The 56546-nt window shown below is 74.3% G+C and carries 51 protein-coding genes and 1 riboswitch (1 of these 52 cut by a window edge); of the genes, 28 read left to right on the top strand and 23 right to left on the bottom strand.

Translation table 11 applies throughout. The features are described from left to right. Positions 1-1127, top strand: the 3' portion of a protein-coding gene (locus AB0B02_RS13185) for an aminotransferase class V-fold PLP-dependent enzyme (RefSeq protein ID WP_357300059.1). The gene continues 145 nt to the left of window position 1, outside the view; only the last 1127 of its 1272 coding nucleotides appear in the window; the start codon falls outside the window, past its left edge; the stop codon is at positions 1125-1127. Between the two features lie 15 nt (positions 1128-1142). On the opposite strand, the gene AB0B02_RS13180 is transcribed toward AB0B02_RS13185, so the two are convergent. Further along, the gene (locus tag AB0B02_RS13180; protein ID WP_357300057.1) at positions 1143-2375 is read right to left on the bottom strand and encodes an FUSC family protein; all 1233 of its coding nucleotides are present in this window, start codon (positions 2373-2375) and stop codon (positions 1143-1145) included. 69 nt (positions 2376-2444) lie between these two features. Between AB0B02_RS13180 and AB0B02_RS13175 the strand changes: the two genes are divergently transcribed. Continuing rightward, positions 2445-3080 (top strand): metal-dependent phosphohydrolase, encoded by a 636-nt coding sequence (locus AB0B02_RS13175; RefSeq protein ID WP_357300054.1) that lies wholly within the window; start codon positions 2445-2447, stop codon positions 3078-3080. Here the strand turns inward: AB0B02_RS13175 and AB0B02_RS13170 are convergent. Then, on the bottom strand, positions 3006-3389 hold the full coding sequence (locus tag AB0B02_RS13170) for a DUF4031 domain-containing protein (RefSeq protein ID WP_357300052.1): 384 nt from the start codon (positions 3387-3389) through the stop codon (positions 3006-3008). The genes AB0B02_RS13175 and AB0B02_RS13170 overlap by 75 nt on opposite strands. Between AB0B02_RS13170 and AB0B02_RS13165 the strand changes: the two genes are divergently transcribed. Beyond that, complete coding sequence (locus AB0B02_RS13165) at positions 3388-4788, top strand: FAD-linked oxidase C-terminal domain-containing protein (protein WP_357300050.1); 1401 nt, start codon at positions 3388-3390, stop codon at positions 4786-4788. The genes AB0B02_RS13170 and AB0B02_RS13165 overlap by 2 nt on opposite strands. Position 4789: 1 nt before the next feature. Here the strand turns inward: AB0B02_RS13165 and AB0B02_RS13160 are convergent, their stop codons facing one another. Together AB0B02_RS13160 and AB0B02_RS13155 are read right to left on the bottom strand one after the other, a co-directional pair. Beyond that, positions 4790-5299 carry a hypothetical protein gene (locus AB0B02_RS13160; protein WP_281938447.1) on the bottom strand — a complete coding sequence of 170 codons (510 nt, stop codon included), beginning with the start codon at positions 5297-5299 and terminating at the stop codon, positions 4790-4792. 67 nt (positions 5300-5366) lie between these two features. After that, positions 5367-7169 (bottom strand): glycerol-3-phosphate dehydrogenase/oxidase, encoded by a 1803-nt coding sequence (locus AB0B02_RS13155; protein WP_281938627.1) that lies wholly within the window; start codon positions 7167-7169, stop codon positions 5367-5369. A gap of 68 nt (positions 7170-7237) precedes the next feature. Here AB0B02_RS13155 and AB0B02_RS13150 point away from each other — a divergent pair, with 68 nt between their 5' ends. The 3 genes from AB0B02_RS13150 to AB0B02_RS13140 all read left to right on the top strand — a co-directional run bounded on the left by AB0B02_RS13150 (position 7238) and on the right by AB0B02_RS13140 (position 10888). Continuing rightward, on the top strand, positions 7238-9646 hold the full coding sequence (locus tag AB0B02_RS13150) for a S8 family serine peptidase (protein ID WP_357300045.1): 2409 nt from the start codon (positions 7238-7240) through the stop codon (positions 9644-9646). 33 nt (positions 9647-9679) lie between these two features. Further along, on the top strand, positions 9680-10606 hold the full coding sequence (locus AB0B02_RS13145) for a GNAT family N-acetyltransferase (RefSeq protein ID WP_357300042.1): 927 nt from the start codon (positions 9680-9682) through the stop codon (positions 10604-10606). A 63-nt stretch (positions 10607-10669) separates the two neighbouring features. After that, positions 10670-10888 carry a hypothetical protein gene (locus AB0B02_RS13140; protein WP_281938453.1) on the top strand — a complete coding sequence of 73 codons (219 nt, stop codon included), beginning with the start codon at positions 10670-10672 and terminating at the stop codon, positions 10886-10888. A gap of 68 nt (positions 10889-10956) precedes the next feature. Here the strand turns inward: AB0B02_RS13140 and groL are convergent, their stop codons facing one another. The 3 genes from groL to AB0B02_RS13125 all read right to left on the bottom strand — a co-directional run bounded on the left by groL (position 10957) and on the right by AB0B02_RS13125 (position 14819). Next, complete coding sequence (gene groL, locus AB0B02_RS13135) at positions 10957-12579, bottom strand: chaperonin GroEL (RefSeq protein WP_107161321.1); 1623 nt, start codon at positions 12577-12579, stop codon at positions 10957-10959. A 274-nt stretch (positions 12580-12853) separates the two neighbouring features. Beyond that, positions 12854-14506, bottom strand: coding sequence for a hypothetical protein (locus AB0B02_RS13130; protein WP_357300037.1), 1653 nt, complete (start codon positions 14504-14506; stop codon positions 12854-12856). 109 nt (positions 14507-14615) lie between these two features. Further along, positions 14616-14819: a cold-shock protein gene (locus AB0B02_RS13125; protein WP_357300033.1), complete on the bottom strand. Its 204-nt coding sequence runs from the start codon at positions 14817-14819 to the stop codon at positions 14616-14618. A 224-nt stretch (positions 14820-15043) separates the two neighbouring features. Between AB0B02_RS13125 and AB0B02_RS13120 the strand changes: the two genes are divergently transcribed. Continuing rightward, positions 15044-15559, top strand: a complete 516-nt coding sequence (locus AB0B02_RS13120) for a GNAT family N-acetyltransferase (protein ID WP_281938458.1) — start codon at positions 15044-15046, stop codon at positions 15557-15559. Positions 15560-15619: 60 nt separating this feature from the next. Here AB0B02_RS13120 and paaN read toward each other — a convergent pair whose 3' ends face one another. The 3 genes from paaN to thrC form a co-directional block, all read right to left on the bottom strand. After that, a complete protein-coding gene (gene paaN, locus AB0B02_RS13115) occupies positions 15620-17293 on the bottom strand; it encodes a phenylacetic acid degradation protein PaaN (RefSeq protein WP_357300030.1) in 1674 nt (557 codons plus the stop codon). Positions 17294-17345: 52 nt separating this feature from the next. Further along, positions 17346-18365, bottom strand: coding sequence for a GNAT family N-acetyltransferase (locus tag AB0B02_RS13110; RefSeq protein ID WP_357300028.1), 1020 nt, complete (start codon positions 18363-18365; stop codon positions 17346-17348). A gap of 420 nt (positions 18366-18785) precedes the next feature. Then, the gene (gene thrC / locus AB0B02_RS13105) at positions 18786-20075 is read right to left on the bottom strand and encodes a threonine synthase (protein ID WP_281938463.1); all 1290 of its coding nucleotides are present in this window, start codon (positions 20073-20075) and stop codon (positions 18786-18788) included. Between the two features lie 13 nt (positions 20076-20088). Then, a riboswitch (SAM riboswitch) is annotated at positions 20089-20222 on the bottom strand. A gap of 209 nt (positions 20223-20431) precedes the next feature. Here thrC and AB0B02_RS13100 point away from each other — a divergent pair. Further along, positions 20432-21061, top strand: a complete 630-nt coding sequence (locus AB0B02_RS13100) for a DUF4232 domain-containing protein (protein WP_357300023.1) — start codon at positions 20432-20434, stop codon at positions 21059-21061. Between the two features lie 12 nt (positions 21062-21073). Here the strand turns inward: AB0B02_RS13100 and AB0B02_RS13095 are convergent, their stop codons facing one another. Further along, complete coding sequence (locus AB0B02_RS13095) at positions 21074-21313, bottom strand: winged helix-turn-helix domain-containing protein (RefSeq protein WP_281938467.1); 240 nt, start codon at positions 21311-21313, stop codon at positions 21074-21076. A gap of 207 nt (positions 21314-21520) precedes the next feature. Between AB0B02_RS13095 and AB0B02_RS13090 the strand changes: the two genes are divergently transcribed. Both AB0B02_RS13090 and AB0B02_RS13085 read left to right on the top strand, forming a co-directional pair. After that, entirely contained in the window at positions 21521-22063 is a 543-nt protein-coding gene (locus AB0B02_RS13090; protein ID WP_357300020.1) for a hypothetical protein, read from the top strand. Beyond that, a complete protein-coding gene (locus AB0B02_RS13085; RefSeq protein WP_281938472.1) occupies positions 22060-22299 on the top strand; it encodes a hypothetical protein in 240 nt (79 codons plus the stop codon). The genes AB0B02_RS13090 and AB0B02_RS13085 overlap by 4 nt, the downstream gene beginning before the upstream one ends. Positions 22300-22365: 66 nt before the next feature. Here the strand turns inward: AB0B02_RS13085 and AB0B02_RS13080 are convergent, their stop codons facing one another. Beyond that, positions 22366-22815 (bottom strand): DoxX family protein, encoded by a 450-nt coding sequence (locus tag AB0B02_RS13080; RefSeq protein WP_281938473.1) that lies wholly within the window; start codon positions 22813-22815, stop codon positions 22366-22368. 214 nt (positions 22816-23029) lie between these two features. Here AB0B02_RS13080 and AB0B02_RS13075 point away from each other — a divergent pair, with 214 nt between their 5' ends. Together AB0B02_RS13075 and AB0B02_RS13070 are read left to right on the top strand one after the other, a co-directional pair. Beyond that, complete coding sequence (locus AB0B02_RS13075) at positions 23030-23398, top strand: hypothetical protein (protein ID WP_281938474.1); 369 nt, start codon at positions 23030-23032, stop codon at positions 23396-23398. After that, a complete protein-coding gene (locus AB0B02_RS13070; protein WP_357300014.1) occupies positions 23364-25013 on the top strand; it encodes a hypothetical protein in 1650 nt (549 codons plus the stop codon). Before AB0B02_RS13075 ends, AB0B02_RS13070 begins: the two co-directional genes overlap by 35 nt. Positions 25014-25020: 7 nt before the next feature. Here the strand turns inward: AB0B02_RS13070 and AB0B02_RS13065 are convergent, their stop codons facing one another. Together AB0B02_RS13065 and AB0B02_RS13060 are read right to left on the bottom strand one after the other, a co-directional pair. Continuing rightward, on the bottom strand, positions 25021-25905 hold the full coding sequence (locus AB0B02_RS13065; RefSeq protein ID WP_357300011.1) for an ABC transporter permease: 885 nt from the start codon (positions 25903-25905) through the stop codon (positions 25021-25023). Next, positions 25905-28769: an alpha/beta fold hydrolase gene (locus AB0B02_RS13060; RefSeq protein WP_357300006.1), complete on the bottom strand. Its 2865-nt coding sequence runs from the start codon at positions 28767-28769 to the stop codon at positions 25905-25907. The genes AB0B02_RS13065 and AB0B02_RS13060 overlap by 1 nt, the downstream gene beginning before the upstream one ends. A gap of 373 nt (positions 28770-29142) precedes the next feature. On the opposite strand from AB0B02_RS13060, the gene AB0B02_RS13055 reads away from it, so the two are divergent. The 7 genes from AB0B02_RS13055 to AB0B02_RS13025 are packed head-to-tail and all read left to right on the top strand — an operon-like array spanning position 29143 to position 37732. After that, positions 29143-30282 (top strand): hypothetical protein, encoded by a 1140-nt coding sequence (locus tag AB0B02_RS13055; RefSeq protein ID WP_357300004.1) that lies wholly within the window; start codon positions 29143-29145, stop codon positions 30280-30282. Continuing rightward, positions 30269-33139 (top strand): nitrate- and nitrite sensing domain-containing protein, encoded by a 2871-nt coding sequence (locus tag AB0B02_RS13050; protein WP_357300001.1) that lies wholly within the window; start codon positions 30269-30271, stop codon positions 33137-33139. Before AB0B02_RS13055 ends, AB0B02_RS13050 begins: the two co-directional genes overlap by 14 nt. Then, complete coding sequence (locus tag AB0B02_RS13045) at positions 33136-33600, top strand: roadblock/LC7 domain-containing protein (RefSeq protein WP_107161362.1); 465 nt, start codon at positions 33136-33138, stop codon at positions 33598-33600. The genes AB0B02_RS13050 and AB0B02_RS13045 overlap by 4 nt, the downstream gene beginning before the upstream one ends. Further along, the gene (locus AB0B02_RS13040; RefSeq protein WP_357299997.1) at positions 33597-34049 is read left to right on the top strand and encodes a DUF742 domain-containing protein; all 453 of its coding nucleotides are present in this window, start codon (positions 33597-33599) and stop codon (positions 34047-34049) included. Before AB0B02_RS13045 ends, AB0B02_RS13040 begins: the two co-directional genes overlap by 4 nt. Beyond that, entirely contained in the window at positions 34027-34788 is a 762-nt protein-coding gene (locus AB0B02_RS13035) for an ATP/GTP-binding protein (RefSeq protein WP_357299992.1), read from the top strand. Before AB0B02_RS13040 ends, AB0B02_RS13035 begins: the two co-directional genes overlap by 23 nt. A 44-nt stretch (positions 34789-34832) precedes the next feature. Next, the gene (locus tag AB0B02_RS13030; RefSeq protein ID WP_357299990.1) at positions 34833-35348 is read left to right on the top strand and encodes a hypothetical protein; all 516 of its coding nucleotides are present in this window, start codon (positions 34833-34835) and stop codon (positions 35346-35348) included. Positions 35349-35386: 38 nt separating this feature from the next. Continuing rightward, a complete protein-coding gene (locus tag AB0B02_RS13025) occupies positions 35387-37732 on the top strand; it encodes an AAA family ATPase (RefSeq protein ID WP_357299988.1) in 2346 nt (781 codons plus the stop codon). Positions 37733-37916: 184 nt separating this feature from the next. Here the strand turns inward: AB0B02_RS13025 and AB0B02_RS13020 are convergent, their stop codons facing one another. From AB0B02_RS13020 to AB0B02_RS13005, 4 genes are all read right to left on the bottom strand, one after another. Beyond that, positions 37917-39050 carry an SRPBCC family protein gene (locus tag AB0B02_RS13020; RefSeq protein WP_357299985.1) on the bottom strand — a complete coding sequence of 378 codons (1134 nt, stop codon included), beginning with the start codon at positions 39048-39050 and terminating at the stop codon, positions 37917-37919. Beyond that, positions 39047-39496, bottom strand: coding sequence for a hypothetical protein (locus AB0B02_RS13015; protein ID WP_281934595.1), 450 nt, complete (start codon positions 39494-39496; stop codon positions 39047-39049). Before AB0B02_RS13015 ends, AB0B02_RS13020 begins: the two co-directional genes overlap by 4 nt. 258 nt (positions 39497-39754) lie before the next feature. Beyond that, complete coding sequence (locus tag AB0B02_RS13010; protein ID WP_281934593.1) at positions 39755-40264, bottom strand: GNAT family N-acetyltransferase; 510 nt, start codon at positions 40262-40264, stop codon at positions 39755-39757. A gap of 149 nt (positions 40265-40413) precedes the next feature. Then, positions 40414-41316, bottom strand: a complete 903-nt coding sequence (locus AB0B02_RS13005; protein WP_281934591.1) for a hypothetical protein — start codon at positions 41314-41316, stop codon at positions 40414-40416. Positions 41317-41459: 143 nt separating this feature from the next. Between AB0B02_RS13005 and AB0B02_RS13000 the strand changes: the two genes are divergently transcribed. Beyond that, the gene (locus AB0B02_RS13000; RefSeq protein WP_281934589.1) at positions 41460-41672 is read left to right on the top strand and encodes a hypothetical protein; all 213 of its coding nucleotides are present in this window, start codon (positions 41460-41462) and stop codon (positions 41670-41672) included. Between the two features lie 6 nt (positions 41673-41678). Here the strand turns inward: AB0B02_RS13000 and AB0B02_RS12995 are convergent, their stop codons facing one another. From AB0B02_RS12995 to AB0B02_RS12980, 4 genes are all read right to left on the bottom strand, one after another. After that, the gene (locus AB0B02_RS12995) at positions 41679-42113 is read right to left on the bottom strand and encodes a DUF3263 domain-containing protein (protein ID WP_281934587.1); all 435 of its coding nucleotides are present in this window, start codon (positions 42111-42113) and stop codon (positions 41679-41681) included. Between the two features lie 138 nt (positions 42114-42251). After that, positions 42252-43265 carry an ABC transporter permease subunit gene (locus AB0B02_RS12990; RefSeq protein WP_281934585.1) on the bottom strand — a complete coding sequence of 338 codons (1014 nt, stop codon included), beginning with the start codon at positions 43263-43265 and terminating at the stop codon, positions 42252-42254. After that, positions 43262-44260 carry an ATP-binding cassette domain-containing protein gene (locus AB0B02_RS12985; RefSeq protein WP_281934583.1) on the bottom strand — a complete coding sequence of 333 codons (999 nt, stop codon included), beginning with the start codon at positions 44258-44260 and terminating at the stop codon, positions 43262-43264. Before AB0B02_RS12985 ends, AB0B02_RS12990 begins: the two co-directional genes overlap by 4 nt. 94 nt (positions 44261-44354) lie before the next feature. Continuing rightward, positions 44355-45140 carry a DeoR/GlpR family DNA-binding transcription regulator gene (locus tag AB0B02_RS12980; RefSeq protein ID WP_107161380.1) on the bottom strand — a complete coding sequence of 262 codons (786 nt, stop codon included), beginning with the start codon at positions 45138-45140 and terminating at the stop codon, positions 44355-44357. Between the two features lie 199 nt (positions 45141-45339). Here AB0B02_RS12980 and AB0B02_RS12975 point away from each other — a divergent pair, with 199 nt between their 5' ends. The 5 genes from AB0B02_RS12975 (at position 45340) to AB0B02_RS12955 (ending at position 50298) form a co-directional block, all read left to right on the top strand. Further along, a complete protein-coding gene (locus AB0B02_RS12975; protein WP_357299977.1) occupies positions 45340-46269 on the top strand; it encodes a sugar isomerase in 930 nt (309 codons plus the stop codon). Continuing rightward, positions 46266-47198 carry an ROK family protein gene (locus AB0B02_RS12970; protein ID WP_281934579.1) on the top strand — a complete coding sequence of 311 codons (933 nt, stop codon included), beginning with the start codon at positions 46266-46268 and terminating at the stop codon, positions 47196-47198. Before AB0B02_RS12975 ends, AB0B02_RS12970 begins: the two co-directional genes overlap by 4 nt. Further along, on the top strand, positions 47195-48304 hold the full coding sequence (gene nagA, locus AB0B02_RS12965; RefSeq protein WP_357299972.1) for an N-acetylglucosamine-6-phosphate deacetylase: 1110 nt from the start codon (positions 47195-47197) through the stop codon (positions 48302-48304). The genes AB0B02_RS12970 and nagA overlap by 4 nt, the downstream gene beginning before the upstream one ends. 99 nt (positions 48305-48403) lie before the next feature. After that, on the top strand, positions 48404-49057 hold the full coding sequence (locus tag AB0B02_RS12960) for a hypothetical protein (protein WP_357299969.1): 654 nt from the start codon (positions 48404-48406) through the stop codon (positions 49055-49057). Beyond that, a complete protein-coding gene (locus AB0B02_RS12955) occupies positions 49048-50298 on the top strand; it encodes a DUF6357 family protein (RefSeq protein ID WP_357299966.1) in 1251 nt (416 codons plus the stop codon). The genes AB0B02_RS12960 and AB0B02_RS12955 overlap by 10 nt, the downstream gene beginning before the upstream one ends. Here the strand turns inward: AB0B02_RS12955 and AB0B02_RS12950 are convergent, their stop codons facing one another. Continuing rightward, the gene (locus tag AB0B02_RS12950; protein WP_357299963.1) at positions 50299-51513 is read right to left on the bottom strand and encodes a DUF4032 domain-containing protein; all 1215 of its coding nucleotides are present in this window, start codon (positions 51511-51513) and stop codon (positions 50299-50301) included. 131 nt (positions 51514-51644) lie between these two features. Here AB0B02_RS12950 and AB0B02_RS12945 point away from each other — a divergent pair, with 131 nt between their 5' ends. From AB0B02_RS12945 to AB0B02_RS12935, 3 genes are all read left to right on the top strand, one after another. Next, positions 51645-52382 (top strand): phosphatase PAP2 family protein, encoded by a 738-nt coding sequence (locus tag AB0B02_RS12945; protein ID WP_281934678.1) that lies wholly within the window; start codon positions 51645-51647, stop codon positions 52380-52382. Between the two features lie 86 nt (positions 52383-52468). Continuing rightward, a complete protein-coding gene (locus tag AB0B02_RS12940) occupies positions 52469-55027 on the top strand; it encodes a glycosyl hydrolase family 18 protein (RefSeq protein WP_281934571.1) in 2559 nt (852 codons plus the stop codon). A gap of 74 nt (positions 55028-55101) precedes the next feature. Further along, positions 55102-56328, top strand: coding sequence for an APC family permease (locus AB0B02_RS12935; protein ID WP_281934570.1), 1227 nt, complete (start codon positions 55102-55104; stop codon positions 56326-56328). Positions 56329-56546: the final 218 nt, after the last annotated feature.

Raw genomic sequence — 56546 nt, 5'->3', positions numbered from 1 at the left:
CCGAGCTGCTGCCCTGGTACGCGAGCGTGCACCGCGGCGCGGGCGCGATGTCCCGGCGTTGCACGCTTGCCTACGAGCGGGCCCGGCAGACCGTGGCGGACTTCGTCGGCGCGCGCCCCACCGACCACGTGATCTTCACCCGGAACACCACGGACGCGGTGAACCTGCTGGCCCGGGCGCTGCCGGCCGGCACCACGGTGGTCACGTTCGGCGGGGAGCACCACGCGAACCTGCTCCCCTGGCCGCGCGGCACGGTCCGGCTGCCGGTGCCGGACAGCCCGGCCGGCGCGGTCCGGTCGCTGAGCCTGGCGCTGGCCGAGCTGGCCCGTGACGCCCGGCCCGGCCGGCCGGTGCTGGTCGCGGTGACCGGCGCCAGCAACGTCACCGGCGAGTGCTGGCCGGTCGCCGAGCTGGCCCGGGTGGCCCACCGGTACGGCGCGCGCGTCCTGGTGGACGCCGCGCAGCTCGCCCCGCACGCCCCGGTCGACGTGGCCACGCTGGACGTGGACTACCTGGCGCTCTCCGGCCACAAGCTGTACGCCCCGTTCGGCGCCGGCGTGCTGGTCGGGCGCGCGGACTGGCTGGACGCCGCCGCGCCGTACCTGGCCGGCGGCGGGGCCACGGGTCACGTCGGCGCGGCCACCCACGAGGTACGGTGGGTGACCGGCCCGGCCCGGCACGAGGGCGGCACCCCGAACCTGCTCGGCGCGGTGGCGCTGGCGGCGGTCTGCGCGGCGTTCACGGCGGCGGACCGCACCACGCTGCACGCCCGGGAGCAGGCGCTGCTGTCCCGGCTGCGGTCCGGCCTGGCCGCGCTGCCGGACGTGGTGGAGCTGCGCACGTTCGGCCCGGACGCGCCCAGGGTGGGCATCGTCAGCTTCGTGGTCGCCGGGCGGGACTCCGCCGAGGTGGCCGCGCACCTGGCGGCCCGGCACCGGATCGGCGTGCGGGACGGCCTGTTCTGCGCCCACCCACTGACCCGCCGCCTGCTGACCGAGGCCGCCGCCCGCTCGGCCCGCACCGACCTGCCGTCCACCGCGCTGCGGGCGAGTCTCGGCCTGGGCACCACCGCCCACGAGATCGACACCCTCCTGACCGCGCTGGCCGCCCTGGCCGGTCCGCGCTGAGCCGGGTGGGGACGGTCAGCCGACCGGAGGGGCGGTGGGGGACGCGTCGGCGGGCTGGTCCTTTCCGTGGAACGCCTGCCGGACCAGGCGGTTCGCCTCCTCCTGGTCGATGCCGGACGCCACCATCAGGTCGCTGGCGGCGGTCCGCACCTGGGCGATCACCACGCTGCCGGAGAAGCCGACCCCCTCGGCATACGCCCGGCCGGCTTCGCTGACCGCCCGCAGCGCCCGCTCCCGGGCCTGTTCCGGCTCCTCGCCGACGGCGAACTCGTGCCGGAGCAGGCGTACCGACTCGGCGAGGTGGGCGACGGAGTCGGGCATCGGCTCGGGGACCGACTCCTCGTCCTCGATCATGGTGACCGCGCGGCGGATCAGCGTGCCGCTGTTGCGCATCGCCCGGTCGATCGGCTCGGCCGCCTCCGCGTAGTGGGTCAGCTCGCTGCGCCGGTGCCAACGGGCCGGCGAGATGGTGATGGTCTCCTTCGCGCCCTCGATCGCCTCGCTGAGCGCGGCCAGCTCCTCCTTGTTCTCCCGGAGCCGGAACAGCGCCCGCTGGGCCGCGCCCCGGTCCCGGTTACGCAGCGCCTCGGCGCACGCGTCGAGCTGCGCGGCCAGCAGGTCCAGCGCCGGTCGGGCGGCCCGGTTGATCACCCGGAGCGGGTTCAGCGGGAGCAGGACGGCGGTCACCAGCAACGCGATGCTGCCGCCGATGAAGGCGTCGACGAAGCGCGGCAGCTCGAGGTTCTGGGTGGACGGGCTGAGCGTCACGATCAGCACCGCGGTGGCCGCCGCCTGGATCACGATGGCCACGCTCGCCCCGGCGAAGATGGTCAGCAGGATCGCCGACGTCACCACCAGCGCGAGCTGCCACGCGCCGGTGCCGAGGAAGTAGATCAGCACGTCGCCGACGAACACGCCGACCGCCACCCCGATGATCAGCTCGACGGTACGCCGGAACCGCTGCCCCACCGAGGCGGCCAGCGTGCCCACCGCGGAGATCGGGGCGAAGACCGGCTGCGGGTTGTGCAGCAGCCGGTGCGAGACCAGGTACGCCAGACCGGCCGCGAGCCCCGCCTGCAACGCCAGGCCGAACGCGGTCCGGACCCGGTGCAGCCGGTCGTGCAGCGTGGCCTTGCTCCGGTCGCGCAGCTCGTCCACGGCGGCGGCGATCCGTGGCCCGTCCAGGTCGCCCAGCGCTTCGCGCGACGTCAGGCGCCGCAGGAACGGCGGTCGTCGGTCCTGGGCCATGGCGGGTACTACCCGTCCCGACCCCGGTGAATCCTCGCCCCGACGACGGAGTGGGGCAGACTTCACCGGATGGACGACCTGACGGCCCGGTGGCGGGCGACGGCCCGGGCGGCCGGCGCGACCGACCCGGACGGCGTGGCGCGGGCCGGGGCGCGGCTGCTGGCCGGCTGGCGGGAACCGCACCGGCAGCACCACACGGAGGACCACCTGCGGGCGGTGCTCGACGTGGTCGACGCGTACGCCGATCTGGCCCGCCACCCGGACCTGGTCCGGCTCGCGGCGTGGTGCCACGACGCGGTCTACGACCCGCGGGCCGGCGGCGACGCCAACGAGCGGGCCAGCGCCGACCTGGGCGACGCGCTGCTCACCGCCGCCGGGCTGCCGGCCGCGGCGGTGACCGGGGTACGCCGCCTGGTGCTGCTCACCGCCGGCCACGCGGTCGGACCGGACGACCCGGACGGCGCGTTGCTCTGCGACGCCGACCTGGCGGTGCTGGCCGCCGCGCCGGACGACTACGACAGGTACGCCGCCGCCATCCGCCGCGAGTACGCCCACGTCCCGGAGCCGGACTTCCGCGCCGGCCGGGCCGCCGTGCTGCGGCACCTGCTCGCCCTGCCGGCGCTCTACCGGCTACCCGACCCGCACGCCCGCTGGGAGGCGCCCGCCCGCGCCAACCTGACCCGCGAGCTGGGCACGCTGGGCTGAGACCGGCGCGGTCGAGGCGAAGACGTGTTTCGGGCGGCGCAGGCCGGCGTCCCGCAGCAGGCGGACGATCTCGCGGGACGGGACCACCGTCGCGCCCAGCCAGACCGCCACCCGGAACCGCTCGGCGGGCAGGTCGTAGTGATCCCGGTCGAAGCCGCGCCGGCTGGCGCCGAGCAGCTCGGCGAAGGCGTGCAGCTCCGCGAAGGAGACGTCGCTGATCAGGTGCGACCAGAGCCGGCCGCGCCAGGGCACCGCGGGCGGGTCCAGGTAGAGCACCGTTCCAAAGTACGCCGGTAGCCTTCCCGGCATGGCTGCCCATCCCCTCCTCGACGAACTGCGGGACGCGCTCGGCGAGTCCGCCGTGCTGACCGACCCGGACCTGCTGGCCGGGCACGAGCGGGACGAGGCCGACCTGTGCGCCTCGGGCACCCCGCTGGTGGTGGTCCGCCCCCGGGACACCGCGGGCGTGGTGGCGGCGGTACGCGCGGCGGGCCGGCACGGCGTACCGGTGGTGCCGCAGGGCGCCCGGACCGGGCTGGCCGGCGCGGCGAACGCGGTGGCCGGCGCGCTGGTGGTGAGCACGGTGGCGATGGACCGGATCGTGGAGATCGACCCGGTGGGCCGGATCGCCGTGGTGCAGCCCGGCGTGGTCAACGCCGCGCTGGCCGGGGCGGTGCGGGCGCGCGGGCTCTGGTACCCGCCGGACCCCGGTTCCTGGGAGTCGTCCACCATCGGCGGCAACGTGGCCACCAACGCCGGCGGCATGTGCTGCGTGAAGTACGGCGTGACAAGCGAGTACGTGCTCGGCCTGGAGGTGGTGCTCGCCTCCGGCGAGGTGCTGCGCACCGGCCGGCGCACCGCCAAGGGCGTCGCCGGGTACGACCTGACCCGACTCTTCGTCGGCTCGGAGGGCACACTCGGCGTGATCACCGAGGTCACCGTGGCGCTGCGCCCGGCGCCGGAGGCGGCACTGACCCTGGTGGCGGTCTTCGGCACCACGGCGGCGGCCGGCGGCGCGGTGGCCGGCATCGCCGAGCGGGGGCTCACCCCGAGCCTGCTGGAACTGCTGGACCGCACGCACCTGCGGGCCATCGAGGCGTACCGGCCGATGGGGCTGCGGACCGACGCGGAGGCGCTGCTGCTGGCCGCGGTGGACACCGGCGACCGGGCGGCCGACGACCTGGCCCGGATCGCCGAGGTCTGCACGGCGGCCGGCGCGGACGAGGTCTGGGCGGCCACCGACGCGACCGAGGCCGCCGCGCTGCTCCAGGCGCGGCGGCTGGCCCACCCGGCGATGGAGCGGTTCGCCGCGCAGACGTTCCCGGCCGGCAACGGCGGCCTGGTCATCGACGACGTGGCGGTGCCGCGCGGCCGGCTGGCGGAGCTGCTGGACGGCGTGGCCCGGATCGCCGTCGCGTGTGACGTCCCGATCGGGGTGGTCGGGCACGCCGGCGACGGCAACATGCACCCGAACATCGTGGTCGACCGCGCCGACCCGGCCAGCCTGGAGCGGGGCCGGCGAGCCTTCGACGAGATCATGCGGCTCGGGCTGGACCTGGGCGGCACCTGCACCGGCGAGCACGGCGTCGGGCTGCTCAAGCGGGACTGGCTGGCGCGGGAGATCGGCCCGGTGGGCGTCCGGGTGCACCAGGCGATCAAGGCGGCGCTGGACCCGGCCGGGCTGCTCAACCCCGGCAAGGTGCTCTGACTCAGCCCTTGTCGTCGGCGGGCGTGGCCTGGGTGAGCAGCAGCAGCACCTCGTACGCCACCGGCGGCGCCGGCTCGCCCGGGCAGTCCTGGATGGTGACGGTCAGCCCCGGCGGGATCAGCAGCGTCGAGGTCAGCACGCCGATGCAGAGCTGCCGGTACCGCCGGGCCTGGTCGGTCTCCCGGGCCAGCGCCGGGTCGGCGAGCATCCGCTGCAACCGGGACGTCTGCTCCGGGTTCAGCGAGCCGGTCGCGTCGACGCCGTCGCCGGCGCAGTCCCGGCACTGCCACCGGCCGGTCGGCTCCACGTCGAGCGTGCGGACCACGCCGTCCCCGCCCAGCCGCTGCATCAGGGTGACGAGGTTCCCGGTCGGTGTCGGGGTGGCCGAGCCCTGCTGACCGGGTGCGGTGGTGCCCTCGGCGTCGCCGAGGAGCGCGCAGCCGGTCAGGGCGGTCGCCAGCAGGACGCCGGCGGACAGGGCGGGGACGCGCGACCACGATGGGCGAACCACGCGGGAAACCTACACTTCCGTAGGTAGCGCGCACTAGCCGTCGAGCGGCCGTTAGGGGTCGGACCGGCTAGCGGGGCGCGGCCGGGAGGTCGGTGCCCCGGTCGGCCGCGAAGCCCCGCACGTCGGGCGCGCCGAGCCGGGCCGCGTCGGCCCCGATGTCGTCCGGCATGAGCTGCGACGCCCGCTCGGCCTCCACCCGCGCCCGGTAGTGGGCGACCTCCCGGGCACGGGTCGCCGCGTCCCAGCCGAGCACCGCGCCCATCAGCTCCGCGACGTGCTCCGCCGACTCCAGGCCGCGGTGGCTGGTCTCGATGGAGATCCGGGTACGCCGGGTGAGCACGTCCTCCACGTGCAACGCGCCCTCGGCCCGGGCCGCGTACGTGACCTCGGCGGCGAGGTACTCCGGCGCGCCGGCCAGCGGCGAGGCGAGCAGCGGATCGGCGTCGACCAGGGCGAGCAGGTCCAGGGTGAGCGTGCCGTAGCGCTCCAGCAGGTGCTCCACCACCCCGACCGGCACCCGGTGCCGGCGGGCCAGGTCGGCCCGGTCCCGCCACATGGCGGCGTACCCGTCGGCGCCGAGCAGCGGCAGGTCGGCGGTGCGCGACGGGCGGGTCCGGCCGAGCCGGCGCGCCGCGTGGTCGACCACGTCGGCGGCCATCACCCGGTACGTCGTGTACTTCCCGCCGGCCACCAGCAGCAGGCCGAGCATCGGCTCGACCACGGCGTGCTCCCGGGACAGCTTGGAGGTCGAATCCGCCTCGCCGGAGAGCAGCGGGCGCAGCCCGGCGTAGACGCCCTCGATGTCGGCGGTGGTCAGTGGCCGGTCCAGCACGGTGTTGACCTGCTCCAGCAGGTAGTCGATGTCGCGCGCGGTGGCGGCCGGGTGGGACCGGTCGAGCTGCCAGTCGGTGTCCGTGGTGCCGATGATCCAGTGACCGCCCCACGGGATGACGAAGAGCACGCTGGTGGCGGTGCGCAGGATCAGCCCGGTCTCGCCGACGATCGCCGAGCGCGGCACCACCAGGTGCACGCCCTTCGACGCCCGGACGCGCAGGCCGGGACGCAGCCCGACGTCGTTGAGCATCCGCGACATGTCGTCGCTCCACACGCCGGTCGCGGCGATCACGGTGCGGGCGCGGACCTCGAACTCGGCGTCCGGTGAACCGGCCGGCGCCTCCAGGTCACGCACCCGGACGCCGGTCACCTCGCGGGCCTGGCGGATCAGCCCGACCGCCCGGGCGCTGGTGACGACCGTCGCGCCGAGGCTGGCCGCGGTGCGGGCCAGCGTGACCACCAGGCGGGCGTCGTCGACCTGGCCGTCGTAGTAGCGGATCGCACCGGCCAGCGTGTCGGGCCGCAGGCTGGGGAAGATCCGGCGGGCGCCCTCGCGGGTGAGGTGCCGGTGCAGCGGCATGCCGCGCCCACCGCCGAACACGCCGGCGAACACGTCGTACGCGGCCACGCCGAGCCCGTAGTAGGAGCGGCGGAGGACCCGCCGGGGCAGGTCGCGGACGCCGCCCTCGGTCGGCAACGGCACCAGGATCGGCACCGGGCGGACCAGGTGCGGGGCGAGCCGGGTGGCGAGCAGCCCGCGCTCGGTCAGCGCCTCGTGGACCAGGTGGAACTCCAGCTGTTCCAGGTAGCGCAGGCCACCGTGGATCAGCTTGCTGGACCGGCTGGACGTGCCGGCCGCGTAGTCGCGCGCCTCCACCAGGGCGACCTTCAGCCCTCGGGACGCGGCGTCCAGCGCGGCGCCCGCCCCGGTCACCCCACCGCCGATGACCAGCACGTCGAACCGCTCGGCGCGGAGCCGGCGCAGGTCGTCGGCGCGGCGCTCGGCGGAGAGCTGGCCGGCCTCGGATCGGGACACGTTGGGGTCGCGCACCCGTCCACGGTAGCCGTCCGCACGCCACGGCGACACGTCCCGGCCGTACCGTGATGACCATGCTGACCGGTCCGCCCGCTGCGCCCGTACCCCCGCCGCCGCCGCGCGAGACCGGGCCGTGGCCGGTCGTCGCGGCGGTCGCGGCCGGCGTCTGGGCGGTGCTGGTGACCGTGCCCGGCCAGGTCACCGGCTGGCTGGTCGACCAGGTCGTGCTGGTCACCGGGCTGGACCGCGCGGTGGCCGTCTGGCCGGTGGTCGCGGTGGCCACCGTGCTGCTGGTCGGCGCGCCGGTGCTGGCGCTGGCGCTGCTGCCGCGTTCCCCGGCGCTGCGGGCGACCGGGCGGGCGTGGGCCGGCGGCGCGCTCACGCTGGGCGCGGCGACGCTGCTCCGGGCGCTTCCGCCGGTGCACCACGAGGCGTACCTGGCGGCGCTGGCGGCGACCGCCGCGCTGCTCGCGCTCGCCGCCGCCCGGCTCGCCCGCCGCCGCCCGCCCACCCCGGTCGGTCGCGGGGGCGCGCGTCCCGGCGCGGTGACGTTGCTGGCGGTGGCCGCCGGGCTGGCGGTGCTGCTGCCCTGGGTGTGGGTGGGCGCGCTGGGCGGCGCGTTGGAGACGCTGCTCGCCGGCCTGGCCGCCGCCGCGTTCGGGATGGTGGCCGGCGTGCTGCTCGGCCCCGGGTTCTGGGCCGCGTTCGCCGCCGGGCCGACGCCCCGACCGGTCCGGCTGGTGCTGCTCGGCGGCCTGGTCGCCGGCGTCACGCTGACGATGCTGGCGGCCGGCGCGGGGCAGTCCGGCGCGCAGTTGCCGGGCCTGGTGCTGCTGCCGCCGCTCGGCTTCGTGCTGGCCGCGCTGGAGGCCGCGGCCCGGCGCACCGGCCGCCCCGCCGGGGCCGCGCCGGCGCGCTGGCTGGTCGGCCTGGCGCTGGCCGGGCCGCTGGCCTTCACCGACCCGGAGGAGATCACGCTGTTGCTGGCCAGCAGTCGCGACGTGCCGTTCTGGGTCGCGGTCGGCACCGGCGCGACGTTCGCCGTCGCGGTGCTGCTCGCCGTCGGGTACGCCGTGCTGCTCGCCCGTCGCCACGCCGCCGCGCCCCGTCGGGGGGTGGCCGGGCTGGCCGCCGGGGCCCTGCTGGCCGCCGTTGCGGTGGTGTACGTGGTCCCCGGCCAGCCGGGCCTGTACGGCGAGCGGCTGCTGGTGGTGCTGCGCGAGCAGGCGGACCTGAGCAGCCTGCCGGCCGGCGCGCCGGGCCGGGCGGGGCGGGACGCGCGGGCCGCCGAGGTCTACCGGCGGCTGGTCACGACCGCCGACCGCACGCAGGGCGACCTGCGCCGCACGCTGACCCGGCTGCGCCTCAACCCGACGCCGTACTACCTGGTCAACGCCATCGAAACGGACGGCGGGCCGGGCCTCCGGGCGTGGTTGTCCGGCCGGCCCGAGGTGGCCCGGGTGCTCGTCGACCAGCGCCCGCGTCCGCTGCCCGCGGCGGCGCCGCCGGCCCGCGGCGACACCCCGGCACCGACCGGCCCCACCTGGAACGTGTCGCTGATCGGCGCGGACCGGGTCTGGTCGGAGCTGGGCGTGACCGGCGCCGGCGTGGTGGTGGGCAGCTCCGACTCCGGGGTGGACGGCCGGCATCCGGCGCTGGCGCCCGGTTTCCGGGGCGGCGACGACTCCTGGTACGACCCGTGGGAGCACCGCCGCACGCCGGCCGACCGAGGCGGCCACGGCACCCACACGCTCGGCAGCGCGGTGGGCCGCGACGGGATCGGGGTGGCGCCCGGGGCGAGCTGGGTGGGCTGCGTCAACCTGGACCGCAACCTCGGCAGCCCGGCCCGCTACCTCGACTGCCTCCAGTTCATGCTGGCGCCGTTCCCGCCGGGCGGGAACCCGCTGACCGACGGCCGGCCGCAGCGCGCGCCGGACGTGCTGACCAACTCGTGGGGCTGCCCGCCGTTGGAGGGCTGCGATCCGGGCGCGCTACGCCCGGCGACCGCCGCGCTGGCCGCGGCCGGCATCCTGGTGGTGGCCGCCGCCGGCAACACCGGCCCGAACTGCGGGTCGATCGTCGACCCGCCGGCGCCGTACCCGGACGTGCTCACGGTCGGCGCGGTCGACCGGGCGCGGCGGCTCACCGAGTTCTCCAGCCGGGGCCCGACCGGGGATGCTCCCAAGCCCGACCTGGTGGCGCCCGGCGCGGCGGTGCCGTCTGCGTTCCCCGGCGGCGGGTACGCCACCCTGGACGGCACCTCGATGGCGACACCGCAGGTGGCCGGCGTGGTGGCGTTGATGTGGTCGGCGAACCCGGCGCTGGTCGGGGACCTGGCACGGACCCGCCGGATCCTCACCGAGACCGCCACGCCGGCCACCGCCCCGGCCGGTACGACCTGTGGCGGCACCCGGGACCTGGTCGGCGCCGGCCTGGTCGACGCGTACGCGGCGGTGCGGGCGGCGCGGAACGGTTAACAAGCCTGCCGGAATGGCCTAGGGTCGGCGACCATGGACGTGGAGATCATCGAGCTGGGTCCGGACCGCATGCCCGAGGTCGTCGCGCTCTGCCGGCGGTCGCTGGACCTGCCGGAGGACGCGGCCGAGGCGCCGGCCGTGGTGGCCACGCTGGCGGTGCGGGCGGCGGCCGACCGGCCGGTGCTGCTGCTCGGCGCGGTCCGCGACGGCACGCTGGTCGGGGTGCTGGTCGGGTCCCGGTCGGTGTCCGATTCGCGGCTCGGTCACGTCGACCTGGTCGCGGTGTCCCCGACGCACCGCCGCCAGGGGATCGGCGCGGCGCTGCTGGCCGGCGCGGAGGCCCGGCTGACCGCGCTCGGCGCGTCCGAGGTGCTGCTCGCCGGCAACCCGCCGCACTACGCGTGGCCGGGCATCGACGTCCGCTACACGCCGGCGGTCTGCGCCGCGTTGCGGCTCGGCTACCGGCAGGACCGGACCGCCTGGAACATGACCGCCACGCTGACCGAGGGGTCGGCGGCGCTGCGCCCCACCGAGGCCACCGAGCGGCGGCTGGCCGAGCGGGGCGTGACGGTACGCCGGGCCGTACCCACGGACCTGCCGGCGCTGGAGGCGTTCGCCCGCGCCACGTTCGGCGGCGTCTGGGACGGTGAGCTGGCCGGTTCGGTGGGCCGCCCGGACGCGGGCACCCACCTGGCCGAGCGGGACGGCGAGATCCTCGGGTTCGCCGCGTACGGGTCGGCGCGGCCGAGCTGGTTCGGGCCGATGGGCACCGCCCCGGCGGCCGAGGGTTCCGGGATCGGTGGGGTGCTGCTGCGCCGCTGCCTCCGCGACCAGGCGGCGGCCGGGATCACCGAGGCGCAGATCGGCTGGGTCGGCCCGGTGCCGTTCTACTCGAACGCGGTCGGGGCCCGGATCGAGCGCGTCTTCTTCCTCTACCGGAAAGCCATCAACGGGGCATAACGCCGTTCCTCCTCCACGCCTGTCGACCGGCCCCTACCGTTCGAGGGGCAGAGGAGGCCCGTTATGACCACGGAGAACGAACGGACCGACGACCCGGCGACGGGCCGGCGCCCGAGCGGCGAGCTGCCCACCGAACGGCTCGACGTGGGCGACGCCGAGCAGGACGCGGCGGACCAGCCGGCCGTGGAGGAGCCCCGGCAACCGGTGGACGAGCCGAGGCGGCTGCTGCCGCCGTACGACCGGGCGCACAAGCGACGCAACCAACGCCCGCTGCCCACCTGACGCGGACGCGGAAGGGGGCGGACCGCTGACGCGGCCCGCCCTCTTCGGCGTACTGGGTGGAGCTGGACTCAGAAGTCCATCTCCCCGCCACCCGGGCCAGCCGGGGCGGCCGGGGTCTTCTCCGGCTTGTCCGCCACGACGGCCTCGGTGGTGAGGAACAGCGCGGCGATCGAGGCGGCGTTCTGCAGCGCGGAACGGGTCACCTTGGCCGGGTCGATGATGCCGGCGGCCAGCAGGTCGACGTACTCGCCGGTCGCGGCGTTGAGGCCGTGACCCGGGTCGAGGTTGCGGACCCGCTCGACGACGACGCCACCCTCAAGGCCGGCGTTGACGGCGATCTGCCGCAGCGGGGCGTCCAGCGCGATCTTGACGATCTGCGCGCCGGTCGCCTCGTCGCCGGCCAGGTCCAGCTTGTCGAAGGCGGTCTTGCCGGCCTGCACCAGCGCGACGCCACCACCCGGGACGATGCCCTCCTCGACGGCGGCCTTCGCGTTGCGGACGGCGTCCTCGATGCGGTGCTTGCGCTCCTTCAGCTCGACCTCGGTGGCCGCGCCGACCTTGATCACCGCAACACCGCCGGCCAGCTTGGCCAGACGCTCCTGCAGCTTCTCCCGGTCGTAGTCGGAGTCGCTCTTGTCGATCTCGGCCCGGATCTGGTTCACCCGGCCCTGGATCTGCTCGGCGTCACCGGCGCCGTCGACCACGGTGGTCTCGTCCTTGGTCACCACGACCTTGCGGGCGCGGCCCAGCATGTCGAGGTTGACGGCGTCCAGCTTGAGGCCGACCTCCTCGCTGATGACCTGGCCACCGGTGAGGATGGCGATGTCGGTCAGCATGGCCTTGCGGCGGTCACCGAAGCCCGGCGCCTTGACGGCGACCGACTTGAAGGTGCCCCGGACCTTGTTGACGACCAGCGTGGCGAGGGCCTCGCCCTCCAGGTCCTCGGCGATGATCAGCAGCGGCTTGCCCGACTGCATGACCTTCTCCAGGATCGGGAGCAGGTCCTTCACCGACGAGATCTTGCTGTTGACGATCAGGATGTACGGGTCGTCGAAGACGGCCTCCATACGCTCCGGGTCGGTCATGAAGTAGGCGGAGATGTAGCCCTTGTCGAAGCGCATGCCCTCGGTGAGCTCAAGCTCCAGGCCGAAGGTGTTGCTCTCCTCGACGGTGATGACGCCTTCCTTGCCCACCTTGTCCATCGCCTCGGCGATGATCTCGCCAACGCTGGGGTCGGCGGCGGAGATGGAGGCGGTGGAGGCGATCTGCTCCTTGGTCTCCACGTCCTTGGCGAGCTTGAGCAGCTCCTCCGAGACGCTGGAGACGGCGGCCTCGATGCCCCGCTTCAGGGCCATCGGGTTGGCACCGGCGGCCACGTTGCGCAGGCCCTCGCGGACCAGAGCCTGGGCCAGGACGGTCGCCGTCGTCGTGCCGTCACCGGCGACGTCGTCGGTCTTCTTCGCGACCTCCTTGACCAGCTCGGCGCCGATCTTCTCGTACGGGTCCTCGAGCTCGATCTCCTTGGCGATGCTCACACCATCGTTGGTGATGGTGGGGGCACCCCACTTCTTCTCGAGCACGACGTTGCGGCCCTTGGGTCCGAGCGTCACCTTCACGGCGTCGGCGAGCTGGTTCATGCCCCGCTCGAGGCCGCGGCGCGCCTCTTCGTCGAACGCGATCATCTTGGCCATACGGCGTTGTCCTCCTGGACACTCACGGGCCACCCGGGATGCCCGGATGGGCCGTCTGGTGTACGCACCTTGGGGACGTCGCCACCTGGCGACGACGACGTCCTCCTCGGTCGGGCCGGACAGCCCGCGACGACCGGCCCCGTTCCGCTCCGGCACCCCTGGGGCACCGGCGCGGCCGTGGCCCTACCGCCCCGACCATTGGCACTCACCGTACGCGAGTGCCAATGACTTGTTTAGCACTCTCCCTAGCCGAGTGCAAGCACGACCGCACCGCTCAGCCGAGTTCCGCAGCCAGCCGGGCCGCGTTCACCGGGCCTTCGTGGGCCCGCTGCTCGGCGTACGCGGCGACCAGCCCGACGAGCTGCGCGAGATAGGCCGGCGCGGCCAGCGCGGCACCCACCACGGCCAACGTCACCGCCCCGACCGCGGTACCCGGCCCGGCCATCGGATCGGTGCCGAACGCCGCGCCGCTCACCGCACCCACCACGGCGTCCAGCACGGCGGCCGCGACCAGCGCGCACGCCACCAGCGCCACCCGACCCAGCACCATGCCCAAACGGTTGTGGAACATCCGCCAGGCCCGCCCGACCGGCTCCTGCCGCTCGAACAGGTAGACCGGCCCGAACAACGCGACCGCGAACCCGGCGTAGATGCCGGGCAGCAGGCAGAGACAGGCGCCGACCGTGATCAGTAGCGAGACGACGATCGTCCAGCCCCAGAGGCCGAGCGCGCGACGCGCGCCGTACCGGAGCGCCCCGCCCAGGCCGGCCGGCTCGCCGGCCGCCTGCCGGGCGACCACCCAGGTGCCCGCACCCCAGCCGAGCGCCTGGAGCGGACCGAAGACCAACGCGGCGAACAGGACCGCGCCGTAGAACACGAACACGTGCTCCAGGTAGCCGTCCGGCAGCACCGGCGCGCCGTCCGGGCCGGTCGCCATCTCGTCGGTGGGAACCAGGAAGAGCGAGAGTACGGAGATCACCGCCGCCGGAACGCCCTGGGTGAGCAGCATGATCGGCAGAAGTTGCCGCCACCCCCGCCGCACCGCGCCGGCACACCGCGCGAACCATCCCCCGACGCCCGCGTACGGCGGGGTGACCAGCGGGTCCTGCGGATCGAGACCGGGGTACCAAACCCCGGACCCCGGGTGCCCCGGATACGCCGCGCCCGGCATCGGCGGCCCGGGGTAGACCGCACCCGGCATCGGCTGACCCGGGAACGGCACGCCCGGCATCGGCTGGCCCGGATACCCCGCACCCGGCATCGGCTGACCCGGGAACGGCACGCCCGGCATCGGCTGGCCCGGATACGGCACGCCGGGCATCGGCTGGCCCGGATACGGCACGCCGGGCATCGGCTGGCCCGGGTGCGCCGGCCCGGCGGCGGGCCAGGGCCAGCCGGCGGGTGGCGTGGAGCCCGGCGCGGACCCGCCCGGCGGGAGAGCCGGCGCGGCGGGCCAGCCGGGCGGCGGGGTACCGGGCAGGCTCGGCGCCCCCGGGTCGGAGCCCGGCGCGGACCAGCCCGACGGGACGTCAGGTGTGGCGGGCCAACCGGGCGGCGCGGGCTCCGGCGCGGGCCAGCCGGCAGGCGGGGCCGAGTGAGGCCAGCCGGCAGGCGGGGCGGAGTACGGCCGACCGGCGGTGGTCAGGTCGGCCCACGGATCGACGGGTGCCTGACCGGCGGCGGGCAGCTGACCGGCGGCGGGCAGTTGCGACCCGGACGACCCGGGCTGCTCCGGCACCGGGCCGGCGGGCGGCTGACCGGCAGCGGGCGGCTGCGGCCCGGACTGCTCCGGCGCCGGCCCGGCGGGCGGTTGCGACCCGGACGGACCCGACTGCTCCGGCGCCGGCCCGGTGGGCGGCGGCGTGGGCCGGGTCGGGTCGGCCGGGGGCACCGGCTCGGTGGAACCCGACGGGGGCAGGTCGGACATGGGCCCTCCTCAGCGGCAACGGCTGGAACGGCTCATGATCTTCCACGGTGCGGGGCGGCATCGCAGCCCCGGTCGGGGTGGTTCGGCCGCGGGCGACGGCCGGTAGCGATCAGGCGATGAGGCGGACGTGCTCGGCCTGCGGACCCTTCTGGCCCTGGGCGATCTCGAACTCGACCCGCTGGCCGTCGTCCAGAGCCTTGTAGCCGTCCATCTCGATCGCGGAGAAGTGGACGAAGACGTCCTGACCGCCGTCGACGGCGATGAAGCCGTAGCCCTTTTCGGAGTTGAACCACTTCACGGTGCCCTGTGCCACGGTGCACTTCCTCACTCTGCGCGGCGTCCCAACACCCGGAGACCGGCGGACCGGCACCGGCGGCGCACCGGTTTTCGGCGATCGGCGAGGGCCGCTGAATCGGTGACCGAAATCGCACGCTACACGAGGAGTGACGACCGCGCACGACCACAAATCGGGCATATTCCGGGCGCGGCACGGCACCCGGACGCGCCCGCTCCGACCCGGTCCGGTATGTATGCGGCATGACCAGCGCGCCCGTCCCGCCCACGGTCCGGCGGATCCGTCCGGAGGACGCCGCCCGAATGCGGGCGCTCCGGTTGGAGATGCTGGCCGACAGTCCGCTGGCCTTCCTGGAGACGGTGGCCGAGGCCGCCGCTCGCCCGCACGCGGACTTCGCGGCCCGGGTGGCGACCGTCTCGCGCGGCGACCAGATCGCCCAGTTCGTCGCCGAGGCGGACGCCCGCCTGGTCGGTCACGCCGGTGGCATCGCCGCCCCGGACGAGCCGGGCCTGACGCTCGTCTACGCGGTCTACGTGACCCCGGCTCGCCGGGGCACCGGGCTGCTGGCCGGGCTGGTGGACGCGGTGGCGGCCTGGTCGCGGGCCTGCGGGCGGCCCGAGTTGATGATGGAGGTGGTGGTCGGCAACGACCGCGCCTGCCGGGCCTACCGCAAGTTGGGCTTCACCGACACCGGGGTACGCGTCCCGCACCCCCGGCTCCCCGTCCTGCGCGAACTCCAGATGCGCCGCCCCGCCTGACGGGTGGTGTGGAGAGGGGGCCCCTTCTCTACCGGATGCGTTAGGAAGGGGCCCCTCCTTTCAGGCGTGGCGGCGTGACTGGACGACTCGGAAGCGGTTGGCTACGTAGGCGCCGTCGGTGAGGGCGGAGTTGGCCGCTGCGTTCGCGCCGGAGCCGTGGAAGTCGGAGAACGCCGCCGACTGGTTGACGAACACGCCACCGGTCAGGTTGCAGGACAGGTGCACGCCGGCGTCGATCGCCGCCGCCTCGGCCGCGTCCAGCACGGTCTCGTCGGTGGAGTAGACGGCCGCGGTCAGCGCGCCCTTCTCCCCCACCGTCTCGCGCAGGATGCGCAGGCTGTGCTCGGTCGAGTCGGTCGCGATGGCGAACGAGATCGGCCCGAACCACTCCCGCGCGTACGTCGCGGTGTCGCCGGCGTCCAGCTTGACCACGGTCGGCGTACGCACCACGGCGCCCGGGAAGGACGGGTGCTCGACGGTGCGGGACTCCAGCACCGGCTCGCCGACCTTGGTCACCTCGTCGAGGCGCTCCAGCACCCCGTCGTTGACGATGGCGCCGGTCAGCTCCACGCCCCGGGCCGGGTCGGCGGTGAGCTTGGCGACCGCGCCGGCGATCCCGGCGGCCACCTCGTCGAAGCTCTTGTGCCCCTGGTCGGTCTCGATGCCGTCGCGCGGGATCAGCAGGTTCTGCGAGGTGGTGCACATCTGGCCGCTGTAGAGCGTGAGCGTGAAGCCCAGGTTGCGGCAGAGCCCGGCGAAGTCGTCGGTGGAGTCGATCACCACCGTGTTCAGGCCGGCCTTCTCGGTGTAGACGGCGGCCTGCCGGGCGTTCGCCTCCAGCCAGTCGCCGTACTCGGTGGAGCCGGTGAAGTCGACGATCTTCACGGCCGGGTGCAGGGCCAGCGTCGAGGCGAGCTTCTCGCCGGCCGCCTCGGGGGCGAGCTGCACCAGGTTCGGGTCGAAGCCGGCCTCGGCGAGCACCTGGCGGGCGTACCTCACGGTGATCGCCAGCGGCAGCACGGCGCGCGGGTGCGGCTTCACGACCACCGGGTTGCCGGTGACCAGCGACGCGAAGAACCCGGGGTACGAGTTCCAGGTCGGGAACGTGTTGCAGCCGATGACCAGCGCCACCCCGCGCGGCACCACGTGGAACGTCTTGGTCATCCGCAGCGGGTCGCCCTTGCCGGCGGCCTTCTCCCAGCCGGCCGTCCCCGGGTGGCGGCTCATCTCGGCGTACGCGTAGGCGACCGCCTCCAGCGCGCGGTCCAGCGCGTGCGCGCCGCCGGCCTGGAACGCCATCACGAATGCCTGCCCGCTGGTGAACTGCACGGCGTTGGCCAGCTCGAACACGTTCTTGTGCAGCCGGTCGAGGATCTCCAGGCAGACGCCCGCGCGGGCCTTCGGGCCGGCGTCGCGCCAGGCCGGCAGCGCGGCGGTGGCGGCGGCCACCAGCTCGTCCGCGCCGGCGTGCGGGTAGCGGACGTCCAGCGCCACGCCGAACGGGCTGGCCTCGGTGGCCACGGTGGTGCCGTCGCTCGCCTGGTCGAGCGGGAAGTCGCCGCCCAGGTACGCCTCGAAGGCGGCCTTACCGTCGGCGGCGGCGGTCTCGCCGTACACCCGGGGGCTGGGCGACTCGGGATAGGCGGACCAGTACCCGCGCTCCGTGATGGCGGTCAGCGCCCGGTCGAGGGTCTCGGCGTGCCTGGCGTACAGGGGGTGCGGGGTCTCCGTCATGCCCGCCATCATGCAACAGGAAGGCACCAGATCAGTAGGGGCGTGTCACAACTCAGATCGTCAACTGCCAGTCGACCGAGCCGGCGGCCGGGCGGAAGCCGAGCTGCTCGTTGATCGCGATCATGTGATCGTTGGCGGCGGCGTTCCAGGTGTCGACGGTCCGCAGCGCCGGCTCGTGGCCCAGCGCGTACGCCAGGTTGGCGACCTTGCAGAGCAGGCCGAGCCGGTGGCCGCGGTGGCCGGGGTCGACGATGGTGATCTGCTGCCAGGCGTGGTCGGTGCTGCTCGCCGCCAGGCTGAGCTGGCTCCAGCCGACCAGCCGGCCGGACGCCTCGTGCACCGCGCCGGTGTTGTAGCGGCGCACCCCCCGGGCGTCGAGCGCCCGCTCCACGCCCCGCTTCCGCTGCGCGTCCATCCTCTGCTGCTCCCACTCCAGCTCACCCATCGGCGCGTCGAGCAGCAGCCGGCCCTCCAGGTGGGCGGTGTCCGCGACGTACTCCTCGGGCGTGTGGTCGCGCCAGTGCACGGTCCGGTAGCCGGTGGCCGCCGCGCGGGCGTCGGCGTGCAGCGCGGCCAGCCGGGTCCGGTCGAGCGCGGTCACGTCGAGCCGGCGGCGGACGTCGGCGTTGGCCGCCCTCGCGCCCATCGCGGCGGCGAACGCGGCGCCCGGGAACTCCCGGTCCTCCTCGCCGGGCAGCGCGGCGGCGGTGGAGCCGACCAGCCGCTTGCCGCCGCGCTCCCGGAACAGCCGTACGCCGTGCTCGTGCAGCGCGCGCCCGATCCCGCGACGCCGGTGGGCCGGGTCGACCACCAGCTCGACGCTGGCGTTCTCGGTGTTCTCCAGCGTGTGCAGGTGCAGCCGGAGCCAGCCGACCGGCTCGCCGTCGAGGCGGGCGACGAGCCACCGCCCGTCGATGCCGGGCATCGGGTGCCGGAGCAGCGCCTCGAACCGCCGTCGGCAGGTCGGCGGCAGGTCCGGCTCGTCGACGGCGCCGGCCGCTTCCGCGATCCGGTACGCCGCGTCGAGCGTCGGCAGGTCGGCCGCGTCCAGCGGGGTGACGGTCAGGCCCATGGCGGCGAGCCTGCCCGGGAAAAAGCGACAGGGCCAGCGGTTTTCCGCTGGCCCTGTCCTACGTTGGTCGGGAGGGACGTTCGCACAACGCCTCCGGCGTTGGGTCGCAAAACTTTGAAAAGTCTCCGGCGAATGCCCTCCCGCACCGAGCATCTTGCGCCGTCCGGTTCCTGCCGTCAAGTCCTGCGGTGACAGTTTTCCGACACGCGCCGCACATCCCCCGTCACCGCTGGTCGCCCGCGATCCCTCTCCCGGGCGAGCCCACCCCCACCCACCCCGCCGGCCCTCCGCCGGCCCTCCGCCCGCCCGGCTCGCGAGTTGACCAAGGAGTTTGCGTCGGGGGCAGCACTCCAGGCCGACGCAAACTCCTTGATCAACCTCGCGGGGCGGGGGTGGGGCGGGGTGGGGTGGTGGGTGGGGTCAGCCCAGGAGGCCGGCGTCGCGGGCGGCGCGGAGGCTGGGCTTGATGCGGTGCGTGGGGCCGGAGGCGGCGGCCACCGCGTCAAGCGTCTTGAGGCCCTCGCCGGTGTTGAAGATCACCGTCTCCGCGGTCGGGTCCAGCCGGCCCGACTCCACCAGCTTGCGCAGCACCGCCACCGTCACGCCGCCCGCCGTCTCGGCGAACACGCCGGTGGTACGCGCCAGCAGCGTGATCCCGGCGCGGATCTCGTCGTCGTCGGCGTACTCCATCCAGCCGCCGGTGCGGCGGACCGCCTCCAGCGCGTAGACGCCGGCGGCCGGGTCGCCGATGTTGAGCGACTTGGCGATGCCGGTCGGCTTGACCGGGACGATGGTGTCGCGGTCGTCGTGCAGCGCGGTGGCGATCGGGTTGCAGCCGGCGGACTGCGCGCCGAACACCTTCCAGCCGCCGGCCGGCGCCTCGACCAGGCCGATCTCCACCAGCTCGGCGAACGCCTTGTCGATCTTGGTGAGCAGCTCGCCACTGGCCATCGGGATCACCACCTGGGCCGGGATACGCCAGCCGAGCTGCTCGGCCACCTCGTAGCCGAGCGTCTTGGAGCCCTCGGCGTAGAAGGGCCGCACGTTCACGTTGACGAACGCGGTGTCCTCGAACTCGTCGGTCTCCACCAGCTCGCCGCAGAGCCGGTTCACGTCGTCGTACGAGCCGTCGATGGCGACCAGGTCACCGCCGTAGACGGCGGTGGTGACCACCTTGCCCTGCTCCAGGTCGCTGGGGATGAAGACCACCGACGGCACCCCGGCACGGGCCGCGTGCGCGGCGACCGAGTTGGCCAGGTTGCCGGTGGACGCGCAGGCGTAGCGGGTGAAGCCGAGCGCCCGGGCGGCGGTCAGCGCCACCGACACCACCCGGTCCTTGAACGAGTGGGTGGGGTTGGCACTGTCGTCCTTCACCCACAGCGGCGCGGTGATGCCCAGCTCGGCGGCGAGGTGGCCGGCGGCGACCAGCGGGGTCAGCCCCGGGTCGAGGGTGACCCGGGTGGCCGGGTCCTGACCGGCCGGGAGCAGGGCGGCGTACCGCCAGATGCTGTTCGGGCCGGCCTCGATCTGCTCCCGGGTGACGGCGGCCAGGGCGGCGGTGTCGTAGTCGACCTCCAGCGGGCCGAAACACTCGTAGCAGGCGTGCTGGGCGGCCAGCGGGTAGCGCGCGGAACAGGCGCGACAGACCAGGGCGCGGGCCGGGCTGCGGGAGGTGTCGATGCCGGGGACGGCGGAGAGCGTCGACGTCATGTCGAGGAAATTCCTCTCATCTTTCCCCGCATCGCCGGGTGCGGCGGGGACGGAATTGGCACCTGCCCGCAGGGCGCTCGGCGTCGAGCGTGCGGGTGGTTGCCGGGGCGTCGTCGGGCCGTATCCCTCAGCCCCTCTGGATGAGGTATGCAGTTGTGCCGTCGAGTCTATGCGCCGCCAACGGCCCCGCCACCCCGGGTCCCACGCAGTGGGCCGCCCCACCGCCCCCGCCTCCCGCCCCTGACCTCGGTCGATCATGAGGTTGACGGCGACAAATCGGACGGTGTCCGCCGTCAACCTCATGATCGCCGGGGCGGCGGGCCGCAGGGCGGGCGCACGGGTGGCATGATCGCTGGATGCGACGTTCGTCCGGCCTTGTCGGCGGGCTCGCCGGAGTCGTGCTGCTGGCGGCCTGCACCGCGAAGCCGGCGCCGGTCGACCCGCTGCCCGAGCCGCCGGACGAGGTCACGCCGTCCCCCTCGGTGGCCTGCCCCCCGGAGGGCATCCGGATCACCGAGCTGGGCGTGAGCGCCGCGATGGGGTTGCGGGCCATGGGCCTGGACCTGGTCAACTGCGGAACCCAGCCGTACGCGCTGCGCGGCTACCCGGCGGTCAGCCTGCGGGACGCCGACGGGGACCCGGTCAAGGTCAGGATCATCCCGGGCGCGACGGGGATCACCTCCGGCTTCGACGCCCCACCCACAGGGCTCGTGCTGCGCCCCGGCGAACGGGCCGGTGCCGCGCTGCTCTGGCGCAACACGGTCACCGATCCGACCGTGGTGGCCACCGAGGGCGCTCAGCTCGACGTCGCGCCGGTGGCCGGCAGGCCGGCGTACGCGGTGGCGATGGACGGGACGATCGACCTCGGCAACACCGGCCGGCTCGGGGTCAGCGCCTGGAAGCGCCGCGACGCCGACCCGACCACGGAACCGGTCACGCCGAGCGCCCCGCCCTCCTCGGCCGTGACGCCGGACAATCCGCTGTAGCCGGTCAGCCCGTCATTCGGCAGCGTCCGGCACGAACACACCCAGACCCTGGTGGCCGTACAACTCTCCGGTCTCGATCAGGATCGTGATGGCCTGCCGCACGGTCGACTGACTGCCCACCTCATACAGGTCAGCCAACTCCTTGGTGGAGGGCAGCTTGTGTCCGGGTGGCCACTCGCCATCGGCGATGCGCCGCCTGATGTCGGCGATGATCCTGCGGTAGTGCGGTTCGAACCGGCGCGGTGTGGACATGCGGGCAACTCCCAGCTAGGCATGCCCATCTGATCACGAGGCCCGGAGAAACCTCAAGCGCATCGTTGACTTTACCAGCATTATCGATAAAGCTGCCTGACGGGAGCGTCCAGCTAGGCACTGGTTGATCCCCCAGGCCGGGGCGGCGCAGATCTCCGCCGGAATTCGCGCTGCCCCGGCACCCCCACCAGGCGAAGGAGACGTGGTGTGACGGATGCGGAGACGAGTTCGGAGGTGCCCGTCGCCAGCGCGATCTGGGTGGTCGAGCAGGTCACCAGCGAGCTGCGGGAGGCGTACCTCGGGGTGGCCGCCGCCACCGTGCTGCTGGAGCGCGTCGGCGCGGGCTGCGCCCATCCGGCGATCAAGCTGGCCCGGCGCGGCGGCGAGGACGCCCTCGACCTGGCCGGGGACGCGGAATTCCAGGTCAGCGACGGGGTACGTCGGCTGCGCGTCGCCGCCGGCCACCGGGAGACCGCCACCATCGGCGGGCTGGTCGAGGCGCTGGACGAGGTGCGGGACCGGTTGGGCGCGGCGGCCGATCGGATCGGGCGGCTCCCAGCCCGGATCACCACTGCCGGGCAGCAGCTCTCCGACGCCGGCCGCGCTGACGACCCGGTGACCGGGACGACCGTTCGGCAGTGGCAGGACGGCGCCGAACGTCTCGCCCTGATGGCGGAGAGCCTGACGTCGGCCGCTGCGGCGCTGTCGTCGTACACCGAGGGGTTGACCGACGGGAGTCGACCACGGTGACCGAGCCGCACTGGATCATCCACCTGCCCACCACGCTGACCAGCGTGGACGAGGCTGCCGCGCTGTCCATGGCGCTGCGCCGCTCGCTCGGTCACGTGCTCGCCATCGACTTCGGCGAGACCACGCTGTCCGAGGAGGACCGGCAGTCGGTACGTACCCGGGTCTGGTGCGACGCCCCGCTCCCCCGTTCCCGACGCTGCCTCCTCCCGGCAGCCCATACCGGCCGCTGCCGCTGACAGATCTTGGTACGGAACCGCCCCCGGAGGGGCGCTCCCGTACCAAGATTTCGGGCGCGCGGCGGGTCAGGCCGGGACGGAGGCGCGGCGGGTCGCCGGCGCAGGGTCGGCGGGGGCGCGGCGGCGGGAGATCAGCGCGTCGAGTGCCCAGGTGCCCGGGCCGAGCACCGCGACCAGCAGGAACGACCAGCAGAAGAGCGCGGCCAGCTCGCCGCCGTTCTTCATCGGCAGCAGGCCGTGCGGCTGGTGCACCACGAAGTACGCGTACGCCATCGAGCCGGAGGCGAGCAGTGCGGCGGGCCGGGTGGCCAGGCCGACGAGCACGAGCGCGCCGCAGACGAGCTGGATCAGCGCGGCCCACCAGCCGGGCCAGGTGCCGACGGGAACCGCGCCGCCGGTGGCCGGGTTGCCGCCGAGTATTCCGAAGATCGACGCGGCGCCGTGGAGCAGGAAGAGAAAGCCGACGACGATGCGGAACAGGGAGAGCACGGGACCGTTCAACTGCGCCGGGACCATGGGAAACCTCCTGGGACGGGTGTGGGACGACGTCCAGGATGGCCGGCATAAACATTGAAGGTAATAAATTCCTTGCTGGCGGGACAATCTCATGGGAACGCTCCCATGATATGGAAGTCGGGTAGCCGACAGGAAGACCTCGGACCGGTCGGAGTGTGGCGGCGGTGCACTAGCGTTCTCATTGCTCCCCAGTGGACCTTTCGGGAGGTGACCGGTGGGATCGGAGCGGGTCACGCTGGTGGCGGTGTGCGCCGAGGAGGCCGCACAGCCGCTGGTCGACACCCTGACGGCGCGTGGGGTCGCGGCGCAGGCGTCCGGGCGACGCAACCTCGACGGGGCCGCCGTCACGTCGTGGATGGTGGTCGCCGGGGTGGCGTTGAAGATGGCGCCGGACATCCTGCGCGCCCTGGCGGAGCTGGTCAGAGAGTTCCGCGTCGGGCGGGTCGAGATGAACCTGACCGAGCGCACCTTCGCCGTCGACAACCCGGGTCCGGCGGAAATCGAGGAGCTGTTGCGCCAGTTCCGGGCCGCGACGGAGCTGCCGGCGGGTGACGACGCGGCGGACCGACCACCGGATGCTTGACGACACCGTCCTCGACCACGTCGTACGGTCGCAGGTGGGAGCCGCCGTCCGGACGTGGCGGCACGAGCGCGACGGTCACAGCCCGATGAACGTGGTGCTGGACGTGGTGGACGAGGTGATCGGCCACCCGTACGCGGTGTACTGGGTCGACGGCGACGTGCCGGAGATGTTCTCCCTGCCGGGCCTGGACCCGTCGGTCGTGCTGTTCAACACGCGCTACCTGGAGATGATCGGGCACCTGCGGGGGATCGTGACCGCCCGCCACCTGTCTCCCGAGCTGATGGCGGAGGTGGCCGAGCAGGTCAGCCTGCGCATCATCGCCGAGCTGGCCCTCCGGTACGGCGATCCGGGCCTGGCCTGTCACCTGCTGGTGGAGTCGCTGCCGGCCAGCACGACCTACTACGCGCCGGTGACGCTCAGGGATCTCGAACGCACGCCGATCGGCCACCACTACATGGCCGTGTGGTTCTACCCGCTGCTGCACGAACTCGGCCACGTCCACGCCGTCACCCACCCGCCGGCGCGGCCGGAGCCGGCCGACGCCACGGAGCACCTCGACCGGCTCATCGACGGGGTGACCCGCAAGTTGTTCGCCGGCGACCTCGACGGTGACGTCCGGGAGTGGCGTCGCCGCAGATCGCGGCGTGACTCGCTGGACCACGGGGTGCTCCGGGAGGAACTCGACGCCGACCTGTTCTCGGCGCAGGTGCTGTACACGGCCACCGCCCGCGTACTCCAGCGGAACGGCACGCCCGACGCGTTCCGCGCCGACCAGCTCGCCGGCGAGATCCTGCTGATGTTCGGCCTGATGCAGTTCATGAACAGTTGCGTCATGGTCGCCCGCTACGGGGCCCGGCTCGGACGGGACGCGATCGACGCGTTCAACGCCGTGGCGCACAGCGTCCGCCTCAACGCGATGATCAACTTTCTCTCCCTGCACCTGGCGTCCGGCGGTCGCCCCGTGCGGGGCGCCGACCCGGAGGCCGTCGACGAGATGCACGCCGCCCTGCTGGCGATGCACGCCCGGATGAACGAGCAGTTCACCGCGTTCGAGGTGGGGCACATGCGGGCGATGCGGCACAGCGTGCTCCCGGAGGAGCGGGGGCTCAACGTCTTCGACCGACTGGCCGAGGCGTTCACGCACGAGGCGACCGCGGCCGTCATCCGGTCGGAGACCGAGCGGTTCCTCGACCTGGCCCGGACGCTCGACGTCGAGCACCCGGACCTGGACCTGCTCGCCGCGTTCGTCGCCCGGCCCGCCGACGCGGCGGAGACACTCGGCCGCCAACAGCGCGTCTTCCTGGTCCCCTGGGTGACCGGCGAGGGCGTCGACCAGCCGTTCGGCCTGCCCACACACGACGAGCTGGTGGTCTTCGTGTTCGCGGCCCAGCGCGCCGTCGAGCGATTCGTCGAGGAGTGCCGCCCGATGCTCGCGCCCGGCCTCGACCTGGCGGTCGCCGCCTTCGTCAGCCCCACCAACCAGAACGTGATCACGCTGCTGTTCCGGCGACTGCCCGAGCACCGGCCGCACATCCAGGTGGTGTTCCAGGGCAGCGACGCCTTCGCCGAACGCATCCGTCAGCTCGACGACGGGACGTTCTGGCCACCGGAGTGACGGCCCCTCAGCTCGTGATGTCCTTGCGGGTGAAGCGCCAGAACGCCAGCCCCCAGAACAGCGTGGCGTAGACGACCGCCGAGATCGCGCCCTTGACCACGTCGTCGGTCTGCATCGGCGACGACAGCAGCCCCAGCCAGGCGCTGCTGTAGTGGGTCGGCAGCAGGTTGCGCAGCCCGCCCAGCGCGGTGATCTGGTCGAGGATGCTGGACAGGATCCAGAGCAGCACCGCCCCACCGACCGCGCCGAGCGCCGCGTCCGTGGTCACCGAGAGCAGGAACGCCAGGCCGGCCACCACCAGCAGCACCACCGCCAGGTAGCCGAGCACGCCGACCAGCCGCAGCAGCCCGTCGGCCGGGACCAGCTCCGCGGAGACCTGACTGCTCAGCGGCTTCCAGCCGTAGCGCAGCGTGCCGGCGAGCAGCGCGGTGCCGGCCAGCAACACCAACGCCAACCCGGAGTACGCGAGCGCGACCACCAGCTTCACCGCCAGCAGCCGGGCCCGGGGCACCGGCACGGCCAGCAGGTAGCGCAGGCTCCCCCAGCTCGCCTCGCTGGCCACCGTGTCCCCGCAGAACAGCGCCACCACCACGACCAGCAGGAACGACGCCGACACCAGGATCGAGAACAGGGTGAAGTTGAGCCCGCCCGAGGTGGCCAGGTCGGCCAGGCTGGCGAACTCGCCGCGCCCGCCGCCGTCGTCGTCCCCGGAGTCGAACTGGAACGCCACCAGGATGATCAACGGCAGCAGCACCATGAACCCCAGCGCCAACTGGGTACGCCGCCGCGACGCCTGCCGCCGGAACTCCGCCCCGAACGGCATCGTGGCCGACGGCCGGTAGCCGCCCGCCGCGCCGCCACTGCCTTTCGACGCCACCGAAGAGTCCACCATCACCGGTCACCGCTTCCCCGAGAGTTCTCGCCGACCAGGGCGAGGAACGCGTCCTCCAGGCGGCGCCGGGGCACCACCCGGTCCACCCCGATGCCGGCCCGGACCAGTTCGGCCACCACCTCGCGGCGGGCGGTGCCGTTGGTGTCCACCACCAGCCCGCCGTCGGCGTCCGGCAGCACCCGTACGCCGTCCAGCCGGCCCAGCACGGTCCGCGCGGCGTCCGGGTCGCTCACCTCGAACAGCACGCTCGGCGACTCGCCGACGATCTCCTCGACCGGGCCGGACGCCACGATCCGGCCCTTGTTCACCACCACCGCGTGCGTGCAGGTCTGCTCCACCTCGGCCAGCAGGTGACTGGAGACCAGCACCGCCCGGCCGTCGGTGGCGTAGCGCTGGAGCACCCGGCGCATCTCGGCGATCTGCGGCGGGTCCAGCCCGTCCGTCGGCTCGTCGAGCACCAGCAGCTCGGGCAGGCCGAGCATGGCCTGCGCGATGGCGAGCCGCTGCCGCATGCCGTGGCTGTACTTCTTCGTCCGCCGGTGCACCGACGCGCCCAGGCCGGCGATCTCCAACGCCTCGTCGAAGTGCGCGTCCGCCCACGGCCGCCCGGTGGCCCGCCAGTACGCCTTGAGGTTGTCCAGCCCGGACAGGTGCGGCAGGAAGCCCGGCCCCTCGACCAGCGCGCCGATCCGGGACAGCACCGGCGAGCCCGGCACCAGCCGGTGCCCGAACACGTAGATCTCCCCGGCGGTGGGCTGGGTCAGCCCCATCAGGACCCGCAGCGTGGTGGTCTTGCCGGCGCCGTTCGGCCCGAGCAGGCCGACCACCTGCCCGGGGTGCACCTCGAAGTCCACGTCGGAGACGGCGACGAAGCCGTCCGCGTACTCCTTGCGCAGGTTGCGCACGGCGAGCGGGACGCCCGCGTACTCCGGGTGGATGGAGCGGTCCTGGCGGCGGTGCCGGCGGCGGGCGAGCAGCACGACCACGACGAGCCCGACCGCGATCGCGGCCAGCAGGCCGGCCAGCACCCAGCGCCAGATCGCGGCCGAGGTGGGGATCGGCGCGGCGTCGACGGTGGGCAGCACCAGCGGGCCGTCGCCGAGCGCCACGGTGTGCACCGCCGGCTCGGCCGGCGTGGCGTACGCCTGGTCGGACGTCGCCACCACGAGCCGCAGCCGGTGCCCGGCCTCGATCCGCCGGACGATCGCCGGCAGCGTGACGGTGACCGGCGTCGCGGCGGCCAGCGTCGGCGGCAGGCCGGTCAGCCGCACCGGCGCGACCAGGCCGTCCGGCAGCGTCGACGCGCCCTGCGGATCGACGTCGTAGAGCTTGACGAAGAGCACTGCCTCACCGGTCGCCGACGCGACCCGGATCCGCACGTTCGGCGCGCCCACCACGTCGACCGGGTCGTCCAGCGGCGCGGACTCGAAGCGGGCGTGCTGGCCGGGGATGTCGCCGGCCACGCCGTCCAGCAGCGAGCCGAGCGCGCCGGCGAACGGCACCGCGGAGATCGCCGCCGGGTTGCCGTTCGGCGGTACGGCGACCGGCTGGGCCGGCCCGGTCAGCGTCACCTCGCGGCGCTCCTGCCCTCTCACGCCCGGATAGTCGTCGGTGCGGTAGCCGGTGGCCACCAGACCCCGGTCCAACGCGTCGAAGCCGGCGATCCGGGAGAACGTGAAGCTGTCGCCGGGTGCCGGCCCCTCGCCCTTGACGTAGTGGTCGAGCCACTGCGCGGTCAGGAACTTCACCCGGTCGGAGTCGGACGTCGGGCCGGCGCCGCCGTCGTGGCCGCCGGTGAACCAGGCCACCCGCACCGGCGTGCCGGCGGCGGCGATGCCGCGGGCGTTGGCGTCCGCCTCGGTGAGCGGGAACAGCGTGTCCGCCTCGCCCTGCACCAGCAGCGTGGGTGCCTTGATCTGGTCGAGCACGCCGGCCGGCGACGAGCGGCGCAGCAGTTCGACAGCGGCGTCGTCGGCCCGGCCGGTGGTGGCGATCCGCAGGTACGCGGCGCACACGTCGGCGGCGAACCGACCGCAGGACGGGTCGGCCGCACCCCCCGGCGCCCGGCCGGAACCGCTGCCCGGCCCCGCGCCCGGCTGCGGGCTCGCCGGCCCGGGCGAGGTGGGCGCGCCCTCCGGCGCGGCGGCGGTGGCGCCGGAGAGCCCGGCCGGCCCGGAGCCGGCGTTGCCGCCACCACCGAAGAAGATGCCGGCCCAGCCCTTCTTGAACACGCCCTCGGTGGGCGGCTTGCCGCTGCTCTCCGGCAGGAACGCCCGGGACAGGTCGTTCCAGGTGATCATCGGGACGATCGCGTCGACCCGCTTGTCCTGCGCGGCCAGCAGCAGCGCCAGGCCACCGCCGTACGAGCCGCCGACCACGCCGACGCGCGGGTCACCGGCCGAGTCGAGACGCACCTCGGGGCGGGCGGCGAGCCAGTTCAGCAGGCGCTGCGCGTCCCGCACCTCGTAGTCGGGGCTGTCCAGGTGGATCTGGCCGCCGGAGCGGCCGAAGCCGCGGGCGGTCCAGGTGAGCACCGCGTAGCCCCGGGCGACCAGGTCCTCGGCGTCCGAGCGGACCGACTCCTTGGTGCCGCCGAAGCCGTGCGCCAGCAGCACCGCCGGCACCCGGTTCGCGTCGGAGGCGTCGCCGGGCAGGTAGAGCGTGGTGTCCAGGTCGACCGGCTCGGTCCCGTCCGGCCCGGACCGCACGGTCAGCAGCGCCGACTCGGTCCGGAAGTCCGTACCCTGCGGGCGGACCGCCCAGACCAGCGCGGCGGCCACCAGGACGACCACCAGCACGGCGGCGACGATCCGGCGCGGACGGCCGGCCAGGGCGCGCCGGACCCGCGCGACGGGTGATCTCATGCGGCACACGGTACGGCCCGCCGGCTGAGCGTTCCCTGAGATCCGCCGTACGTTCGTCCGGTTGCGCCGTTCGGCGCGTGCCGTCCGTCGTCCGCAGAAGGTCCAGAGCATCCCAGCGGGACGTATTCGGATCACGTGCATTCACATCTACAGCCGCAAATCAGTGCTCAAGTGGCGACTCGACGACCCGATCGGACGCTGCGTGGCGAACGACTCGACGGTCGGTCACCCCGGACGAACTGACGTGAAGCCGACTCGACGGCTCCGGTTTCAGCCCCGTCCGATCCGCTACTTTTCCGGTCCGGTGCACGGGACTGCTTGCGGCGACCTCCCGGGGCATCGACCGCCCCGCCGTCGCCGGAGGAGACAGACCATGACAGTTCCCGCGCCGCGGGTGCGTCGGCGGCCCTCCGTGTCGGGCCGTGTCCTGCCCCTGCTGCTGGCGCTGGCGCTGGTCGCCCCGCTCGGGCTGCTCTTCGCGCTCGTCGACGGCACCACCACGGACGACCACGACCTGGCGTCCCGGGAACGGCTGGGGATCCGTTACCTGCGCGCGCTCGGGCCGGTCACCGACGCGCTGGTGGAAGCCCAGTCCACCGCCGTGGCCGGCGCGCCGGTCTCCCGCGCGTCGCTCAACGCCGCGATCGAGCAGGTGGCCGCCGTGGACACCGCCGTCGGCGACGAGCTGCGCAGCCACGAACGCTGGGCCGGGCTGCGGGCGAAGCTCGAAGGGCTGCCGGACCGGGGGCTCGCCGACCCCGAGGCCGCCTACCAGGCGTACGGCGAAGCCAACGACCTGCTGCTCGCGCTCTACCGGAAGGTACGGGAAAGCTCCGGCCTGATCCGCGACCCCCGGTCCGACACGTTCTTCCTCCAGGACGGCATCGGCGGCGACCTGCCCACCGCGACGGTGCTGGCCGGCCGGCTCGCCGACCTGGTCCGGCTGGCCGCCGCGCGTCCCGCCGCCGAACGCGCGAAGACCGGCATCGAGCTGGCCGAACTGCGGTCGTCCGCGTTCGGTCCGGCCAACGACCTGGTCGCCGACCTGCGCGCGGCGGTGGACAGCTCGGAGAGCACCGACCTGGGCGCCAACGTGCTCACCCCGCTGGACGCCTACCAGCGGTCGCTGGAGGCGTTCACCGCCGCGGGCGGCGGCCGGGCCGCGCCGAACCCCGCTCAGCTCACCGCCGCCGGGATCGCCGCCCAGTCCGCCGCCAAGCAGCTCCGCACCGTCATCCTCGACCAGCTCGACACACTGCTGGCGGAGCGGGTGGACGCGCTCGACCGGGACCGGTTGCTGGCCCGGATCGCGGCCGGCGTGGCGGTGGCGTTGCTGGTCGGGCTGGCCGTGACGCTGCTCCGGCGGCCCACCGCCGAGGCACGCCCGACGCCCACCGACGCCGCGCTGCCCCCGGCGGTCCGACCCGAGCCGCCGGGGGCCGACCGCCAGCCCGTCGCGGTGGGTCGGGGCGTCGAGGCCGAGCGGTGGAGGCCGTTCGATGCTGCTCGCTAGGTTGCGGATCCGGGGCAAGCTCGCCCTGCTGGTGATCATCCCGCTGCTCAGCATGGTCGGGCTGGCCGTGCCGGTGGTCGTCGACCGGGTGGCCGCCGCGGCCCGCGCCGCCGACACCGTGGAGACCGTCCGCGTCGCCAGCCGGATCGGCAGCCTGGTGCAGGACCTCCAGCAGGAACGTCTGCTCTCGATCGGGTTGCTGCTCGGCCGGGTGACCCGCACCGAGCTGATCCAGAAGTCCGCCACCGTCGACGACCGGGTCGCCGACCTGCGCGCCGAGTCGCTGCCGACGCCGGTCCACGAGTCCCTCGACGGGGTACGCCGGCTGGCCGACGTCCGGACCGCGACGCTCGCCGGCCGGGCCACGCCGGAACAGATCCTGAACACCTTCGCCCGGGTCGACCTGGCGCTGATCGAGGCGCTGCGGCTGCCGTTCCGGGTGGACACCGACACCTCGGCCGGGCGGCAGGTGCTCGCGCTGGACGCGCTGCTGCGTACCGACGAGGCGCTGAGTTCGTGTGCCACCCAGATCGTGCTGGTCCGCGCGACAGGTGATCCGCGGGTGGGCGCCGCGTACATCGCCTGCATGGCGGCGCTCGACGTGGACAACGACCGGTTCCGCAAGCTGATCACGCCGGAGCAGTTGAAGCTGGCGCTGCTGGACGACGCGGCGGTGGCGGCCCGGACCAGCCAGACGTTCCTGCGCGACAGCATCCGGGACCCGGTCGGCGCGATCGCCCCGCTGCCGCTGGACGCGCTCTTCCCCTCGGTCCGCTCGATGATCACGCTGGGCCAGTTCGTGGAGAAGAAGGTCGTCGCGGACGTCATCGCGGAGACGCGTACCGAGGAGCGGAACGCGCTGACCACGGCCTGGCTGGTCGCCGTGGCGGCGGCCGCGATCCTGCTCCTGGTGGTGCTGCTGAGCATGACGGTGGCCCGTACGGTGTCCCGGCCGCTGAGCCGGCTCACCCGCTCCGCCGAACGCGTCGCCCGGGTCGCCGAGGCGGAGCTGACCCGGGTGGCCGACGACGAGACCGAGTCGGTGCCGCCGGTACGCCTCGACCCGGTCGACGTCCGCGCCCGGGACGAGCTAGGCGACCTGGCCCGCGCGTTCGAGCGGGTGCAGCACACCGCCGCCCGGCTGGTCGAGCGGCAGGTGGCCGGCCGACGCAACGTGGCGCAGATGTTCGGCCACGTCGGCCGCCGTACGCAGAACCTGGTCGGCCGCCAGATCGCGCTCATCGACCGGCTGGAACGGCAGGAGGTCGACCCGGGCCGGCTGGAGCACCTCTACCGGCTGGACCACATCTCCAGCCGGCTGCGCCGCAACGCCGGCAGCCTGGTGGTGCTCTCCGGGGCCACCGGCTCGGACGGCCACGTGGCCCCGGTCCCGCTGGCCGACGTGGTCCGGCTCGCGCTCGGCGAGATCGAGGACTACACCCGGGTCGACGTGCAGGTCCCGCCCGGCGTCTCGGCGGCGCCCGCGATCGCCGGCGACCTGGTGCTGGCGCTGGCCGAGCTGATGGAGAACGCCACCGCGTTCTCGCCGCCGCACACCCGGGTCGTGGTGGCCGGCGAGCTGACCGACGGGGGCGCCCGGCTCACCGTGGTGGACCACGGCATCGGTCTCACCGAGGAGCGGCTCGCCGAGGAGAACGCCCGGCTCACCCGCCGGGAGCGGCTCGACCTCGCGCCGACCGAGGTGCTCGGGCTCTTCGTGGTGGGCCGGCTGGCCCGACGGCACGGCTGGGCCGTACGGCTGGTGGCGACCGCGGGCGGCGGGATCACCGCCGGCCTGGAGATCCCGGCCGCCTCACTGGTGATCCGCCGGCCGGAGCCGGCCGGAACCGCCGTGGCGCGGGCCGCCGCGCCGACCGTGGAACGGCCTCCGGACCCCGCGCCGGCGAGCCGCCCGACCCGACCGGCCGACGGCGAGCCGGCCGGCTTCGACACGGCGCTGCTGAGCCGGGCCACCCGCAGCATCTCCAGCGGCGACTCCTGGAACGCCTTCGGCCACCTGGGCGACGACGCCGAGGTGCCCGCCGCGCCGGCCCCGACCGCGAGCGCCCCGACCGCCCCGACGGCACCGGCCACCCGCCGGGCGACCCCGGACCCGGCCCGGGACCACCCGGCAGACGTCGACGAGTCGACGGACCGGGACCGCGCGGCGAACGCCGGGAGGGCGGTCGCGACGTCGGCCGTCACCGGGCCGCCGGTCGAGGACTTCCGCTTCCCCACCGGCGGTCCGCCGCCCGCCTGGCCGCCGGCCACCGCGAGGTCCACCACGCGGCCCACCGGCCCGGCGACACACCCCGCCGGCACCACCCCGCCGACACCGGTCGTCGGCCCGGCACCGGCCGCTCCCCCGGCCGCCGGACCGACGGCCGGCCCCACCCGCACCCCACCGCCGCGCGGGCCGCTGCACGCCGCGCCAGGTCCGGTCGGCCGGCCGGCCGGGCCGCCCGGGAACCGGCCGATCCGGAAACGGGTGCCCGGCGCCAACCTGCCGCCCGGCCCGGTCACCGGACCGGCCGGACCGGTGACCGGGCCGCCGATCGGTGTTCCGGACGACCCGGCCGCCGTCCGCGCCCTGGTGGAGGCGTTCCAGGACGGGGTACGCCGGGCCGAGGACGACGTCCACCCGGCCGACCCGACACCCGCACGGCCCCGACTCAGCCGGCGCGTCCCGGGGGCGAACCTGACCGTCTCCGCGGTGCCGCCCGCGCCCCCGGCCAGCTCCCACCCCGGCGACCCGGTCGAGGTCCGCGACCGCATCACGGAATTCGAGGCGGGCGTCGCCCGTGCTCTGCGCGAAGTCAGTACCGACCGCCGCTATGAAGAGGATCCATCACGGTGACCAGCCCGTACCTGCACGACAATGTCGAACAGAGCGCGACCGGCGACCTCAGCCCCGAGGCGCGCACCTTCAACTGGCTGCTCGACTCGTTCACCTCCAGCACGGCCGGGGTGATGGAGGCGATCGCGGTCTCCTCGGACGGGCTGCTGATGGCCATGTCCGCGATCAAGGACCGGTCCAACGCGGAACGGCTCGCCGCCGTGGTCTCCGGCATGACCAGCCTGGCCGGTGGCGCCGCGAGCTGGTACGCGCTGGGCGGGCTCAACCGGGTCATCGTCGACATGGCCGAGGGCTACCTGCTGATCAGCGCGATCAGCAGCGGCTCGGTCCTCGGCGTGGTCGCCGACCGCTCGGCCAACCTGGGCACCGTGGCGTACGAGATGACGCTCTTCGCCGGCCGCGCCGGCGGCGCCCTGAGCCCCCGCCTGATCGCCGAGCTGAAGAACGCCGTCCAGCAATGATCCCGGGGGTCGCCGGCGAGGACCCGGAGCCGGAACCCGGCGTCCGGATCCGCCCCTTCCTGCGCGCGTCCGTCCCGGGTCCGGGACCGGACGCGGGCGACGGGGAGCAGCCGACCGGCCCACGCCCGTTCGTGCTCACCTCGGGACGGGTGGACGGCGACCCGGCGATCAGCCTGGAGACCCAGGTGACCGCGCGGCCGGGCAGCGGCTCGTGGGCGGTGACCGCCCGGCTGGCCCCGGAACTCGCGGCGATCGTCGCGATCTGTGTCGAGCCGGTGTCGGTCGCCGAGATCTCCGCCCGGACCCGGATGCAGTTCGGCGTGACCCGGGTGCTGGTCGGCGACCTGCGCGCCGCCGGTCACCTCGACGTGCACGTCGCGGACGTCGACGACGCCCTCGATCCCGATCTCATCCTGCGAGTGATTGATGGACTTCGTGCGATCTCCTGAATGGCGGGCGTCCGCCCCGGGCGGGCCGGCCGCGAACAGCGTCCCCACCCGCTACGGCAACCCGGCCCCGCTGATCGGCCGCGCCACCCCACCGCCACCGACCGGGCCGCCGCTGCCGTACCGGCCGCCCGGCGGACCCGGCGAGCCGGCCCCGATCGTCAGCCGGGTGCCCGCGCCACGCCCGCCGATCCCGGTGAAGATTTTGATCGCCGGCGGCTTCGGCGTCGGCAAGACCACCACGGTGGGTGCGATCTCCGAGATCGCGCCGCTGACCACCGAGGCGGAGATGACCACCGCCGGGATCGGCGTCGACGACCCCGACGGGGTGCCCGGGAAGACCACCACCACGGTGGCGATGGACTTCGGCTGCGTGACCATCGACCGCAGCCTGAAGCTCTACCTCTTCGGTACGCCCGGCCAGGCCCGGTTCGGCTTCATGTGGGACGACCTGGCCCGGGGCGCGCTCGGCGCGCTGGTGGTGGTGGACAGCGCCCGGCTCGACGACTGCTATCCGGCGATCGACTTCTTCGAGCGGGCCGGGCTGCCGTTCGCCGTGGGCGTCAACGCCTTCGACGGGCGGCTGGCGCTGGACCTGCCGTCGATCCGCTGGGCGCTGGCGATCGCCGAGCACGTGCCGCTGGTGCAGTTCGACGCCCGGGACCGGCTCTCCGTACGGGACGCCCTGCTCGTCGTCCTGGACCGGGCGCTGGACCGGGCGACCCGGTCCCGGGAACGCTGAGCCGCCAGCCGGTTCGGCCCGTGCTCTTCGAAGGGGTGGACGCGATGAGGGGTGATCTGGACGAGACACTGGCCCGGCTGGCGCGACGCGAGGAGGCGCAGCGCCGACGCGTGCCGCTGCCAGGCGAGCCGGTCGAGCACGCCGACGCGGGCAGGCCCGCCGAGCACGCCGAGCCGGGCGCACCCGCCGGGGTCGAGCCGGTGGAGGACCGGGCGGGGCACGGCGCGTACCGGCTGCGGGGCGGCCACGCGTCGCCGCGTCGGGACCCGGTGGAGGAGGTCGCCGAGGCGGTCCGGCGGGTGGTCGCCGCGCATCGCGGGCTCGCCGTGACGCTGCGGGTGGAGCTGGGCGATCAGGCGTACCCGATGCGGGTCTCCTGGGCCGGGCCGGAGGTGGCGGTGGGCCCGGCGTCCGCACCGGCGCCACCGCCGACCTGGCCCATGTCGGTGAAGACGGTGGCCGCCCCGGGCCGCGACCCGCGCGCGACCGACCCGGCGGCCCGGCTCGCCGAGCTGATCCGCCGCGACCCCTCGCTCCTGGACGGCCCGGACCCGCACTGACCCCGGCGGGCCGTGGTGCCGGCGGCTACTGTCGGCGGGTGGCGGAACCCGACCTGACCCTGACCGCGAGCCTGCGGCCGGCCGCGCTGGACGCCCGCCGTGGCGTCGTACGCCTCCACCCCGAGGTGCTGACCGCGTTGGCGCTGCGGCCCGGCGACCCGGTGCGGCTGACCGGCCGCCGGGTGACCGCCGGCATCGCCGCCGCCGCCGACCCGGGCACCAGCAGCGCCCTGCTGTACGCCGACGACCTGCTGCTGGGCAACCTCGGCCTGCGGGCCGGCGGCCAGGTCACGGTGAGCCCGCTGCCCTGCGCCCGGGCGAGCCGGGTCACGCTGGCCGGACCGGTCGCGGTGACGGCCGCGGTCCCGCCGGAGATGCTGCGGCTCGCGCTGCTGGGCAAGATGGTCACCGCCGGCGACGACGTCTCGCTGCTGCCCCAGGACGTGCTCCCGGACGCTGCCGTGCGCGGCCTGGTCGAGGCGGCACGGCACAGTCTCGCCAGCTCCGTCGGGTACGCCTGGACGAGCACGCTGCTCAGCGTGGTGGCGGCCGAGCCGGCCACCGGCGCGCTGGTCACCATGGACACGGTGGTGGCCTGGGAACACGGCCCGGCCACCCACGGCCCCACCGCGTCCGGCTTCACCGGCCCGACCGGCTCCACCGTTACGGCTGGCTCGGCCGGCTCCGGCGGCCCGTCCGGCTCCGGCGGCTCGACCGGTTCGGGTGGCTCGACGGCTTCGGGTGGCTCGACCGGTTCGGGTGGCTCCACCGACTCGGCCGGCTCGACGGTTTCGAAAGCCGACGGCCTGCTCGGGCCCGAGGACGCGCCCGACGTGGACGAGCTGCCCGGCCTGCGCGCCCAGGCCGAGGAGCTGACCGAGCTGCTGGACCTGGGCTTCCACCACCGCGAGGTGCTGGGCCGGCTGGGCACCACGGTCGCGCTCGGCGTGCTTGTCGAAGGCCCGGCCGGCTCGGGCAAGTCGTCGCTGGTCCGCGCCGTCGCCGCCCGGGTCGGCGCGCGGGTCCGCCCGGTCTGGGCCCCGGAGCTGGCCGCGCTGTCGAACGACGCGGCGGCCCGCCGGCTGCGGGAGGCGGCCGAGGCGGTACGCGCGGGCGGGTCAGCCGTGCTGCTGGTCACCGACGTGGAGGCGCTCGCCCCGGCCGACGACCCCGGCCCGCTGGCCACCGTGTTCCGCCAGGTGGTCGCCGAGACGGTACGCGCCGGGGCGGCGGTGGTCTGCACCACCGGACGCCCCGAGGCGGTGGACCCGGCGTTGCGCGGGCCGGACCTGCTGGCGCTGCGGATCAGTGTGCCGCTGCCCGATCCGGCGCTGCGCCGGGAGCAGTTGACGGTGCTCACCCGGCAGGTGCCGCTGGCCGGTGACGTCCGGCTGGACGAGGTGGCGGCGCGTACCCCCGGTTTCGTCGCCGCGGACCTGGCCGCGCTGGTGCGGGAGGCCGGGGTGCGGGCGGCGCTGCGGCAGAAGACGGCCGAGACACCGACCGTGGCGATGGCCGACTTCCTCGCCGCGCGGGAGGTGGTCCGGGCGACCACGATGGCCGCGTCCACGCTGGAGCTGGCCACGGTGACGCTCGACGACGTCGGCGGCCTGCACGAGGTCAAGCAGACGTTGACCGAATCGGTGCTCTGGCCGCTCACCTATCCGGACACGTTCGCCCGGCTGGGCGTGACGCCGCCGCGCGGGGTGCTGCTCTACGGCCCGCCCGGCTGCGGCAAGACCTACCTGGTCACCGCGCTGGCCGGCTCCGGGCGCGCGAACGTGCTGTCGGTGAAGGGCGCGGAGCTGCTCTCCAAGTGGGTCGGTGAGAGCGAACGCGCGGTCCGTGAGCTGTTCCGCCGGGCCCGCGAGGCGGCGCCCACGCTGGTCTTCCTGGACGAGGTGGACGCGCTGGCGCCGGTCCGCGGCCAGGCCACCGACGGCGGTACGACCGATCGGGTGGTGGCCGCGTTGCTCACCGAACTGGACGGGGTGGAGGCGCTGCGCAACGTGGTGGTGGTCGGCGCGACGAACCGGCCGGAGCTGGTCGACCCGGCGCTGCTGCGTCCGGGCCGGCTGGAGCGCCTGGTCTACGTGCCGCCGCCGGACGGGACGGCCCGCGCGGAGATCCTCCGGGCCACGGCCCGGGACGTCCCGCTCGCGCCGGACGTGGACCTCGACGCGCTCGGCGCGGAGCTGGCCGGCTTCTCCGCCGCCGACTGCGCCGCGCTGGTCCGGGAGGCGGCCCTGGCCGCGATGCGCGAGTCCCTGACCGCCACCACCGTGACGGCGTCACACGTGGAGTCGGCCCGCACCCGCGTCCGCCCCTCGCTGGACCCCGTCCAACTGGCCCACCTGGAGTCCTACGCCGAAACCCGCCGCTGACCTCACCGCCCACGACTGATCCAGCCGTGGAAGCGGTCGAAGAGGTCCGCCGGTGGTCCCGTCGTCCGGCTGACCGCCGCCTGCTACCCGCATGCAAGACGGCTCGCCCACCTCGTGGAAGCAGCCGCACCGCGCGCCCCCCGAGCCACCGCCGGCGGTGCGTTCCAGCGCGCTGCCCGGCTGGTCAGCCGTCGCCACGCTCCTCACGGCGACGCCGGACAATCGGCCGGCGGGGTGCCTCGGGTGCGCGGCGGGGCCGCTCCTCGCGGGGCGCCCGCTCGTCGCGCTGCGGGCGGCGGGCCCGCTCGGGCTGCCGGCGACGCGGGGGCGGCTGTGCCTCCACCGGCTCCTCGTCGTACTCCTCGTCGTCGAAGTCGTCGCCGGCGGCGTAGTCGTCGTACTCCTGCTCCTCCTCGGTCGGGCGGCGGCGGCCACGCTCGGCGGGCGCCTCGTCGCGGCCCTCGCCCGGCCGGCCGCCGCCCTCCTGCTCCTCGCGGAGCGCGGTCTCGTGGTCCCTGACCACCTGGGAGTCCTGGATCTCGCCGCGCCAGCCCTCGACCGAGTCCGGGTCGAGCACGGTCTCGGTCATCACGTGCCGGACGAAGTGCTTCAGCTCCAGCCGGACCCGGCGGCCCTGCGCGCGCCACAGGTTGCCGGTGTGCTCGAAGAGGCCCTGCGGGTGGTACTCCAGCACGACAAGGATGCGGGTCAGCTCCGGGGCGACCTCGTGGAAGCTGACCGTGCCGTCGACCGAGCCCTTCTCGCCCCTGGACCGCCAGTGGATGAGCCGGTCCGGGATCTGCCGGACGATCGTCGACTCCCAGGTGCGGTGCGACCAGAGGACCTGTGCCTTCCAGGTCATCTTCTCGTCTTCGTCGTTGTCGGCCTGCTCGACCTTCTTCATGAAGCTCGGGAAGTCGCCGAACGTGGTCCACTGGTTGTACGCGACCCGGACCGGCACGCCGACCTCGATGGTCTCCACGATGTTGGTGACCTTGAGCTTCTTGCCGCCGCCCTTGCCACCCTTGCCGCCGCCGAACGCCGACATCAGCTTCTCCTTACCGCCGGCCAGGCCGGCATGGAACATGGCCTTCAGCGGGGAGTGGCCGTCGGCGAGCTTCTGGGCGCCGGTGGCCGCGGCGACCAGGCCGGGGCCGCCGCCCTGCTTCGCGTACTCGCTGAGTCGCCCGGTGGCGCCGGTGACCCGCTCGGTCACCACCTGCACGGCGCGCTCGCCGATCGCGGAGGCGAGGTTGCGCAGCTCGCCGCCGATCTGGTCGCGGGCCCGGTCGGTCAGTCCGGTGGGGGGCACGGTCACCGCCCCCGTCGCCGGCGCACGGGGGCCGACTGCTCGTCGTAGTCGGCCTCGTCGTCGGCCCCGGGCTGCTCGTCCAGTTCCGGCTCCTCGTCGGGCGCCGACCGCCGCCCGTCCGCGGACTGCTCGCCGGACCCGGCGGAACGACGGCGCAACGAGTCGGCGCTGCCACGCAGCCGGCCGCTGACCGCGTCGATGCCGCTGCCGGCGGCGGCGGTCGCGGCGGCCCGGCCGGCGGTGACCAGCGGCGCGCCGAGGCGGGAGAGGTTGGCCAGTTGCGGGTTCGACCCGAGCAGGCCGGTGGCCATCTGCTTGAGGCCGCCGGGATTCTGGCTGGCCCGGCCGGCGGCCACGGCGGCGGCCAGGGTGAGGGCCGTCCGCAGCTTCCTGCGCCGGCCGAGGACATATCCGAAACCGACCGCCAGGGCGATCCGAGCTCCGCTCTTCATCAGTTCTCCTTCGCTCCCCGGCGGACGGGACACCTCATGCGGGGAGCAGGCCCGGAAAACAGCTGCCGAGGATCAGCGAAAAGGGGGCCTGCGGCCGGTGTCCCGCATCAGCGGACCCGGCGGGCAGTACCCGCCATGCCATTCACAAAACATTTCTTCGGCTAACTGGAAGCGCTGCCCAGAATGGGCGAAACTTCGCATCAAAGCGCCAAGGGGCAGGGAGTGCGCGTGAACGTTGTCGCGCGGCAAGCAACGGCCTCAGCGGGTGGGGAGGGCCGAATCCAGACACATCCGAGCGGACAGCTTCCCGCCTTCTTCGTGCAATTCCGCGCCGCATTTGCGAAGGACGGAAATGGCTCCGGCATTGTCCGGCGTCGTATCGGCGACGACCGTGCGCATACCGGCCGCCGCGGCGGCGTGCAGCAGCTCCCGCAGCGCGGCGGCACCGAGCCCGCGCCCGCGCGCCGACCGGCCCAGCCACATCCCGGTCTCCACCGTCCCCGGCTCGTCCCGACGGGTCATCCGCACCATGCCGACCACCTCGCCGCCGGACACGATCGCGTACATCAGGGTGCGGGTCGGGCCGTCCAGGCCGCCGAAGCTGGCGCGGTGGAACTCCCGGAACGCGTCCCGGCGGGCCAGCGACCAGCCGGCCGGGGCGTCCACCGGAGGCATGACGTCCTCCGGTTCCGCCTCCGCCGCCGCTACGGAGAGCAACGGTTCCAGGTTCCGCTCGTCCACCGGCTCCAGCCGCACCGCACCCGTCACCAGCCGGAGTCTGCCGGCCGTTCCGGCGCACGTCCACCCCTTTGCCGACTCATTGCCGGTACGGCGGAGCGGGTCGACCGGTCGTACCCCCGGGGTGTTCCGCCTCACGCTCCGTTGTCATCCGACCGGTTCTTCCGGCGTGAGCGTGCTCACCTCAGGGGCGCGAACTCACAGAGCGCCACCGTGGCGTCGTCGGACCGCTTCCGGCGGCGCAGCCGGTCCGGGTGGTCCCGCTCGGCCGCCCGGACCCGGTCGACCAGCCCTTCCGGCCCCTCCACGGTCACCACCTCCAGGAGTCCGGCCCAGTCGAAGAGGCCGAACTGCTCGACCGCGCACGACGCGCCGTCACTGAGCAGCACGGCCCGGCGCAGCGCGTTCGGCCCGCGCAGTGGCACCGTCCCGGTCACCGCGTGGTACGCCGCGTCCGGGTCGCCGGCCGCCGCCCAGTAGCCGTGACTGCGGTTCATCCGGGTGCGCTGCACCGTCACCGCGCGCCGGAACCGGGTCGCCGGGTCGACCCCGCCGTCGGGCAGCGCGGCGGCGGTCCGACGCAGGTCCGCCAGCGCGTTCTCCAGCCGGTCGTCGGTGACCACGTCGATGCCGGCGCCGGTGTCGAGCACCAGCGGACTGTCGCAGAGGACCAGGTAGTCGACCTGGTCACCACCACAGCGCAGCAGGCAGACGGTGGACGACGGGGTGCCGGGATGGTCGAGGTCGCAGGTGTTGCCGTGATCCGCCCGCACCGCCAGGATCGCCGCCGCCAGGCTGCTCATCAGCGTGGCCGCGGGGCGGGCCGCGACCGCCAGGCCGATTCGGGCGGCCAGGTGCCGGACGTACCACGCCGGGCCGTGCACGCAGCCGGTGTCGAAGCCGTCCGGCACGGTGGCCCCGTCGAGGACGCCGACGAGCGGGCCGAACCGGAAGACCACGTCCTCGTTCTCCGGCCGCCCCGGGGCCGGATCGGACGCGGAACGCACCCGCATCATCGGCGCCTCACCGACCGGCCGGGCCGTCCCGCTGCCGGTCGCGTACCGGCGGTCCGGTGCTCCCATCGCCCCACTCCCTCCGTCGCCGCCCGCCGCCTTACCCGGCCGTCGCACGGCCATGCAACGCATCCCGGCAACTCTCCGTCACCGGAGCAGGGCTGGCGGTAGCGTCGGGAGCGACCGATCGGACCGGGGACAGGGGGATCGCCATGTTGGAGCGGTTGCACGAGTCGGGAATCCGGGCGGAACACGCCTATCTCGCCGGATTCGTCAGCATCGGACTCTCATTCACGAGCTGGTTTCTGTCCAAGAGTCTGGAACGCGCCGGCGTGGCCCGGGCGGACCGCTGGGGCATCTTCATCGGCGAGTGGGCGCCGACGTTCTTCGCCATCGGCAACGGGCTGCGCTCGTACGAGAAGTGAGGCCGGTCAACGCCGCCGGTTGCGGGCCCGCGACGAGCGGAGCCGGCGCAGCCGGCCGATCAGCACCGGCTCGGCCGCCAGCGCGGCGGGATGATCCAGCAGCCCGTTGAGGAGCTGGTAGTAGCGGGTCGCGGAGAGGCCGAACGTGTCCCGGATGGCCTGCTCCTTGGCGCCGGCGTGCTTCCACCACCGCGACTCGAAGGCAAGGATCCGCAGCTCCCGCTCGGTGAGCCCCGCGCTCTCCACCGAGGGCGCGGGCTCGGGCTCCACCGAGGGCGCGGGCTCGTCCGGCGGTACGGACTCGGCGGGCGGTACCGACTCGACGGGGGGCGCGGTGCGGGGCGGGGGGACGGCGGCGCCGGGCGCCGCCCGCGTACCCCCGACGGGTGGTGGTGGGTCGGACCGCTCGGCGGCGGTCCGGTCCGTGGCGTCGGCGGACATGGTGCTCCTCTCCGACGGCGACTGACCGGCGCGGAAGACGCGCCGGCCGGGGAGACCCCAGCGTAGCCAGGGCGGTCCCCGGCCGCATCGTCCCGCGCGGTCCGCGCCGCCGGCGTCCGGCCGGCGGCGCGGAGAACGTCAGGCGACGTCCCGCCGACGCATCGTCCAGAACGCGGCGACCAGGGCCGCCACGGCGCCGATGCCGAACACCACCGCCGACTGCTGCCAGGTGACCACGTACTTCGCCGGCTCGCAGGCGCCCCGGGCGAACTCGCAGGTGTCGTAGTCGAACAGCTCCGCCTGCTTCATGAACCACGACTGGGCGTACGTGGAGAGCACGTAGCGGTCGCCGAACGGCACCGACAGCACGCCGACCGCGATCCGGATACCGACCTCGCTGACCGCGAACAGCGCCACCGCCGCGCCCAGCGCCATCGCGGTGTGCCGACCAAGCGAGGCGAGCGCGAACGCGACCGCGCCGACGACCAGGATCAGCGCCACGGCGCGCAGCCCGTCCAGCCCGATCGAGCGCCACACCCCGGCGGTCATCTTCGCGGTGGTGCCCCGCTGGGTGCCGATCAGCCAGAACACGGCCGTCCACAACGCGCCGAGCACGACGCTCAGCCCGAGCACGGTGGTGAGCAGCGCGGCCAGCTTGGTGCCCAGCACGGCGAGCCGTTTCGGCCGCCAGAGCAGCAGGTTCATCATCCCGCCGGTGTTCCACTCGGCGCCCACGAAGGAGGCGCCGACGATGAACGCGAAGAGCGCCACCGCGCCGGCGAACACGGCGATGAACGTGGGGAACTCAGCCCGGAAGTCGAACTGGTAGGGCAGGTTCCACTTCGGGTCGAACATCTCCGGCTGCGGCTGGTAGTCCTTGCCGCAGTTCGGGCCGTAGCGCTCCTCGGTCTGCTCGCCGCGGGCCTGGGCGGCCTCGCACTCGGTGACGCTGCGCTTCCACTCCTCGACCGACTTGCGGTACTGCGCGTCGGAGTCGGCCTGCGCGGCGGCCACCACCTCGGGCGAGAGCTTGTGGCTGGAGAAGCTGAACGCGGTGGCCACGGTGGCGAGCCCGACCACCAGCAGGACGAGCAGCAGGCGGGTGACCCGGCGCTTGGTGAGCCGGCGCAGCTCGGTGACGAACAGGCTCATGCGCCCCAACCTCCTGCGGTGCCGGTCTGGTCGACCTTGGCGGACTGATCGACCTGACGGTGCTGGCCGGGGACCGGCGCGGTGGCGGTCAGTTCGAGGAAGACGCTCTCCAGGTCGACCGCGACCGGGGTGAGCTCGCTGACGTACAGGTCCTGTTCGGCGAGGAGCCGGCTGACCACGGCCGGCTTGTCCACGCCGGACAGCATCAGGTGGTCGGCCTCGGCGGCGACGCGGATCCCGGACCGGGTCAGCGTCTCCTCGGCCCGGGGCAGGTCGGCGACCGCCTCCAGGCGTACCCGCACGGCGCCCTGGGAGTGCGCGGCGAGCACCTGCTCGACCGGCCCGAAGGCGACCCGCCGGCCGAGCGAGATGATGGTGACCGAGTCGCAGATGAGCTGGATCTCGCCGAGGATGTGGCTGGAGAGCACCACGGTCATGCCGGATTCGGCCAGCTCCCGCATGAGCCGACGCATCTCCCGGATGCCGCCCGGGTCCAGGCCGTTGGCCGGCTCGTCCAGGATCAGCAGCTTGGGGTCCTTGAGCAGCGCGGACGCCACGGCGAGCCGCTGCTTCATGCCGAGCGAGTAGGTCTTCACCCGCTCGCCGGCCCGGTCGCGCAGGCCGACCAGCTCCAGCACCTCGTCGACCCGCTGCTTCGGCAGCTCGCCGGCCTGGGCGAGCAGGCTCAGCGTGTCCCGCGCGGAGAAGTGCGGGAAGAACTGCGGGCTCTCCACGATGGCGCCGACCTGGCCGGCCACCGCCGGCAGCGACCGCGGCAGCTCCTGGCCGAGGATGGCCATCCGGCCGCCGTTGGGCCGGATCAACCCGAGCAGCGTACGCAGCGTGGTGGTCTTGCCGGAACCGTTCGGGCCGAGGAAGCCGTGCACCTGGCCGGCCTCGACCCGCATGTCGAAGCCGTCGAGCGCGTGGCGGACCCCGCGTTTCCGGCTCCGGTACGTCTTACGGAGACCCTCGATCTCCAGGACAGCCGACACAGCTGACCTCCCCCGATGTAGGTGACAGCGACACCATACGCGGTATGCACCGGAAGGCAATACCCGGTATGCATGGGTGGTCGGCGTGTCACTCTCAGGCGCAGACGACGTGCACGCCGGCGTCGCGGAACGCCTGCACCACATCCGGGGCCGCGCCGGAGTCGGTCACCAGCGTCTCCACCCGGTCTACCGGGCAGATCCGGGCGAACGCGTGGCCGCCCAGCTTCGACGAGTCGGCGATCACCACGACCCGCTTGGCCCGGGCCACCATCAGGCTGTTCATGGCCGCCTCGCCCTCGTGGTGTGCGGCGGCGCCGAGCTGCGGGTCGATCGCGTCCACGCCGAGCAGCGCGACGTCGAGCGTGACCTCGCGCAGCAGCGCCCCGCCCAGCGGACCGACCAGCTCGAACGACTTCGGCCGGACCACGCCGCCGGCCACCACCACCTTCATCCGCGAGCGCACCAGCAGCTCGTTGGCGATGTTCAGCGCGTTGGTGACCACGGTGAGCTGGGCGCCCTCGGCGCTGGTGTTCAGATCCGGGCGGACGGCCAGCGCGCGGGCCACCTCGGTGCTGGTGGTGCCGCCGTTCAGGCCGACCACCGTGCCCGGGGAGACCAGCGCGGCGGCGGCGGCCCCGATCCGCTGTTTCTCCGCCGAGTGCTTGGCGGTCTTGTAGCGCAGCGGCAGGTCGTACGAGACGCCGTTGGCGACCGCGCCACCCCGGGTCCGGGTGATCATCTGCTGCTGGGCGAGCTGGTCGAAGTCCCGCCGGATGGTGGCCTGGGAGACCGCCAGCCGCTCGGCCGCCTCCTCGACGCTGACCCGGCCGCTGTCGGTCAGCATCTCGAGCAGTGCGTTCCAACGCGCGTAGCGGTCCACCGCGGGGCCCTCCCCTGACTGTGCACGTACGGTGATTGGTTGCGTGCACAGTAGTGCGCGAAACTACGTCTGCGCAAAACCCTGGCCTGCGCGAATGAGGAGACGGTTGCCACGCCCGCCCCACTTCGCGCAGAATGACGCGCGAAAGAAGGCCCTATCGCGCCGTATTGCGCAAGGTCTCCCCCGGCGAGGAGTTGTCATGCCGTACGTGCACGCGGAGATCGCGAGCCAGCCCGACTGCTGGCGCGAGGCGGCCCGGCTCGCGCCGACCGTCGCCGACCACCTGCCGCGCTCCGGCGAGCGGGTCGCCGTGGTCGGCTGCGGCACGTCGTGGTTCATGGCCGCGGCGTACGCGGGCCTGCGCGAGCAGGCCGGTCAGGGCGAGACCGACGCGTTCCAGGCCAGCGAGTTCCCCACCGGCCGGCGCTACGACCGGCTCATCGCGATCACCCGCTCCGGCACCACGACCGAGGTGCTCGACCTGCTCGCCGCGCTGCGCGGGCGGATCCCCACCACGGTCCTGGTGGGCGATCCGGCCTCACCGGCCGTGTCGCTCGCCGACGCCACCGTCGCGCTGCCCTTCGCCGACGAGCGTTCGGTGGTGCAGACCCGCTTCGCCACCACCGCGCTCGCGCTGCTCCGCGCCCACCTCGGCGAGGACCTCGGCCGGCTGGCCGCCGACGCCGAGGTGGCCGTCCGGGCGCCGCTGCCGATCGACCCGGCCCGCATCGACCAGGTCACGTTCCTCGGTCGCGGCTGGACGGTCGGGCTGGCCCAGGAGGCCGCGCTGAAGTGCCGCGAGGCGGCCACGTTCTGGGCCGAGGCGTACCCGGCCATGGACTACCGCCACGGCCCCATCTCGATCGGCGCCCCGGGCCGGCTGGTCTGGGCGTTCGGCGGCATCCCGGACGGGCTGGCCGAGGACGTGGCGGCCACCGGGGCGGCGTTCGTGCACAGCCGTACGCACGGCTGCCGCACGGTGCTGACGAGCTGGGCGGCCGGCCGCAACCCGGTCGACCCGATGGCCGACCTGATCCTGGCTCAACGGTTCGCCGTGGCGCTGGCCACCAGCCGCGGCCTCGACCCGGACGCGCCCCGCCACCTGACCCGGTCCGTGGTTTTGGCGTGAGGGCGCGCGACGAGGTCGTCGTCGCGCTGGACGTGGGCGGCACCGGGATGAAGTGCGCCCTGGTCCGGCCGGACGGCGCGACCGTGCACACCGAACGGCACGCCACCGCCGCGCAGCGCGGGCCGGACGCCGTGGTCGGCACGATCCTCGACGTCGCCGAAGGGCTGGCCGACAAGGCCCGCGCCGACGGGTTCACGCCGGTGGCCTGCGGCATCGCCGTGCCGGGCGTGGTCGACGAGGCCCGTGGCGTGGCGGTCTGGTCGGCGAACGTGGGCTTCCGGGACGTACCGCTGCGGGACCTGGCGGCCACCCGCCTGCGCCTGCCCGCGGCGCTCGGCCACGACGTGCGGGTGGGCGGCCTCGCCGAGGCCCGGCTCGGCGCCGGCCGGGACGCCGGTCACGTGCTCTTCGTGGCGATCGGCACCGGCATCGCCGCCGCGCACGTGGTCGACGGGTCGGCCGCCGTCGGCGCGCACGGCGCCGCCGGCGAGATCGGCCACATCCTGGTACGCCCCGACGGTCCGCGCTGCGGCTGCGGTCGGGTCGGCTGCCTGGAGGCGGTGGCCTCGGCCTCGGCGATCGGCCGCCGCTACACCGAGTTGGCCGGCACGCCGGCGACCGCCGCCGAGGTGGTCGACCGGGCGGCGTCCGGTGACCCGCTCGCCGGCACGGTCTGGCGGGAGGCGGTCGAGGCGCTCGCCGACGGCCTCGCCACCGGGCAGGCGTTGTACGACGTGGCGACCGTGGTGATCGGCGGTGGACTGGCCCAGGCCGGTCCGCGGCTGTTCGACCCGCTGCGCGACGCGCTGCGCGAGCGGTTGACGTTCCACCGCGAGCCGCGCCTGGTCGCGGCCGCGCTCGGCGACGAGGCCGGTTGCCTCGGCGCCGCCCTGCTGGCCCTGGACACCCTGGCGAAGGAGAGTCGATGACCCGGCGCGTGACCGGCAAGGTGGTGACCCCGACCGGTGTCATCCGGCAGGGCTGCGTGGAGGTCCGGGACGACCGGATCACCGCGGTCGCCGACTACCCCTCGGTACGCGACGGGCACTGGATCGTGCCCGGCTTCGTGGACATGCACACCCACGGCGGCGGCGGGCACACGTTCACCACCGGCGACCCGGAGTCGGCCCGGCAGGCCGCCGCGTTCCACCTCGACCACGGCACGACCACGCTGCTGGCCAGCCTGGTCAGCTCCCCGTTCGCGCTGATGCGCGACGCCACCGCCGCGTTCCGGCCGCTGGTCGAGGCGGGCGTGCTCGCCGGCCTGCACTTCGAGGGCCCCTACCTGTCGGCGGACCGCTGCGGCGCGCAGAACCCGGAGTTCCTCCGCGACCCGTCCACCGACGAGCTGACCGAGCTGATCGAGCTGGGCGGCGGCGCGGTGCGGATGGTCACGATCGCGCCGGAGCGGGACGGCGCCACCGAGGCGATCGAGCTGCTGGTGGCGAACGGCGTGGTGGCGGCCGTCGGGCACACGGACGCCACCTGGGCGCAGACCCGCGCGGCGGTGGCCGCCGGCGCCAGCATCGGGACCCACCTGTTCAACGGGATGCGCCCGGTGCACCACCGTGAGCCCGGCCCGGTGGTGGCGTTGCTGGAGGCCCCGAACGTGGTCTGCGAGCTGGTCGCCGACGGCGTGCACCTGCACGACGGCATGCTCGGCTTCGCCAGCTCGGTGGCCGGCCCGGAGCGGGCCGCCCTGATCACCGACGCGATGGCCGCCGCCGGCATGCCCGACGGCGAGTACGAGCTGGGCGGCCAGGCGGTCACCGTCACCGGCGGTGAGGCCCGGCTCAGCCGGGACGGTGCCATCGCCGGCAGCACGCTCACCATGGACGCCGCGCTGCGGCACGCGGTCGGCGCCGGCGTCACGCTGCCCGACGCGGTCCGGATGGCCGCCACCACCCCGGCCCGCGCGCTCGGGCTGGGCGACCGGGTGGGCGCGCTCCGGGCCGGGCTGCGCGCCGACCTGGTGGTGCTCGACGACGACCTGAACGTGGTCCGGGTGATGCGCGCCGGCGAGTGGGTGCGGTAGGCGGCCGGTCGCCCGGCGGGCCGGCACGCACCGCACGCCTATGATCGGGCTCTGTTCCGCCACGCCGGGCGGAGCTGTCCCGACTGAGCGAGGACACAGATGGCCCGCCCGTACCATCCTGGACCGAAACAGTTCGTCTTCGCGGCCGGAGACGGCAACGACCAACCCGTCTCGGTGGGTGACCCGCAGGAGGCGTACGAAGCGTTCTCCGCGTTCTTCCGGGGTCGCGAGTCCGACACCTACACGATCAGGGACGAGGCGGCGGGGCAGCGGCTGGTGCTCATGCCCCGGCGGGGGGCGCTCTCCCGGTTCGAGGACGCGGACCCACCCCGCTCGGAGCACCTCCTGGTCGACCGGGGCAACCGCTACCTGCCGAGCGCCATGCTGTTCTTCGAGAACGGATACGCCGGCCTCGACTACTTCGGGCAGTGGCTCCCCGACCCCGCCGACCTCGACGCGTCACCGGAGACCCGCGGCGCCGCCCGCGCCGCCATGTTCGCCACGGAGGCGGCGGCGATCGGCGAGGTCGGCCGGATCTGGGCGGATTCCGGCATCGTCGACCCGACCGACCAGTACCACGTCTTCTTCGAGTCGCAGGACGTCGACGATGACCGGGCCGAGCGGGCCGAACTGCTCCAGTTGATCGCATTCCTCGGTCTCGAACGCGTCGACGCCCCGGCCGGGGCCCGCGGGGGCGAGGTCTGGGTGCGTACCGAGCCACGCCTGGACGCCGAATGTGCCCGGTGGGCGTGAACGGGGCCACGCGAGACATCGTCTTCGCGCGTGGCGGCTGGATCCCGAGCGTGGTCCACGAGGACGGCGAGCTGAAGCTCATGCTCGGCGCCGGGGCCGACGCCAACCACGAGCCCCGCACGTTCACGTTCCCGATCTCCGAGGCCCATGTCACGGTGATCCGGGACGACCTGGCCCGGCACCTGCTGCTGTGGAGCGCGGTCCTTCCGCTGTGCGACGCCGCCGGGACCCGGGGCCGGCTCGACGAGGACGCCGCCGTCGCGCTCCTGGACCCGGTCCTGCTCGCCCCGCCCGGGGACGTCGACGCGCTGTTCCGGCGCATCCCGTGGGAACGGAGCCGGCTCGTCGCCCACGGCGCCGACCTCGGTCTCCTGGAGCGCGGTCGGGTCTGCGAGGCGATGCGCGCGGCGACGGAGGCGCCGAACGAGAAGCGCGCTCAGGAGCACCACGCGAACCGGCGTCGCGCCGAACGCGGAGTGGTCCTCGGGCCGCTCGACACGGGGGTCCTGCGGTACACGGGCCAGTACCTGCACGGCGCGACGATTCCCCGACGGCTGCCCGAGGCCGTCGACCCGGCGCTGCTGCCGCAGGTCATGCACGTGATCGCGACCGCCGAGCAGGCGTGCGCGGGGATGCGGATCGGCCTCGACCCGCGGCGGGGGAACCGGGGCACGGACAAGCGCGACTGGGATGCGATGGCGGCGACGGTCGAGGCCGCGGTACGCCGCGCACATCCCGGACTCGCCGCTGACGCGGTGCGTACGGTCAGCTTCCTGATGTGTTCGGAGGCTGCGGCCCGGTCGCGGAACGCCCCGGTGGAGGGCGACGACGCCGCACCCGACGAGGGCGCGGGAAAGACGGCCCTGTCGTTCACCGACGACAAGGGTGGCGAGAAGACGTGGCGACGGGACGGTACGCGTACCGCCTCCGCCGAGTTCTGGCGGTTCGTCGCCGACCGCTCCGCCGGGGACAACGAGGTGTTCACCATCGAGGACGAGGAGATGGGCGAGGGGATCCAGTTGCACTTCTACGCGGACTCCATCGCCCGGATCACCACGGTGCGGCCCGGGGAGGCCGGCTCGGATCCGCAGTACCGGGTCGAGTACCGCCTGGTCGACGGCATCGGCGGGTACCGGGAGCTGGTGAGCGCCTTCGTCCGTGGCGGCTACGCCGCACTCGACCGGCACGGCCCCTGGGTGTCGGACGTCGCCGAGTTCGAGCGCTCGCGTCGTCGACGGTAGTCAGACCGTCGGGGTGGGGACCTCGACGCCCAGCACGGCCTGCTCGTCCGGGCGGTGCACCAGCACGTCGGTCAGGTAGGAGTGGACGGCCCGGCGCATCCCGACGTCCCGGCCGGCCTGCTCGGAGAGCAGCCACTTGTGCTCGATGATCTGGGCGAACAGCTCCTGCGGCTCCAGCTTGCGCCGCAGGTGCGCCGGCACCGCCCGGACCACCGGCTCGAAGACCTCGGTGAGCCAGCGGTGCGCCGCCTGCTGCTCGTCGGTCAGGTCGCTCTCCACCCGGTAGGCGTCCAGGTCGTTGAGGAGCTTGCGGGCCTGGTTCTCCTCGGCGTCCAGGCCGGTGAGCCGCAGCAGCCGCCGGGTGTGGTAGCCGGCGTCGACCACCTTGGGCCGCACCAGGTAGCGCCCGTTGTCTACGGTCGACAGCGCCACCTCGGCCACGTCGAAGCCCAGCTCGTTGAGGCGGCGGATGCGGCCCTCGATGTCGTGCCGGGCGGCGCGCTCGACCTGCTGCTCGTAGGTGATCTCGTGCCAGAGCCGCTCGTAGCGCCGGACGACCTCCTCGCAGACCACCTCCGGGTCGATCGACTCGTGCAGCAGGCCGGCGGCCTGGAGGTCGAGCGCCTCGCCGAAGATGTTGACCCGGGCGATCTCCAGGTCCTCGCCGCGCTGGCCGTTGGAGAGCGACGGGTGCAGCGCCCCGGTCTCGGCGTCGACCAGGTAGGCGGCGAACGCGCCCGCGTCCCGGCGGAACAGCGTGTTCGACAGCGAGCAGTCGCCCCAGAAGAACCCGGTCAGGTGCATCCGGACGATCAGCGCGGCGAGCGCGTCGAGCAGCCGGTTCATCGTCTCCGGGCGCAGCGTGTTGGAGAACAGCGCGCGGTAGGGCAGCGAGAACTGGAGGTGCCGGGTGATCAGCACCGGGTCGAGCGGCTCGCCGTCGTCGGTCTGCCGGTCCGCCACGATCGCGATCGCCTCGACCGACGGGAAGTCGATCCGCTCCAGCGCCCGCAGCAGGTCGTACTCGCGTTCGGCGACCCGCTCGCCGGTCTCCTTCACCGCGTAGACGAAGCCGCCGAGCCGGACGAACCGCACGATGTGCCGGGAGATGCCCTGGGGCAGCGCCACCAGGTGCTCGGCAGGCCACTGCTCCAGCGGGGTCGACCAGGGGAGGTCGAGCAGCGCCGGGTCGACGAGGGCCGAGGTGATCCGCACGGCAACCAGTGTGACCGCTGACCCGGCGGAGCGCTTCCCTTCGTGGTTCGGCACACAACCGCCGATGCCCGGCCGCCGTCGCCGGCCGGTAGCGTGGTCGCGTGCGCCAGACCTCAGGGGTACGCCGCGACCTGCGGCTGCGGCCCGTCCGACCGGCCGGTTGGTGGTGCGACGGGCTGCTGCTCGCCGCGCTGGTGGCGCTGACCGTGGCGCTCGCCGCCGGGCACCTGTTCGGGCTCGACCGGGCGGTCGCCGACTGGTCGGCCGCGCACCGGCCGACCGCCGCCCGGTGGGTGGCCATGGCGTTCAACCTGCTCGGCCAGGGCACCCCGCTGACGCTGCTGGCGGCCGGGCTGGGCGTGCTGCTGGCGTGGCGGGTGCGCTCGGTGCGGGCGGTGCTGCCGCCGGTGACCGCGTTCGTGCTGACGTTCTTCACCATCGGCCCGCTGAAGGTGTGGACCGCCCGCCCGGCGCCGAGCGCCAGCGTCAAGGAGCCGTTCCTGCCGCCCGAACAGACGCTGCCGCTGTTCCAGCACGAGTTGCCGGTGCGCTTCGCCCAGTCGTACCCGTCGGGGCACGTGGCGAACGCGATCGTCTGGTACGGCGTACTCGCCCTGCTGCTGGTGCCGCTGCTGCGCACGGTCGGCCGCACCGTGCCGGCCGGGCTGGTCACCGTGGTCCGGGTGGTGCCCCCGACGGTGGTCTTCTGCACCACTGTCTACCTGGGCTGGCACTGGCTCACCGACTCGGTCGCCGGGCTGTTGCTCGGGCTGCTGCTGGACCGGCTGCTGCGCCGGGTGCCCTGGAACGCTCTGCCGCTGCCGGCGCGGCTCGGCGGCTGGGCCCGGCCGGTCGACCAGCTCGACTGAAGATTCCACCTCTTGTCCCGGCGCATCGACGCCGGTATACATTTAGCAACCTTAACAGTTAAGTTTGTTAAATGTAGGAGGTGCACGTGCTGGCGAGACGAATCAGCCGCTGGCTGTCGGCCGGCGCCGCCGGTCTGCTGACCGCGGCCATGGCCGTGGTGGTGGCCGCCCCGGACGCCCGGTCGGCCGTCGCCGACGACGAGGCGTGCCGGCCCGACGGGCTCTACCGCACGCCCGGGGTGTCGGTGCCCTACTGCACCGTCTACGACACCGCCGGCCGGGAGAAGATGGGCGCGGACCACACCCGCCGGATCATCGGCTACTTCACCAGTTGGCGGACCGGCCGCAACGGCGCCCCGGCCTACCTGGTCAACCAGATCCCGTGGCAGAAGGTCACCCACATCAACTACGCGTTCGCGCACGTCGACGGCACCAACAAGATCTCCGTCGGCAACCCGGCCGCCACGGACAACCCGGCCACGAACATGACCTGGCCCGGCGTGGCCGGCGCCGAGATGGACCCGGCCCTGCCCTACACCGGGCACTTCAACCTGCTCAACAAGTACAAGAAACAGCACCCGAACGTCCGCACGCTGATCAGCGTCGGCGGCTGGGCCGAGACCGGCGGCTTCATCGACGACAGCGGCAACCGGCTCGACTCCGGCGGCTTCTACCGGATGACCACCACCGGCACCAACACCGTCAACACCGCCGGCATCAACACGTTCGCCGACTCGGTGGTGACGTTCCTGCGCACGTACGGCTTCGACGGGGTGGACATCGACTACGAGTACCCCACCTCGAACAACAAGGCCGGCAACCCGCTCGACTTCGCCCAGGCCGACGCCAAGCGGGCCGGCCTCAACGCCTCGTACCAGGTGCTGATGCGCACGCTGCGGGAGAAGCTCGACCGGGCCGCCGCCACCGACGGCCGGCACTACCTGCTCACCGTGGCCGCGCCCGCGTCCGGGTGGCTGCTGCGCGGCATGGAGTCCTACCAGGCGTTGCAGTACCTCGACTACGTCAACGCGATGTCCTACGACCTGCACGGCGCGTGGAACCACTTCGTCGGGCCGAACGCGGCGCTCCACGACAACGGCGACGACGCCGAGCTGGCCGCCGGCGGCGTGTACGGCGCGTACTCCGGCATCGGCTACCTGAACACCGACTGGGCCTACCACTACTTCCGGGGCGCGCTACCAAGCGGCCGGGTGAACATCGGCGTGCCCTACTACACCCGGGGCTGGCAGGGCGTCACCGGCGGCACCAACGGGCTGTGGGGGCGGGCCGCGCTGCCCGACCAGACGAAGTGCCCGGCCGGCACCGGCGGCTCGATCGGCTCCACCACCCCCTGCGGCAACGGCGCGGTCGGCATCGACAACCTCTGGCACGACCTCGACGCCGCCGGCAACGAGGTGCCCGGCGGCGCCAACCCGATGTGGCACGCGAAGAACCTCCAGGCCGGCATCACCGGCGACTACCTGACCGGGTACGGCCTCACCCCGGCCACCGACCCGGCCGACCGGATCAGCGGCAGCTACGCCCGCAACTACTCGGCGGCGCTGGCCGCGCCCTGGCTGTGGAACGCCGACAAGAAGGTCTTCCTCTCCACCGAGGACGACCAGTCGCTCGCCGCCAAGGCCGACTACGTGGCCGCCAAGGGCATCGGCGGCGTGATGATCTGGGAACTGGCCGGCGACTACGGCTACGACGCCGCCAAGGGCCGGTACGGCATGGGCGACACGCTCACCACGCTGCTCTACGACAAGCTCAAGAGCGCACCGGCGTACGGCGCCCGCAAGGCGGGCATCACCATGCCCACCCGGACGCTGGACGTGGCGGTCGACATGGGCGGCTTCGCGCTCGGCGACAACAACTACCCGATCAACCCCGAGCTGCGGCTGACCAACAACACCGGCGCGCCGATCCCGGCCGGCGCGCAACTGGAGTTCGACTACCCGACCACCACCCCGGCCACGCTCAGCCAGCAGTCCGGCTGGGCGCTCACCACGGTCTCCACCGGCCACACCGGCAGCAACGTGGGCGGCCTCAAGGGCGACCACAACCGGGTACGCCTCACCGTGCCGGCCGCCATCGCGCCCGGGGCGTACGCCGAGGTGACGCTCAACTACCAGCTCCCGATCTCCGGCCCGGCCAACTTCACGCTCGCGTTCGGCGGCCAGACGTACGCGCTGGCCTCGGACCGGGCGCGCGGTGGCGAGGTGGTCAGCCCGTCGCCGAGCCCGACCGGCTCCACCCCGCCCGGCGGGGGCACCTGCACCGTGCCGGCCTGGTCGGCGGCCACCGCGTACTCCGGTGGGGCGACCGTGTCGTACGCCGGGCACACCTGGACCGCGAAGTGGTGGACCCAGGGCGAGACGCCTGGTAGCGCGGCGGTCTGGGCCGACCAGGGCGCCTGCGCCGGCTCCCCGACGCCCACCGCCTCCCCGACGCCCACCGGCACCCCCTCACCGACACCCACCGGTGGGACGTGCACCGCGCCGGTGTGGGTCGCCGGCACGGCGTACTCCGGCGGCGCGGTGGTGTCCTACGGCGGGCACCGGTGGACCGCGCGGTGGTGGACCCAGGGCGACGTCCCGGGGACCAACAGCCAGGGCGTCTGGACCGACAACGGGCCCTGCTGACCTCGATCCCGGTGCCGCCGGCGGAGTCCCGTCGGCGGCACCGGCCGTTCACGTCCGCCCCCTAGGCTGCCGGTGTGGAACAGCTGGCACGCCGCCTCGGCGTACCCGATGCGGTCGTCATCGGTCTGGGGTCGATGCTCGGCGCGGGCGTCTTCGTGGTCTTCGCGCCGGCCGCGTCGGCGGCCGGCGGCGCCGGGCTGCTGGTCGCGCTCGCGCTGGCCGGCTTCGTCGCGTTCTGCAACGCCACCAGCTCGGCGCGGCTCGCCGCCCGCTACCCGGAGTCCGGCGGCACCTACGTGTACGGCCGGGAGCGCCTGCACCCGTTCGCCGGCTTCCTCGCCGGCTGGGGGTTCGTGGTCGGCAAGACGGCGAGCTGCGCGGCCATGGCGCTGACCGTCGGGGCCTACCTGTGGCCGGGGCGGGCGCGGCTCGTCGCGGTCCTCGCGGTGGTGGCGGTGACCGCGGTGAACCTGCGCGGCATCGGCAAGACCGCGACCGCCACCCGGATCCTGGTCGCGGTGGTGCTCACCGTGCTGGCCGTGGTGACGGTGACCGGCGCGCCGCAGGTGACGGCCGACCGGCTCACCGCCTCCGCCGACGTCGGGGCGCACGGCGTGCTCACCGCCGCCGGCCTGCTCTTCTTCGCGTTCGCCGGGTACGCGCGGATCGCCACGCTGGGCGAGGAGGTCCGCGACCCGGAGCGCACCATCCCCCGCGCGGTGCCGCTGGCGCTCGGCGCGGTGCTGGCGATCTACCTGACGTTGGCCGTGGTCGCGCTCGGTGTGCTGGGCACCGCCCGGCTGGCCGCCTCCCCGGCGCCGCTGGTCGAGGTGGTGACCGCCGCCGGCCGACCCGGACTGGCCTGGCTGGTCCGGGCCGGGGCCGCCGTCGCGGTGACCGGGGTGCTGCTCTCGCTGCTGGCCGGCGTCGGTCGCACCACGCTGGCGATGGCCCGCCGACGCGACCTGCCGGGCGCGCTGGCCGCCGTGCACCCCCGCCACCGGGTGCCGCACCGGGCCGAGCTGGCCGTGGCCGCCGTGGTGATCGTGGTGGTGGCGCTCGCCGACGTCCGGGGCGCGATCGGCTTCTCGAGCTGCACCGTGCTGGTCTACTACGCGATCACCAACGCCGCCGCGCTGACGCTCGGGCGGGACCCGGCCCACAAGCTGCCGGTGCGGGCGCTCGCGGCCCTGGGGCTGGCGGGTTGCCTACTGCTCGCGGTCAACCTGCCGCTGCCCAGCGTGCTCGGCGGCTTCGGCGTGCTCGCTCTCGGCGCGCTCTGGTACGCCCTCCGCCGGTAGCAGCCTCCGCCGTCACGCTCGGCGCTGTGACCGCCGGACCGGCACGGCGAGCAGAAATCGGGCGTAGAGGTCGGCCACCGAGACCGCTGGGAGATCGTCCACGGCACTGACGAAGAGGCCCGCGAGATACACCTGGGTCGCCAACGCGTCGCCGGCCGCGAGGGTTGCCAGTGCGGCCCGGCATGGATAGGGCAGTTCGCACGCCGCACACACCCAGG

The sequence above is a fragment of the Micromonospora sp. NPDC049240 genome, assembly GCF_040647835.1.
Taxonomy (GTDB): Bacteria; Actinomycetota; Actinomycetes; order Mycobacteriales; family Micromonosporaceae; genus Micromonospora.
This window is presented reverse-complemented; position numbering and strand designations above follow the sequence as displayed.

What these genes read in the sequence shown, in the direction of transcription:
- AB0B02_RS13180 (WP_357300057.1), bottom strand. Translation starts at nt 2,375, where the DNA reads ATGGCCCAGGACCGACGACCGCCGTTCCTGCGGCGCCTGACGTCGCGC.
- AB0B02_RS13175 (WP_357300054.1), top strand. Translation starts at nt 2,445, where the DNA reads ATGGACGACCTGACGGCCCGGTGGCGGGCGACGGCCCGGGCGGCCGGC.
- AB0B02_RS13165 (WP_357300050.1), top strand. Translation starts at nt 3,388, where the DNA reads ATGGCTGCCCATCCCCTCCTCGACGAACTGCGGGACGCGCTCGGCGAG.
- AB0B02_RS13170 (WP_357300052.1), bottom strand. Translation starts at nt 3,389, where the DNA reads ATGCCGGGAAGGCTACCGGCGTACTTTGGAACGGTGCTCTACCTGGAC.
- AB0B02_RS13150 (WP_357300045.1), top strand. Translation starts at nt 7,238, where the DNA reads ATGACCATGCTGACCGGTCCGCCCGCTGCGCCCGTACCCCCGCCGCCG.
- AB0B02_RS13145 (WP_357300042.1), top strand. Translation starts at nt 9,680, where the DNA reads ATGGACGTGGAGATCATCGAGCTGGGTCCGGACCGCATGCCCGAGGTC.
- AB0B02_RS13140 (WP_281938453.1), top strand. Translation starts at nt 10,670, where the DNA reads ATGACCACGGAGAACGAACGGACCGACGACCCGGCGACGGGCCGGCGC.
- groL (WP_107161321.1), bottom strand. Translation starts at nt 12,579, where the DNA reads ATGGCCAAGATGATCGCGTTCGACGAAGAGGCGCGCCGCGGCCTCGAG.
- AB0B02_RS13130 (WP_357300037.1), bottom strand. Translation starts at nt 14,506, where the DNA reads ATGTCCGACCTGCCCCCGTCGGGTTCCACCGAGCCGGTGCCCCCGGCC.
- AB0B02_RS13120 (WP_281938458.1), top strand. Translation starts at nt 15,044, where the DNA reads ATGACCAGCGCGCCCGTCCCGCCCACGGTCCGGCGGATCCGTCCGGAG.
- paaN (WP_357300030.1), bottom strand. Translation starts at nt 17,293, where the DNA reads ATGACGGAGACCCCGCACCCCCTGTACGCCAGGCACGCCGAGACCCTC.
- AB0B02_RS13110 (WP_357300028.1), bottom strand. Translation starts at nt 18,365, where the DNA reads ATGGGCCTGACCGTCACCCCGCTGGACGCGGCCGACCTGCCGACGCTC.
- thrC (WP_281938463.1), bottom strand. Translation starts at nt 20,075, where the DNA reads ATGACGTCGACGCTCTCCGCCGTCCCCGGCATCGACACCTCCCGCAGC.
- AB0B02_RS13100 (WP_357300023.1), top strand. Translation starts at nt 20,432, where the DNA reads ATGCGACGTTCGTCCGGCCTTGTCGGCGGGCTCGCCGGAGTCGTGCTG.
- AB0B02_RS13095 (WP_281938467.1), bottom strand. Translation starts at nt 21,313, where the DNA reads ATGTCCACACCGCGCCGGTTCGAACCGCACTACCGCAGGATCATCGCC.
- AB0B02_RS13080 (WP_281938473.1), bottom strand. Translation starts at nt 22,815, where the DNA reads ATGGTCCCGGCGCAGTTGAACGGTCCCGTGCTCTCCCTGTTCCGCATC.
- AB0B02_RS13065 (WP_357300011.1), bottom strand. Translation starts at nt 25,905, where the DNA reads ATGGTGGACTCTTCGGTGGCGTCGAAAGGCAGTGGCGGCGCGGCGGGC.
- AB0B02_RS13060 (WP_357300006.1), bottom strand. Translation starts at nt 28,769, where the DNA reads ATGAGATCACCCGTCGCGCGGGTCCGGCGCGCCCTGGCCGGCCGTCCG.
- AB0B02_RS13055 (WP_357300004.1), top strand. Translation starts at nt 29,143, where the DNA reads ATGACAGTTCCCGCGCCGCGGGTGCGTCGGCGGCCCTCCGTGTCGGGC.
- AB0B02_RS13050 (WP_357300001.1), top strand. Translation starts at nt 30,269, where the DNA reads ATGCTGCTCGCTAGGTTGCGGATCCGGGGCAAGCTCGCCCTGCTGGTG.
- AB0B02_RS13040 (WP_357299997.1), top strand. Translation starts at nt 33,597, where the DNA reads ATGATCCCGGGGGTCGCCGGCGAGGACCCGGAGCCGGAACCCGGCGTC.
- AB0B02_RS13035 (WP_357299992.1), top strand. Translation starts at nt 34,027, where the DNA reads ATGGACTTCGTGCGATCTCCTGAATGGCGGGCGTCCGCCCCGGGCGGG.
- AB0B02_RS13030 (WP_357299990.1), top strand. Translation starts at nt 34,833, where the DNA reads ATGAGGGGTGATCTGGACGAGACACTGGCCCGGCTGGCGCGACGCGAG.
- AB0B02_RS13015 (WP_281934595.1), bottom strand. Translation starts at nt 39,496, where the DNA reads ATGAAGAGCGGAGCTCGGATCGCCCTGGCGGTCGGTTTCGGATATGTC.
- AB0B02_RS13005 (WP_281934591.1), bottom strand. Translation starts at nt 41,316, where the DNA reads ATGGGAGCACCGGACCGCCGGTACGCGACCGGCAGCGGGACGGCCCGG.
- AB0B02_RS13000 (WP_281934589.1), top strand. Translation starts at nt 41,460, where the DNA reads ATGTTGGAGCGGTTGCACGAGTCGGGAATCCGGGCGGAACACGCCTAT.
- AB0B02_RS12995 (WP_281934587.1), bottom strand. Translation starts at nt 42,113, where the DNA reads ATGTCCGCCGACGCCACGGACCGGACCGCCGCCGAGCGGTCCGACCCA.
- AB0B02_RS12990 (WP_281934585.1), bottom strand. Translation starts at nt 43,265, where the DNA reads ATGAGCCTGTTCGTCACCGAGCTGCGCCGGCTCACCAAGCGCCGGGTC.
- AB0B02_RS12975 (WP_357299977.1), top strand. Translation starts at nt 45,340, where the DNA reads ATGCCGTACGTGCACGCGGAGATCGCGAGCCAGCCCGACTGCTGGCGC.
- nagA (WP_357299972.1), top strand. Translation starts at nt 47,195, where the DNA reads ATGACCCGGCGCGTGACCGGCAAGGTGGTGACCCCGACCGGTGTCATC.
- AB0B02_RS12960 (WP_357299969.1), top strand. Translation starts at nt 48,404, where the DNA reads ATGGCCCGCCCGTACCATCCTGGACCGAAACAGTTCGTCTTCGCGGCC.